Source organism: Sphingobacterium puteale, assembly GCF_050986225.1.
GTDB lineage: Bacteria > Bacteroidota > Bacteroidia > Sphingobacteriales > Sphingobacteriaceae > Sphingobacterium > Sphingobacterium puteale.
The window spans coordinates 2,595,210-2,652,880 of the sequence record NZ_CP158959.1; the positions used below are offsets into that span (position 1 = coordinate 2,595,210).

The 57,671-nt window shown below is 42.0% G+C and carries 45 protein-coding genes, 1 tRNA gene and 1 riboswitch (2 of these 47 cut by a window edge); of the genes, 25 read left to right on the forward strand and 21 right to left on the reverse strand.

Annotated features, from left to right (window positions below):
* On the reverse strand, positions 1–471 hold the beginning of the coding sequence (locus ABTV71_RS10830; protein WP_433903185.1) for a glutamine synthetase III. The gene continues 1,719 nt to the left of window position 1, outside the view; the window shows 471 of its 2,190 coding nt (coding positions 1–471); its start codon is at positions 469–471; its stop codon lies beyond the left edge, outside the window.
* Positions 472–642: 171 nt separating this feature from the next.
* The gene (locus ABTV71_RS10835) at positions 643–3,471 is read right to left on the reverse strand and encodes a prolyl oligopeptidase family serine peptidase (RefSeq protein ID WP_433903186.1); all 2,829 of its coding nucleotides are present in this window, start codon (positions 3,469–3,471) and stop codon (positions 643–645) included.
* Between the two features lie 93 nt (positions 3,472–3,564).
* Here ABTV71_RS10835 and ABTV71_RS10840 point away from each other — a divergent pair, with 93 nt between their 5' ends.
* Entirely contained in the window at positions 3,565–4,299 is a 735-nt protein-coding gene (locus ABTV71_RS10840) for an SIMPL domain-containing protein (protein WP_108632063.1), read from the forward strand.
* Positions 4,300–4,413: 114 nt separating this feature from the next.
* Positions 4,414–4,493: transfer RNA gene (locus tag ABTV71_RS10845), tRNA-Leu, on the forward strand.
* Between the two features lie 303 nt (positions 4,494–4,796).
* Here the strand turns inward: ABTV71_RS10845 and ABTV71_RS10850 are convergent.
* Positions 4,797–5,120: a hypothetical protein gene (locus ABTV71_RS10850; protein WP_433903187.1), complete on the reverse strand. Its 324-nt coding sequence runs from the start codon at positions 5,118–5,120 to the stop codon at positions 4,797–4,799.
* Positions 5,121–5,446: 326 nt separating this feature from the next.
* Between ABTV71_RS10850 and ABTV71_RS10855 the strand changes: the two genes are divergently transcribed.
* The 6 genes from ABTV71_RS10855 (at position 5,447) to ABTV71_RS10880 (ending at position 13,373) form a co-directional block, all read left to right on the forward strand.
* A complete protein-coding gene (locus ABTV71_RS10855; protein ID WP_433903188.1) occupies positions 5,447–6,760 on the forward strand; it encodes a PDZ domain-containing protein in 1,314 nt (437 codons plus the stop codon).
* 457 nt (positions 6,761–7,217) lie between these two features.
* Positions 7,218–8,609: an RtcB family protein gene (locus tag ABTV71_RS10860; RefSeq protein WP_433903189.1), complete on the forward strand. Its 1,392-nt coding sequence runs from the start codon at positions 7,218–7,220 to the stop codon at positions 8,607–8,609.
* Between the two features lie 6 nt (positions 8,610–8,615).
* Complete coding sequence (prfH, locus tag ABTV71_RS10865; RefSeq protein ID WP_433903190.1) at positions 8,616–9,236, forward strand: peptide chain release factor H; 621 nt, start codon at positions 8,616–8,618, stop codon at positions 9,234–9,236.
* A gap of 418 nt (positions 9,237–9,654) precedes the next feature.
* The gene (prpB, locus tag ABTV71_RS10870) at positions 9,655–10,533 is read left to right on the forward strand and encodes a methylisocitrate lyase (RefSeq protein ID WP_433903191.1); all 879 of its coding nucleotides are present in this window, start codon (positions 9,655–9,657) and stop codon (positions 10,531–10,533) included.
* A 78-nt stretch (positions 10,534–10,611) separates the two neighbouring features.
* Positions 10,612–11,766 carry a bifunctional 2-methylcitrate synthase/citrate synthase gene (gene prpC / locus ABTV71_RS10875; RefSeq protein WP_121122129.1) on the forward strand — a complete coding sequence of 385 codons (1,155 nt, stop codon included), beginning with the start codon at positions 10,612–10,614 and terminating at the stop codon, positions 11,764–11,766.
* A gap of 155 nt (positions 11,767–11,921) precedes the next feature.
* Positions 11,922–13,373: a bifunctional 2-methylcitrate dehydratase/aconitate hydratase gene (locus ABTV71_RS10880; RefSeq protein ID WP_433903192.1), complete on the forward strand. Its 1,452-nt coding sequence runs from the start codon at positions 11,922–11,924 to the stop codon at positions 13,371–13,373.
* A 132-nt stretch (positions 13,374–13,505) separates the two neighbouring features.
* Here ABTV71_RS10880 and ABTV71_RS10885 read toward each other — a convergent pair whose 3' ends face one another.
* Complete coding sequence (locus ABTV71_RS10885; RefSeq protein WP_433903193.1) at positions 13,506–15,626, reverse strand: 3-hydroxyacyl-CoA dehydrogenase NAD-binding domain-containing protein; 2,121 nt, start codon at positions 15,624–15,626, stop codon at positions 13,506–13,508.
* Between the two features lie 38 nt (positions 15,627–15,664).
* On the reverse strand, positions 15,665–16,837 hold the full coding sequence (locus tag ABTV71_RS10890) for an acyl-CoA dehydrogenase family protein (RefSeq protein WP_433903194.1): 1,173 nt from the start codon (positions 16,835–16,837) through the stop codon (positions 15,665–15,667).
* A gap of 345 nt (positions 16,838–17,182) precedes the next feature.
* Here ABTV71_RS10890 and ABTV71_RS10895 point away from each other — a divergent pair, with 345 nt between their 5' ends.
* Positions 17,183–18,361 (forward strand): thiolase family protein, encoded by a 1,179-nt coding sequence (locus ABTV71_RS10895; RefSeq protein ID WP_121121862.1) that lies wholly within the window; start codon positions 17,183–17,185, stop codon positions 18,359–18,361.
* Between the two features lie 99 nt (positions 18,362–18,460).
* Here the strand turns inward: ABTV71_RS10895 and ABTV71_RS10900 are convergent, their stop codons facing one another.
* On the reverse strand, positions 18,461–18,679 hold the full coding sequence (locus ABTV71_RS10900; protein WP_046672939.1) for a hypothetical protein: 219 nt from the start codon (positions 18,677–18,679) through the stop codon (positions 18,461–18,463).
* A gap of 315 nt (positions 18,680–18,994) precedes the next feature.
* On the opposite strand from ABTV71_RS10900, the gene ABTV71_RS10905 reads away from it, so the two are divergent.
* The 3 genes from ABTV71_RS10905 to ABTV71_RS10915 all read left to right on the forward strand — a co-directional run bounded on the left by ABTV71_RS10905 (position 18,995) and on the right by ABTV71_RS10915 (position 22,887).
* Positions 18,995–19,729: a histidine kinase gene (locus tag ABTV71_RS10905; protein ID WP_433903195.1), complete on the forward strand. Its 735-nt coding sequence runs from the start codon at positions 18,995–18,997 to the stop codon at positions 19,727–19,729.
* On the forward strand, positions 19,719–20,444 hold the full coding sequence (locus ABTV71_RS10910) for a LytR/AlgR family response regulator transcription factor (protein WP_433903196.1): 726 nt from the start codon (positions 19,719–19,721) through the stop codon (positions 20,442–20,444). Before ABTV71_RS10905 ends, ABTV71_RS10910 begins: the two co-directional genes overlap by 11 nt.
* Positions 20,445–20,616: 172 nt before the next feature.
* Positions 20,617–22,887, forward strand: a complete 2,271-nt coding sequence (locus ABTV71_RS10915) for a cation:proton antiporter (RefSeq protein WP_433903197.1) — start codon at positions 20,617–20,619, stop codon at positions 22,885–22,887.
* 67 nt (positions 22,888–22,954) lie between these two features.
* Here ABTV71_RS10915 and ABTV71_RS10920 read toward each other — a convergent pair whose 3' ends face one another.
* Both ABTV71_RS10920 and ABTV71_RS10925 read right to left on the reverse strand, forming a co-directional pair.
* Positions 22,955–24,085 (reverse strand): DEAD/DEAH box helicase, encoded by a 1,131-nt coding sequence (locus ABTV71_RS10920; RefSeq protein WP_121121868.1) that lies wholly within the window; start codon positions 24,083–24,085, stop codon positions 22,955–22,957.
* A 194-nt stretch (positions 24,086–24,279) separates the two neighbouring features.
* Positions 24,280–24,471: a cold-shock protein gene (locus ABTV71_RS10925; protein WP_077434921.1), complete on the reverse strand. Its 192-nt coding sequence runs from the start codon at positions 24,469–24,471 to the stop codon at positions 24,280–24,282.
* Between the two features lie 384 nt (positions 24,472–24,855).
* Between ABTV71_RS10925 and ABTV71_RS10930 the strand changes: the two genes are divergently transcribed.
* Complete coding sequence (locus tag ABTV71_RS10930; protein WP_121121869.1) at positions 24,856–26,139, forward strand: Gfo/Idh/MocA family protein; 1,284 nt, start codon at positions 24,856–24,858, stop codon at positions 26,137–26,139.
* A gap of 178 nt (positions 26,140–26,317) precedes the next feature.
* On the opposite strand, the gene ABTV71_RS10935 is transcribed toward ABTV71_RS10930, so the two are convergent.
* From ABTV71_RS10935 to ABTV71_RS10945, 3 genes are read right to left on the reverse strand one after another with little or no spacing between them, the layout of a single operon-like run.
* On the reverse strand, positions 26,318–26,938 hold the full coding sequence (locus ABTV71_RS10935; RefSeq protein WP_121121871.1) for an alpha/beta hydrolase: 621 nt from the start codon (positions 26,936–26,938) through the stop codon (positions 26,318–26,320).
* An 11-nt stretch (positions 26,939–26,949) separates the two neighbouring features.
* Positions 26,950–27,249, reverse strand: a complete 300-nt coding sequence (locus ABTV71_RS10940) for a GNAT family N-acetyltransferase (RefSeq protein ID WP_121121873.1) — start codon at positions 27,247–27,249, stop codon at positions 26,950–26,952.
* 35 nt (positions 27,250–27,284) lie between these two features.
* Complete coding sequence (locus ABTV71_RS10945; protein WP_121121875.1) at positions 27,285–28,217, reverse strand: ring-cleaving dioxygenase; 933 nt, start codon at positions 28,215–28,217, stop codon at positions 27,285–27,287.
* A gap of 398 nt (positions 28,218–28,615) precedes the next feature.
* Between ABTV71_RS10945 and ABTV71_RS10950 the strand changes: the two genes are divergently transcribed.
* The 9 genes from ABTV71_RS10950 to ABTV71_RS10990 all read left to right on the forward strand — a co-directional run bounded on the left by ABTV71_RS10950 (position 28,616) and on the right by ABTV71_RS10990 (position 42,538).
* Positions 28,616–29,098, forward strand: coding sequence for a nuclear transport factor 2 family protein (locus ABTV71_RS10950; protein WP_121121877.1), 483 nt, complete (start codon positions 28,616–28,618; stop codon positions 29,096–29,098).
* Between the two features lie 114 nt (positions 29,099–29,212).
* Entirely contained in the window at positions 29,213–30,037 is an 825-nt protein-coding gene (locus ABTV71_RS10955) for a glycoside hydrolase family 16 protein (protein WP_121121879.1), read from the forward strand.
* Positions 30,038–30,158: 121 nt separating this feature from the next.
* A complete protein-coding gene (locus ABTV71_RS10960) occupies positions 30,159–30,737 on the forward strand; it encodes a helix-turn-helix domain-containing protein (protein ID WP_108632044.1) in 579 nt (192 codons plus the stop codon).
* A gap of 193 nt (positions 30,738–30,930) precedes the next feature.
* Positions 30,931–32,271, forward strand: coding sequence for a DUF5690 family protein (locus ABTV71_RS10965; protein ID WP_433903198.1), 1,341 nt, complete (start codon positions 30,931–30,933; stop codon positions 32,269–32,271).
* 18 nt (positions 32,272–32,289) lie between these two features.
* Positions 32,290–33,444, forward strand: a complete 1,155-nt coding sequence (locus tag ABTV71_RS10970) for a TIGR03364 family FAD-dependent oxidoreductase (RefSeq protein ID WP_433903199.1) — start codon at positions 32,290–32,292, stop codon at positions 33,442–33,444.
* Between the two features lie 325 nt (positions 33,445–33,769).
* On the forward strand, positions 33,770–37,684 hold the full coding sequence (locus ABTV71_RS10975) for a response regulator (protein ID WP_433903200.1): 3,915 nt from the start codon (positions 33,770–33,772) through the stop codon (positions 37,682–37,684).
* Positions 37,685–37,688: 4 nt separating this feature from the next.
* Positions 37,689–38,045: a response regulator transcription factor gene (locus ABTV71_RS10980; protein WP_121121887.1), complete on the forward strand. Its 357-nt coding sequence runs from the start codon at positions 37,689–37,691 to the stop codon at positions 38,043–38,045.
* 6 nt (positions 38,046–38,051) lie between these two features.
* Positions 38,052–39,122, forward strand: a complete 1,071-nt coding sequence (locus ABTV71_RS10985) for a HEAT repeat domain-containing protein (protein ID WP_433903201.1) — start codon at positions 38,052–38,054, stop codon at positions 39,120–39,122.
* Complete coding sequence (locus ABTV71_RS10990) at positions 39,116–42,538, forward strand: sulfatase-like hydrolase/transferase (RefSeq protein ID WP_433903202.1); 3,423 nt, start codon at positions 39,116–39,118, stop codon at positions 42,536–42,538. Before ABTV71_RS10985 ends, ABTV71_RS10990 begins: the two co-directional genes overlap by 7 nt.
* Here the strand turns inward: ABTV71_RS10990 and ABTV71_RS10995 are convergent.
* The 8 genes from ABTV71_RS10995 to thiS all read right to left on the reverse strand — a co-directional run bounded on the left by ABTV71_RS10995 (position 42,535) and on the right by thiS (position 49,794).
* On the reverse strand, positions 42,535–43,776 hold the full coding sequence (locus ABTV71_RS10995; RefSeq protein ID WP_433903203.1) for a YaiO family outer membrane beta-barrel protein: 1,242 nt from the start codon (positions 43,774–43,776) through the stop codon (positions 42,535–42,537). The two genes, ABTV71_RS10990 and ABTV71_RS10995, sit on opposite strands and share 4 nt — an antisense overlap.
* A gap of 143 nt (positions 43,777–43,919) precedes the next feature.
* Positions 43,920–44,630: a HesA/MoeB/ThiF family protein gene (locus ABTV71_RS11000; RefSeq protein ID WP_433903204.1), complete on the reverse strand. Its 711-nt coding sequence runs from the start codon at positions 44,628–44,630 to the stop codon at positions 43,920–43,922.
* A 4-nt stretch (positions 44,631–44,634) separates the two neighbouring features.
* Positions 44,635–45,759: a 2-iminoacetate synthase ThiH gene (gene thiH, locus ABTV71_RS11005; RefSeq protein WP_433903205.1), complete on the reverse strand. Its 1,125-nt coding sequence runs from the start codon at positions 45,757–45,759 to the stop codon at positions 44,635–44,637.
* Between the two features lie 9 nt (positions 45,760–45,768).
* Complete coding sequence (locus tag ABTV71_RS11010) at positions 45,769–46,539, reverse strand: thiazole synthase (RefSeq protein ID WP_433903206.1); 771 nt, start codon at positions 46,537–46,539, stop codon at positions 45,769–45,771.
* Entirely contained in the window at positions 46,536–47,156 is a 621-nt protein-coding gene (gene thiE / locus ABTV71_RS11015) for a thiamine phosphate synthase (protein ID WP_433903207.1), read from the reverse strand. The genes ABTV71_RS11010 and thiE overlap by 4 nt, the downstream gene beginning before the upstream one ends.
* Complete coding sequence (locus ABTV71_RS11020) at positions 47,120–47,731, reverse strand: thiamine phosphate synthase (RefSeq protein ID WP_433903208.1); 612 nt, start codon at positions 47,729–47,731, stop codon at positions 47,120–47,122. Before ABTV71_RS11020 ends, thiE begins: the two co-directional genes overlap by 37 nt.
* Positions 47,728–49,542, reverse strand: coding sequence for a phosphomethylpyrimidine synthase ThiC (gene thiC, locus ABTV71_RS11025; RefSeq protein ID WP_433903209.1), 1,815 nt, complete (start codon positions 49,540–49,542; stop codon positions 47,728–47,730). The genes ABTV71_RS11020 and thiC overlap by 4 nt, the downstream gene beginning before the upstream one ends.
* 45 nt (positions 49,543–49,587) lie before the next feature.
* The gene (gene thiS / locus ABTV71_RS11030) at positions 49,588–49,794 is read right to left on the reverse strand and encodes a sulfur carrier protein ThiS (RefSeq protein ID WP_433903210.1); all 207 of its coding nucleotides are present in this window, start codon (positions 49,792–49,794) and stop codon (positions 49,588–49,590) included.
* Positions 49,795–49,855: 61 nt separating this feature from the next.
* Positions 49,856–49,951, reverse strand: a riboswitch (TPP riboswitch).
* A gap of 231 nt (positions 49,952–50,182) precedes the next feature.
* Here thiS and ABTV71_RS11035 point away from each other — a divergent pair.
* The gene (locus ABTV71_RS11035; protein WP_433903211.1) at positions 50,183–52,822 is read left to right on the forward strand and encodes a family 78 glycoside hydrolase catalytic domain; all 2,640 of its coding nucleotides are present in this window, start codon (positions 50,183–50,185) and stop codon (positions 52,820–52,822) included.
* A 457-nt stretch (positions 52,823–53,279) separates the two neighbouring features.
* Here ABTV71_RS11035 and ABTV71_RS11040 read toward each other — a convergent pair whose 3' ends face one another.
* Positions 53,280–55,598: a hypothetical protein gene (locus ABTV71_RS11040; RefSeq protein WP_433903212.1), complete on the reverse strand. Its 2,319-nt coding sequence runs from the start codon at positions 55,596–55,598 to the stop codon at positions 53,280–53,282.
* Positions 55,599–55,702: 104 nt separating this feature from the next.
* On the reverse strand, positions 55,703–56,371 hold the full coding sequence (locus ABTV71_RS11045; protein ID WP_433903213.1) for a hypothetical protein: 669 nt from the start codon (positions 56,369–56,371) through the stop codon (positions 55,703–55,705).
* A gap of 285 nt (positions 56,372–56,656) precedes the next feature.
* Here ABTV71_RS11045 and ABTV71_RS11050 point away from each other — a divergent pair, with 285 nt between their 5' ends.
* Both ABTV71_RS11050 and ABTV71_RS11055 read left to right on the forward strand, forming a co-directional pair.
* Positions 56,657–56,854, forward strand: coding sequence for a hypothetical protein (locus ABTV71_RS11050; protein WP_433903214.1), 198 nt, complete (start codon positions 56,657–56,659; stop codon positions 56,852–56,854).
* A protein-coding gene (locus ABTV71_RS11055) for an AAA family ATPase (protein WP_433903215.1) crosses the window boundary here: on the forward strand, positions 56,829–57,671 show its 5' portion. Its footprint extends 1,500 nt past the window's final position; the window shows 843 of its 2,343 coding nt (coding positions 1–843); it begins with the start codon at positions 56,829–56,831; its stop codon lies beyond the right edge, outside the window. Before ABTV71_RS11050 ends, ABTV71_RS11055 begins: the two co-directional genes overlap by 26 nt.

Below are 57,671 nucleotides of genomic sequence, written 5' to 3' on the forward strand. Positions count from 1 at the left end.
TGCTGGTGAAGAAGGATCCCACGCTGTATATCCTCTTGCTTCGAATGTGTTACGGATACCGCCATTAGGGAAGGATGAAGCGTCTGGCTCTTGTTGAACTAAAGCATCTGCAGTGAATTTTTCGATTGCTTCGCCATTTTCGTCAGGTTCGAAAAATGCATCATGTTTTTCAGCTGTCGAACCAGTCAAAGGTTGAAACCAGTGCGTGTAGTGGGAAACGCCATGATTAAGGGCCCAAGTTTTCATCGCTTGCGAAATGTGCTCAGCTAGATCTCTAGAAATAATCTGTCCCTCTTCAATGGATGCAACTAACTCCTTATATGAGTTTTTAGGAAGGTAGTCTTTCATTTTGTTCACGGAAAAAACGTTCTTTCCGTAGATGTCAGTTGCTTTTTTAGTTTCAACTTTTTCAAATTGTGCAATCTGGCGTGAGCCCGCTGCCTCTACTGCTTTGAATCTTAGGTTCGACATTTGTATTTTATAATTAAATTACAGTTTTGTTGATTTTGTTTTTCAAAAATATTGTGTTTTTACGGAAAACTGAAATTTTTTTTGATTTTTTTTACAAAATATGTATTTGTGGTTGGCTTTTGGTCAAAAAAAATAGGTCGATTTAAATAAATCGACCTATTTTACATGTTTTTAGTTGTAATCCAGTCCCCAGTCTATTCCTTTTAAGGTGGCAGGTACTCCTTTCTTTAGCCAATTTGGCGCTGGAGCACCTTTTAAGTAATGATCAAAGAACTGCTGCTCGCGGATCTGTATGTCTTTTCTGTTTTGTCGTTGCATTAAATTATGCTCATCGCCATTATAGTTCAACATCCAGACCGGTTTGTTTAGTCTACGCAATGCGGTAAACATTTCGATGCCTTGGTACCAGGGCACGGCACCGTCGTTGTCGTTGGCCATAATTACAACAGGTGTGTTTACCTTGTTTAAATGGAACAGCGGCGAATTCTCCAGGTACAGTTCAGGCGCTTCCCATAGGGTTTTTCCGATACGGCTCTGTGTATGCTCATATTGGAATTGACGTGACATACCCGACTGCCAGCGTATTCCGCCGTAGGCGGAAGTCATATTGACAACCGGAGCTCCGGTCCATGCTGCAGCATACATATTGGTGCGCGTAATCAGATGTGCGACCTGATAACCGCCCCAGCTTTGTCCCTGAATGCCCATTTTAGTGCTATCTACCCAAGAGTTCTGCGCTAAATAACGCATGCCCGAATTGATATATTCCTCAGCTGATTTTCCCGGATGTCCGGTTTCGTAGCTGATATTCGGCGCAAATACCAAATATTCGTTGCTCACAAAGTAAGGGATATTTAGCCGCGAAGGAGTAGGGGCCGGTGGTTGGTAGGTATAGAGACCGTCTGAAAGCTTTTCATAAAAATAAGCAATGATCGGATATTTCTTTGCTGGATTAAAATTCTCTGGTTTATAAAGAATACCTTCAGCCTGATGACCTGCCGGCGTGGTCCAATGCACGAGTTCGGCAGTACCCCAATTGTAGTTTGCCTGCTGTCTGTTAATATCCGACAGCTTCAATTCGTCTTTGAACTTAATACTATTGATATAGATATTCGGTGAACTGACATAATCTTCTTTTGTGTAAAGAACGGTTTGTTGATCAGCTGAGGCATTTATATTTTTAAATGACTTTGGTTCAACAAAAAGGGGTTTTGGATCGTTGTGCTGACCTTTAAACTGATAAAAACCAGATTCCTTTGTTTTGTTGTCGAATGATGTCAGGAATCCACCTTTTTTATAATCCAATGTCAATGGCTGATCGCGGTCTTCTTCACGTCGCAGCGGCAGATAACGTAATGTTGTTCGGGAAGCTGCACCATAACCGTTGGTGAGTATGGATTTATTGGCTCCATCCAGTGTAAAATACCAGATGTCATAGCGTGAGTTAACATAGATACCTTTATAATCAGGGCTCCAGGCAGCCATGCCATAGCCTTGTGCCGGTGTAGGCATATCGTTCTCTTCATCTGCAAAAGATGCTGGAATGCCTTCATTTAATACGGTCTTTTTCTTTGAATTGATCTGGTACGAATTCCAGGTCCCTTTTTCTTCGTCAAAATAAACGACATATTTTGCATCTGGACTTAAGGTTACATTTCCGGAAAAGTTAGAAAGAATAAGTTCACGTTGGCCATTTCGTGTTGAAACAAGGTAGATATCTTCTTTTGTACCGCCTTTCCACTGACTTTCGATCCGCTTGCCGAAATCTGTACGTGCTAAAACATATTCTGCATTTCCATCCGGCGTAAGTGTTGTGGAGTTGAACGTTTCATCCGTTAATGGAATAACAGTACGATTGTTTTTGGGGTAGGTGACCGCTAAAAAATTTTTGGAAAGGTCTTTTTTTAAGTTAACCAGTTGCATGGGTTGTAAATAGTCATCCTGCCAGCCCCATACGTCGACTTTAGCATGTTCAAAATCGACTAATGTTGTATCTTTGACACGCGGCACCGGGGCGATGCCGAAGAAAAGTTTTTCGCCATTTTTGCTGAAGCGGATATTCCCATCGCCACTGACAGCCCAATTTTTGGGAATGCCGGTGCTATTTTTCGTTGCCAGGTACTGTGCTGTATCTATACCATTGGTATAATAATACAGATTATAATTTTTGAGCAGCGCCTTTTCCTTGGAGAGATCTCCCAAATAAGCCAATTGATTACCCGATTCATCAAAACTGAAACTTTTGTATTCACCTTTGCCCGTTGATATTTTCTTCAGATTTTTAGTAGCTATATCATACAGGTAAACACCAGACTCTTTAGATAAGCTGTCTTTCGCATCCGTTTTTTTTGAAAAGACGAGTTTTGTTCCGTTTTTGTTCCATTCATATTGATCTACCAAAGAGAATTGGACTGAATCGCCGGAATTGAGGTCATATAACGCTAGTGTCGCTACTGTTTTCTTCTTTTTATCGGTGGTATTTTTTTTATTTTGAGTAGAATCTGCCGGATTTTTGGAAGAATCTGGTTTTTCGTTCGCCTGTTTGTCAAAAAGGAAGGAAACAAAATTGTTGTTTTGTTCTGCAATCTTAAAGGACTTGACTGATCCAAATTTGACAAGGGAGGAACTGGTTAAATTATAGATTGCCAGGGAATCTTTGGGAAAATCCTCGGGTTTTTTCTTTTTGATTTTAGCCTCGCGTGTTGCAGTAAAAGGCGCTTTGATGAGACTGATCAAATGATTTTCTGTATCGGTCAGTTTCCCATTGTAGCCTCGCGGAATCTGGACCAAGGCTTTGTTTTCTTTCGTTTTCAAATAGAGATGGCTATCGCCTTCTTGCGGAGCAACCTGAAAGAGGACAAATTTGCCGGATTTACTGATATAGGGAGATGATACGCTTTGCCAGCTATCATATACCGTATGATCCAACGGTTTCTTTTGTGCATGGACAGCTAAAGTAGCAAGAAAACAGAATGGTATACAGATATTTTTCTTATTCATGTTTAAATTCTTTTGTCGCAATTTATCTATAAAAAATAAAAAATCGACGATTTTTTGGTATATTCATTGTTACGTAAACATAAAAAACTGGTTATGAAATCATCATCTATTATTGTTTCTGTCATTGTGGGCGTCGTTGTGTTGCTGACCGCATGGATATTGGGCAATGCTTATCGATATAAATTTAAATCAACACAGACGATTACGGTAAATGGCAATGCGAAGAAGGACTTTGAATCGGATTTGGTAAAATGGAACGCCACATTTAGCAGGAAGAATTTCGAATTAAGTGCTGCTTCGGCCCAATTGGCAACCGACCGTGACCTGGTACGCGATTTTTTAGTGCAGCAGGGGATCAAGGTAGGTGAGATTCGTTTTGAAGCCGTAAATATTGCCAAAGACTTTGAATACCATACCGATGGGAAGGGCAATGGGTATAATACCTTTTCTGGTTATACATTGTCACAAACCGTGAGTGTGGAATCCAAAGACCTGAATAAGGTGGACAATGCTTCCAGAGAAATATCGACATTGATTTCGAAAGGAATAGAGCTGAGCTCAAGCACTCCGAACTATTATTACTCAAAGCTGGAAGATCTAAAGCTGGAACTTATTTCCCAAGCTTCAAAAAACGCCCATCAGCGTGCGGATAATATTGCCAAAGAATCGAATGCGGGATTAGGTAGTCTGGTAAAGGCTGATCTTGGAATTTTCCAGATAACGGGTCAAAATGATAACGAAGAATACTCTTCTGGAGGTGCTTTTAATACAACTTCGCGGAAGAAAACAGCGAATATAACGGTTAAGGCGAGCTTTTTGAGTAATTAACGAAAAATTATTTGACTGTATTTCAGTAGACTATTGATTTCGGCGGGAAATTTGCTTAAAAAGTTTTCTCTTTTTCAATAAAAAAACTACTTTTGCATCATCCCAAACGGATATGCCCGGATGGCGGAATTGGTAGACGCGCTGGTCTCAAACACCAGTGGGAAACCGTGCCGGTTCGACTCCGGCTCCGGGTACTGAAAGGGTCTTAACATTACACATGGTAAGGCCCTTTTTAAGTAAAATGCCCCTTCGGGAACATAGAACCACGCCTTGACACGGATGATTTAGTTAACAAGCTGAAAAATTTGTAGACCTGAAAGCTTTTAACCACGCAACAAGGTTAGGCTTCATTGTTTCATCACCAGACACTTAGCTTCATCCGTTAATTTATTTGAAACCTTCGTATGCTCGCGTCGATCTTTTTGAGATGAATATCAACCGATATATGCTTATTATTTGTTTAAATGAGATCAGCAGTGGCTTATCCTTAAGGACGTTTAGTTAAATGCTGAGGAGAGATGACCAAATGTTGAGGACGTTTGACCAAATGCTGAGGAGAGATGACCAAATGTTGAGGACGATTGATCCAATGCTGAGGAGAGATGACCAAATGTTGAGGATGATTGATCCAATGCCAAGGAGGTTTGGCCAAATGCTAGGGAAGATTGGACCAATGCTGAGGACGTTTGGTCAAATGTCAAGGAGGTTTGGCCAAATGCTGAGGAGAGATGAACAAATGCTAAGGACGATTGATCAAATGTCAAGGAGGTTTGACCAATTGCTAGGGAGAGATGAACAAATGCTAAGGACGTTTTGTTCATCTATCCTTAGCAACGGTAAGTGTTTGCTTACCGTTAAAATGCCCCTTTAATGGCATTTAGACCTTGATTTTCGTCTGATTTTGGCCATAAGGTGTCAAAATCGGCAATAAAAAGTTATGTCTTGCCGAAAAGTTGGCCGATTTTACCCCCTAAGTTTGTAGCCGACTCTTTCGTAATGGTTTCATTGGATAAAGATGCCAAATGGGCAACATACGAGTCATATTTTTTTCATCTTCGGTGCTGTAGAATTTGACACAGTTTTTTTGTATAAGCCTTTTTATTATGGGAATTCTTGTTTAAATTGGAAATACCAAATTTAAACTTAGATGAAAGCAGCATTTTTATCTTTAGCATTACTCTGTTCTGTTTTTGCATGGGGACAGGACCGTTTTGTTCTGAAAGAAAAAAAGAAGGCTAAAATTCCGTTTTTATTTGTTCATAACCTCATTATTATTCCCGTACAGGTTAACGGCTATGCCATGAACTTTTTATTGGATACAGGAGTCAAAGAGACGATGATCTTTGGGGAAACACTTAAATCTATAGATAGCGCTGTTTTTGTCAATAAATTTCAGGGACTGGGGAGGGACGAGGGGTTGGATGGCTATCTGTCCGTAAATAATAATGTGAATATCGCCGGTGTGTATGAAGATACGGATCAACCCATCTATATTCTTAAAAATGCACATATCGATATTTCTACCCGGATAGGCGTTGAAATAAATGGTATTATGGGGAGCCGTTTTTTTAGCGATCACGTTGTTGAAATGGATTTTTTGAAACATCGGGTTACCATTTACCAGAAGGAAGAGTATCCCAAGGGGCTGGCCAAAATGCAGCGCATCCCGCTAGATATTTTAAACAGCAGACCCTATATTTCGATCGCTTTTAATCAGGATTCCGCAGACATCGAAGGTCGCGTATTGATTGATATGGGCAATAGCGATGCATTGATGCTTATCCCTTCCAAATTAAATAATTTTTCGATTAAACCTCCTTTTATTGACGATTATATCGGGCAAGGATTTAATGGTGAAATTTATGGGAAAAGAAATCGGATCAAATCGTTGGAGCTGGGGCCTTTTACGATGCATTATCCGCTGGTGGCTTATCCGGAATTGAGTTCAACGCAGCATGCGACTTTTGTCAATGAACGAATCGGCTCTGTTGGAAACGAACTTCTGCGCCGATTTAAAGTGATTTTTGACTACCCCAATAATGTAGTGTATCTGGTTAAAAATAGAAATTTTGATAAATTCTATTATTTAAACATGAGCGGTCTGGAAATCATCCATGACGGCATTAAATATGAGAAGGAGGAGGTACCTGTCTATTTAAAAAAAGATGGTGGAACTGAGATTCGCATGGACAATCGGGTACAATACCGATTTGTGCTGAAAAACATGTATAAAATCGCTACAGTTCGAACAGATTCCCCAGCGGCAATTGTCGGTTTAAAGCCAGATGATAAAGTATTGAAAATCAATGGTCGTTCGGCGTCTTCTTATACCTTGGAAGCGATCCATACACTTTTCAAATCAGAGGAAGGCAAAGAGATCCGCTTTAAGATAGAAAGAGCTGGACAGGAACTCGATTATACCTTCTTTCTAAAAGATCCGCTGCCTTTTAATTCAAAATAAAGTTTCTTCAAAATTTGGAAAATTGAATTTAACTTACTTACCTTTGCTGCTGATATTAATTTTAAACAATTTAAAAGACGAAGAACTATGTTGGTCGCTAAGATAAAATCAAAAGACGCTTTTACGGCAAATGGATTTGCTGGAAGCATTCTTCGTGCTTTTCTTCACTTATAACGTATCCTTTACGATTTGAAAAAAGCCCGAAGATCATTCGGGTTTTTTATTTCCTTCAATTTTCTATTTAGCCGGGCTATGCGGGGTCTGTTTTTTATCGGTCGATTTCTGTGTCGGCCCATATAGGTTAACCGGCCTGTTTTTGTATGTCATTTTGGTCATGCTATAAAATGCGATGATCCCGCTGTCGGTAGACTGTTTATTCAAGAAAAGAAAACCCGGATATTTTAAATTGCTTATCCCTGAGCGGGATAAGTTAGCATATTAAATTATTTTAAAAAATATGGGAAGTAAATTATCGGGGAAAGACCTTATTAAAATCGGTTTTCCACAGCATAATATAATACAAGTAGCCTTAGGGCTAATAACACGCTACCGAAAAGGAGAAAAGAAGGAAAATATCCTTTTGGAAGTAAAAACTGTGTTGGAGGCACCTGAAAAATTTAGGGCACATCCAATCTGGGCGAAGCTCGCTGAAGGTTTGATTCAGCCGGTTGAAGCCCGTATGCGGCAACTAAATAAGCAGATGGCTCCCTTTACCATTTTTGGTGAAAATGAAATTGATGAGCAAGCCAAAAAGCAATTGTATGAAGCATTGAAGTTACCCATAGCATATCGGGGAGCATTGATGCCAGACGCACATATGGGCTATGGCCTGCCGATCGGCGGGGTGCTGGCAACAGATAATGCCGTGATACCTTACGGGGTCGGCGTGGATATCGGCTGTCGGATGAGCTTGTCTATCTTTGATCTACCGGCAAGTTATTTTAGAGGAAGAGAATTCCAGTTGCGAAATATGCTGAAAGAAAACACCAAATTCGGTATGTATGATACGCATCGCGATAAACAGGATCATGCGATTTTTAGCCGATCCGAATTTAACGATATCCCTCTGCTGAAATCATTGTTGGATAAAGCGTACAAGCAACTCGGGACCTCAGGTGGTGGTAATCACTTTGTCGAATTTGGCGTGGTTGAGCTGCATGCTGTCCGCCCGGGCTGGGGGCTGGCCCCCGGTGCTTATCTGGCGATATTGTCGCATAGTGGATCGCGGGGATTGGGCGCAAATATTGCGAAACAGTATACCGACCTAGCCGCAAAGCAGTGTCCTTTACCGCGTCATGTGCAACATCTGGCGTGGCTGGACCTGGACAGCCAAGAAGGTCAGGAGTACTGGTTAGCGATGAATTTAGCGGGTGATTATGCGCGGGCCTGTCATGAGGATATCCACAGGCGTTTGGCTAAGGCTTTGGGGGAACGTCCCGTTTTAACCATCGACAACCACCATAACTTTGCCTGGAAGGAAATGATGGATGGAAAAGAATGTATTGTTCACCGCAAAGGGGCGACACCTGCCGGACAGGGGGTGCTGGGGATTATCCCAGGGTCCATGACCGCACCCGGATTTATCGTTGAGGGGCGGGGCAATCCGTTGAGCCTGCAATCGGCATCGCATGGAGCCGGACGCATGATGTCGCGGGCAGCCTGCAAAAGTAGCTTCACCAAAAGTGCCATGCTCAAGGAACTGGAGAAACATGATGTGGAACTCATCGGAGGCGCATTGGATGAAGCTCCACATGCTTATAAGGATATTCATCGGGTGATGAGCCTGCAGCAGGAGTTGGTTAATGTACTTGGAACATTTCGTCCCAAGATTGTTCGCATGGATAAATAGGAGCGCATGGAAAAGTATATTTTATTGACTTCGGGGCGAGGGCCCAGGGAATGTAATCTTGCTGTAAAGCTGGTGTTGGAAAGGATGCGGTCAGAAGCAAAGCAATATGGCTTAAAGATGGAGACGGTGGAAGCCGAGGAGATCGATGGGCTTCCCTGTTCATTGGTGTTAAAGCTGGCAGGTGAGGCAATTTCGGTATTTATTGATCGCTGGATAGGAACAATTTGTTGGATCTGTCCAAGTCCCTTTCGACCTAACCACAGACGTAAGAATTGGTTTTTGGAGGTCAAGAACTGGTATCCGGTACAGCCTGTTGCGAAAATGAACTTGAAGGATGTGCAATTTCAGGCGATGCGCAGCAGTGGCGCAGGTGGACAGCATGTAAACAAGGTGAGTTCAGCAGTTCGCGCGACTCACCTCCCGACAGGAATGATGGTACAGGTGATGGATACCCGTTCCCAATTGCAAAATAAAGAAATTGCCGTTTTGCGTTTGGAAGAACGGTTGCTGGAGCTGGAACGGTTGCAGAAAAATGCAGGGAAAAATCAGTCCTGGAAAAATCAGATTGATGTCCGTCGAGGGGATTCGAAACGTATTTTCTCCGGTCCGAAATTTAAAGAGTTATGACCGGATTAGGATGCCGTTGGGCGTTGAATATGACTTTTTTGTCGCCTATAAGCTGTCGATACCATATCCTGTGCTTATTAATGAGGTAAACAGTATCGTTTAAACAACGACGCTGATCTTATGAGTCCGGCCAAACACCGGGCTCATGTTATTTATGGCGGTAGCTACCGACTTGTTTTTAAGGGGAGAGCTGCGCGCACGGTTGTGAATGCTTCCGGATGAAACCGTATTTTCTTCGGCTAAAGACTTGAAATGTAGAAAATAATTTGTTGAAATGCCGTGATAATTAGTATCTTTAGGATGAACGATCGAATTATTTGTTGTTCAAACTAAATAAACTTAAATACTGCTCATCATGCCCCTAACAGGGTTTTATCCTGTCGGACTAATGAGTTGTGGAATTTCAAATTTCAATGATATGATAGATTCTCCAGGCTTCCTTTTTAGAGAAGCAATCAAGCATGAAAACCCCTTACAAGTCGTCGGAACCATCAATGCGAATCACGCACTTTTGGCTGAGCAAGCAGGCTTTAAAGCTATCTACCTCTCTGGAGGCGGTGTCGCTGCGGGTTCGCTGGGTGTGCCAGATTTGGGTATTACAACACTTCAGGATGTATTAATTGACGTGGACCGCATTACTAATGTATGCAAGCTTCCTTTGATGGTGGATATCGACACGGGCTTTGGTCCTTCAGCTTTTAATGTCGCAAGGACGATAAAGAGCCTGATTAAAGCCGGGGCTGCAGCGGTCCATATGGAAGATCAAGTGGGGGCCAAACGCTGTGGCCACCGCCCGGGAAAGGAGCTGGTGTCAAAAGATGAAATGGTAGACCGGTTAAAAGCTGCTGTCGATGCGCGTACTGATCTACATTTTGTCATTGGTGCGCGTACCGATGCTTTGGCTTCTGAGGGTTTGGAAATGGCCTTGGAAAGAGCCCTGGCCTACAAAGAAGCCGGGGCGGATTTTATCTTCGCGGAAGCCGTGCATAACTTGGATCAATATATGCAGTTCAGTCGCGCAACCGGATTACCTATACTCGCTAACATTACCGAATTCGGACAGACACCATTGTTTAACCTTGACGAGCTTCGTCATGCGGATGTGTCCATCGTGCTTTACCCTTTATCTGCATTCCGTGCAGCAAACAAAGCGGCTACTGATGTGTACAGCCATATTCGGAAAGACGGTGGTCAGGCAGCAGTTGTAGACCGTATGCAGACTCGCGATGAATTGTATCGCAGTATCGACTACTATGCTTACGAGAACCGCCTGGATCAATTGTTCAACGCGAAGTAATTACCATCTCTAATCGGATGCATGAGTATATTTTGTTATTTAAATACACGCTAACTTATACATAAATAATTTATGGCGATGAAAGAGACACCAAATGATACGGGTTTTAAACCCAAAAAAAGCGTCGCACTTTCGGGTGTTCCGGCTGGAAATACAGCGCTGAGCACCGTGGGGAAAAGTGGTAATGACCTCCATTATCGGGGATATGATATCCTGGATTTAGCCCATCAGGCCAGCTTTGAAGAAGTTGCTTACCTGCTGATTTACGGAAATCTTCCTACACAGGCGCAGTTAACGACTTATCAAGGCCAGTTACTTAGTCAGCGCGGTCTGCCGATTACAGTACAACAGGTATTGAAACAGTTGCCTTCTACAGCACATGCCATGGACGTGCTGCGCACCTATGTTTCTTTTTTTGGAAGTGTAAATCCGGAAAAGGAAAATCACGCTTTGGCAGGAGCCAGGGACATTGCCAATCGTTTGATGGCATCCATGGCTTCGGCTTTACTTTATTGGTACCACTTTAGTCAAAATGGACGTGAAATTCGGGTGGAAACCGATGACCCAACCCTTGGAGGGCACTTTTTGCATCTGCTACATGGGAAGGCACCATCCGATTCCTGGGTGCGGGCCATGCAAATCTCGCTTAACTTATATGCTGAACATGAATTTAATGCCTCTACCTTTGCTGCACGGGTAATTGCGGGGACGGGATCCGATATGTACTCCTGTATTGCCGGTGCAATCGGGGCTCTACGGGGACCAAAACATGGCGGTGCAAATGAAGTTGCTTTTGAGATCCAGAGCCGTTATGCGAATGCTGATGAAGCCGAAGCCGATATCCGGAAAAGACTGGAAAATAAAGAAGTTATAATTGGTTTTGGACATCCTGTCTATACCATTTCAGATCCAAGAAATCAGGTTATCAAGCAGGTCGCCAAGGAATTATCCGAGGAGGCCGGTGATATGACATTGTACCTGATTGCCGAACGGCTGGAGAAAGTGATGTGGGAAGAAAAACGGATGTTCCCTAATTTGGACTGGTACTCGGCCGTTTCCTATCACCTGATGGGAATACCTACTGAGATGTTTACCCCTTTGTTTGTGCTTTCACGTATCACAGGCTGGTCCGCACATGTTTTTGAACAACGGCAAGATGGCAAAATCATCCGGCCGAGCGCAAATTATATCGGTCCCGATGATCGGCCGTTTGTGCCAATTTCAGAACGATAAACCGGTATGGTATGTATAATAGCGTGAACGAAATTGGAAGAAACGGCTTGGAGCCCTGATTAAAGGATATTTTGGTGTTTTTTCGTTTGATGGGTACGGGCAGTTTCTGAAATAAATAAATTGAAAATAAAGATAGCTTTTATAAGAAAAAAATAATGAGTTCAACAATATTAAATGAGCGACCACAGCCCGATCAGGTCCTGGTGGCGATAGTGGATTATGTACTAAATTACAAGATAGAAAGTAAAACGGCATGGAATACAGCTTTTTATTGTTTCCTGGATACCATAGGTTGTGGGTTAGAAGCGCTGACCTATCCCGCTTGCACCAAATTACTTGGTCCGGTTGTCCCGGGGACGATTGTTCCTAACGGTGCGAAAGTACCCGGAACGAATTATCAGTTGGATCCCATACAGGCTGCATTCAATATCGGCACCTTAGTTCGCTGGCTGGATTTTAACGATACTTGGCTAGCGGCAGAATGGGGGCATCCATCGGATAATCTTGGCGGTATTCTGGCGACTGCAGACTGGTTGAGCCGAACGCAGATCGCCAAAGGAGGGAAATCCCTAAAGACGAAACAGGTGCTCGAAGCCATGATTATGGCGCATGAAATTCAGGGGGGCCTGGCGCTTGAGAACTCATTCAATAAAGTGGGATTGGATCACGTTATTTTAGTGAAAGTCGCTTCTACAGCTGTTGTCGGTAAGCTCTTGGGGCTCAGTAGGGAAGAGTTGCTCAATGCCATATCACTTGCCTTTGTCGACGGGCAAGCCCTGCGTACTTATCGTCATGCGCCCAATACAGGGAGCCGTAAATCATGGGCTGCCGGCGACGCGACTTCGCGTGCCGTACGCCTTGCTTTAATCGCCAAAACGGGTGAAATGGGATACCCCTCTGTGTTAACAGCACCTATATGGGGCTTCTATGATGTTTCATTTAAAGGGAATCCATTTAAATTCCAGCGCGATTATGGATCTTACGTAATGGAAAATATTCTGTTCAAAATCTCTTTCCCTGCTGAATTTCATGCGCAGACTGCTGCCGAAGCGGCGATGCAGCTTCACCAACAGTTAAAAGAATTTGGAAAAAATAGCGATGATATCGAGCGTGTCACCATTCGCACGCATGAAGCCGCAATTCGGATCATAGACAAGAAAGGGCCTTTACATAATCCGGCCGATCGCGACCACTGTATTCAGTACATGGTTGCGGTACCTCTAATTTTTGGACGATTGACGGCGGAGGATTATGAAAATCATATTGCGCAGGATCCACGTATTGACAGCCTGCGGGATAAGATTTTCTGTGTAGAAGATCCTCAGTTTACAGTAGATTACCATGATCCACAAAAAAGGGCGATCTCCAATGCACTGACGGTGGTCTTGAAAGATGGGACAGTATTGCCGGAGCTGGTTGTGGAATATCCTATTGGACATCCACGACGTCGGGAGGAAGGAATACCGAAGCTGATTGAAAAGTATAAGACGAATCTTGCTCGTGTATTTGCCGAAAAACAACAAAAACAATTGCTCGAAGTGACCTTGGATTACGATACATTCATTGATCTGGATGTATCTGATCTGATGGATCTTCTGGCCCGATAAGAACTAGAAACCATTGACTGGTGTAATTGAGTTATTACTGGTCAATGGTTTTTTAGCTTGTTATTTATAGAAGAGCTTAAGCCTTAGATAGACATTTGCTTGATTCCACGTTCTTTAATAAATGCTGATCGTTTAATTCAAAGACTGTTTTCCTGTCCAATTTGAATCTAAACCCGTATAAAAGGTAAAATTTCTATCGGCAAGTTTTCTTAACGATTGTGGGATTTCCCATTGTTCACCAAATGGTAGAAACGATTGGCACTCCTCCATAAAAATTGGGAGCGTTGTTAGGTCGATATGGCCAAACACTCCCCCGGTATGTGCGGCATATCCCACGCCGAGGATTGAACCTATATCGCCATCTATGGTTTCTTCCAATATACCTTCTTCCAGACAGCGGTAGCTATCCAAAGCCATGACATGGAGCAGTCTCTTACGTATTATATCGGCTGACCAAGACCCTTCGGAGGTCGGTAGAGCAGGATTCCGCCAGATTGTTTTTGTTCCAAAAGCAGGGTCGTAGTCATAGAATCCATGGCCTGATTTTCTGCCTTTTCTGCCATTCTCAATCATTTTGTTCAGGTGGGCATAAGCACGTCGTTGACTGTTATGGAGTGTTGGGAATTGATCGTACACGTGCACCATCAGTTCCAGTGAAATTTCATCCAGCACGGCCAATGGGCCAACAGCAAATCCTGCCTGAATGGCTTCTTCTTCGATCTGAATCGCAGGAACACCTTCCAGCAACATCGTGATTGCCTCCAGTAAATAATGGAAGAAAATGCGTGAGGTAAAAAATCCGGGTCCATCATGCACGACAATGGGGATTTTGCCCAGGCGCAACGTTACTGCAATTGCCTTTTGCAATGTAATATGATCGGTTTGTGTGCCACATATAATTTCAACCAAGGACATACGGTCTACAGGAGAGAAAAAATGCATGCCAATGAAGCGCTCCGGCCGATCCGTTACATCGGCCAATGCCGTAATGGGCAGCGAAGTAGTATTGGAAGCGAAAAAGCCATTTTCGGCGAGATAAGGCAGACTTTGTCGGGTAACCTCAGCTTTTAGCTCCAGATCTTCAAATACCGCTTCAATAATTAAATCAGCACCGACAAGATCGGCAACTTGCGCACTGGGTTGAATATTGGATAAAAGTTCCTGTTGTTGAATGCCGCTCATCTGCCCTTGGGCAAGCCGTTTGTCGCAAAGTTTGGTCGAATAGGCTTTTCCCTGCTCGGCCTGTGCGATAGTCACATCTTTTAAAACCACTGCAATGCCTGCTTTGGCGGCTTCATAGGCAATACCAGATCCCATCATACCTGCCCCCAGAACTCCTATTTTTTTGACCTTATAATCTCCAAGTGATTTTATCCGGCCGGGATGCTGTGCCTTTCGAATTCCTTCATGCAGCGTCCTGATCATATGGAGGGGTTCCGGTGCCCTTAATACCTGAGAATAGCGTGATGTTTCAGCCGTTACCGAACCAGTTAATGATAAAGACGGGGCTGTTTTCAGCAGTTCCACGACAGCATTGCTACCGGGTAATAATCCTCTTGTTTTCTTTAAAATAGCGGAGCAGGCCGCTTCAAATTCCGCAGATGGCATGGTTGAATAGGCAGCAGAAACAGATTGCTTTGAATTTGTAAGGATCCAGTTTTTAGCTTGCAATAGGCACAGATCAAAATCGGCTGCTACTTCATTCAATAAACCCGATTCAAGCGCCGTTTGACCCGGTATAAGGCCGGGTTGGGTCAACAGGTTCAGTGCTTGGACGGAACCTACAAGCTGTGGTAGACAGATCGTCGCTCCAAAACCGGTAAAAAGCCCAAATTTACTTTCGGGAAAACCCATTTTAATTCCCGGACCTGCGATACGGTAGTCTGACCACAACATCGTTGCTAAACCAATACCTGTGCATTCATCATCAAAAATAGACACAATTGGTTTGTTTTGGCTTTTCCATTGTAGTGCCTGTAGGGTGGTTTTTAATAGGGTCTCAGGATCGAATCGACCACTGGACACTTGATCGAATAGGGAAAGATAATCGGTCTGTTTGTTATTTAACGGACAGGTATAGATCAGTCCCCGAACCTCTTTTTCATGAAGAATGGCCGTTACTAGGGCAACGAACTGCTGCAAACGATCGAGTATGCCTTGTTCGTCGGCTATGGCATCGGCGAATGGTTTTATGGTGACAATATGTTGATTGTCATGCTGTATGTCAAAATAGGGCTGAGTATTATAATTCATTATATTGAATTTATTTTTTTGTATTGAAAATGGTTATGTTAGCTAGTTTTGTTCCGCTGATAGTTTACCTTATCAATCGTCATCTTAGCAATGATTTCCAACATAATCTCAGATGTTCCACCGATGATTGTGCCCACTCTTACATCCCGATACAGACGTGCGATTTTGTAATCTTCGGTAAATCCGTAGCCTCCAAACAACTGCAGACAATTGCTGACCACCTGAACGGCGAGTTCACTTGCCTGGAGTTTGGCTATGGAACAGTCCTGGACGGTATATTCCCCTTGGTTATGAAGATCACAACATTGATAAACAAATGCTTTTGTGGTTGCGATATCGGCAGCCATTTGCGCAATGCGGTGTCGGATGGCCTGAAAATCATGGAGCTTTTTACCGAATGCCTCCCGTTGACCGATATATTCCAGGGTATATTGTAATGCCGAATCCGCTGTTGCAAGACTATGGATGGCGGCGGTTAAACGTTCTAATTGTAAACCCGCCATTAAGTAGCTGAAGCCTTCATTTTCAACGCCAATCAAGTTGGAAACCGGAACCTGGACCTGATCGAAACTCAATTCAGCTGTGTCGGAGGCATGCCAGCCTAATTTATGGATCTTATTGGCCGAAACACCCGTAGCATTTCTTTCGATCAGCAGCAGACTGATCCCTTTTGTTCCTTTTTCCGGAGCCGTTTTTACTGCAGTAATAAAAAAATCTCCATAATAACCGTTGGTGATAAAGGTCTTGGAACCATTTACAATATAATGGCCGCCCGATCGAACGGCTGTCGTCTTGATCTGTTTGACGTCAGACCCAGCTCCCGGCTCGGTGATGGCAACGGCGCTGACCATATCACCGGCAATAACTGGCTTGAGATAACGTTCTTTGAGTTCTTCAGATGCATATTTTAATAAATAGGGAGCTGACATATACTGGATAACTAAGGCGGATATTGTAAACCCTCCTGAAAAACAATAGGATAGTTCTTCACATAGGATCAGCGAATAATAAAAATCTAAGTCCAGACCACCGTACTCTTCAGGGTAATTGAGTCCCATGAAACCCATGTCACCCATTTTCTTCCAGATGCTCCGATCTATTTCACCTTGTTGTTCCCATTGATCTATATGTGGGATAATTTCCTTGTGAATAAATGCCCGAATGGTCTCGCGAAAAATCTGATGTTCAGCTGTGAGCTTGCTTGCCTGCATAATTGTTTATTTTACTTTTGGTTAATGGTTTCAGTTACTCGATAGAAGACTGAAAACAATTCATTCTTTGCTTTATCTTGGCATTATAATACCTTTCCCAAAGCATGGGATGTCTAGTCGAATTTAACGAAAAGCAGTGGCTTTTCTGCAAATATTTATTGTTTATTTTTTGTAAAATAGATTAGGTAGGGAACTTTTTGCCTGATTTTTTTTCTATTTATTCTGTTTATGCTGGAAAAATATAGAAATAGGATTCGCTTGTTTACTTTATATTTTTTATCTTTAGGAAAGGGATGATGCCCTTGTCCATCATGTTCAAAAGAAAACAATTATAAACAGAATAACATGTCAAAGAGTGTATTTATCGTTGCTGCTAAGCGTACGCCAATCGGAAGTTTCGGCGGTGGTTTGTCATCTATTTCCGCGACAGCTCTGGGGGCTCATGCTGTCCGGGCGGTCTTGGATGAGGTCGGTCTTGCGGGAGATCAGGTCGATGAGATTCTGATCGGCAATGTGCTACAGGCCGATTTGGGACAGGCTCCCGCTCGTCAAGTTGCCCGTCTTGCAGGTTTACCTGACCAGGTGCCGGCAACGACAGTCAATAAAGTATGTGCGAGTGGTATGAAAGCTATTGCTTTTGCTGCGCAGGCAATACTATTGGGTGATGCAGATGTGGTGGTTGCAGGTGGTATGGAAAGCATGAGCAGGGTACCTTATTATGCGAGTGCCATGCGCTGGGGGGCGAAATTCGGAAGCCAAAGTTTTGTCGACGGTTTACAGCGGGATGGTTTAAGTGACGCTTATTCGAATGAAGCAATGGGAATTTTTGCTGAACTATGCGCCGAGAAATATGCGATCGGGAGAGCGGAGCAGGATCAGTATGCCATTAGTTCTTACAAACGGAGTCTGGAAGCCTGGCAGAAAAATAAATTTGTCAACGAAGTAAGCCCGATTTCCATTCAAGGACGTAAAGGCGAACAGACAATCTCTAGAGATGAAGAATTTTCTCAGGTCAATTTCGATAAGATTCCCGAATTAAAGCCTGCATTTAAGAAAGATGGTACTGTGACGGCAGCGAATGCATCAACTTTGAGTGACGGTGCCGCTGCAGTGTTATTAATGAGTGCGGCAAAAGTAAAGGAATTGGGCCTACAACCTCTGGCTGAAATTGTCGCCTATGCCGATGCCGAACAGGCACCGGAATGGTTTACGACCAGTCCGAGCCTCGTAACGGATAAGGTGCTGAAGAAAGCGGGATTGACAAAGGAAGATATCGATTACTTTGAATTTAATGAAGCTTTTTCTGTGGTTGCACTTGCGAACGCAAAAATATTGGATATTCCCTTAAATAAGGTGAATATCTATGGTGGAGCAGTTTCGCTCGGTCACCCATTGGGTTGCTCCGGAGCAAGAATAGTCGTGACATTAACCCGTATATTACAGCAAGAAGGGGGAGCAATTGGACTCGCCGCCATTTGCAACGGTGGTGGAGGGGCTTCTGGAATGATTATTAAAAGATTGTAGTTTCTCGTCCAGATCAGGAATTATTTTATATCAGTAATTACTGATCTGGACGAAGCCTATGGTTTGGTTGATGACAAAGCGCCAGAAGATCAACAAGGGTTATTCTTCATATAGACGACTTGCCTCAACACCATGAAGCGCAAGTTCGGACTCTATTTCCGTTGGGTTGAGCCGGATGCCCTCAATGGTGAGCAGATTATAAATGGAATCCAGATCGATCTTCCATTCATGGATACCATTCAATTTTTCTACAGCTTGTTTGATCTTGTCTACAAGACTGGGGTGTTGTGCATTAGTTTCGAAAATGAGCTTTTCCATCGTGTTTCATATTAGGCCCGATTAGAATAAATCAGGCAGGTTTAACCAAAATAGCGTAGACAATCATTTGATCGGCTAATTACAATACTCTCAATATAAGAAGAATAATCTGAAATTAATAGTTTAAAGTGACTAAATTGTAATGAAACTGTTAATTTTTGTAATCAATACCTGCAAATTTTACACTCAGATAAGTATTCTTTTCGGTATTAAATTTTGCGATTCATTGCATCCCGATAAAATGAATCTGACCTGTAGCTGTCTAAAGGAATCGTTTCGTTGCTAGTGAAATTTTCGTTAAGTTTGAAAGTAATCATGACGACTGAACTTTCCAATATAATGATCGTATTGCTTCTCGTGGCTGTCATTGTCCTGTTAATTTTTTATATATTATTGATACGGAAATACAACAGGCTGCGGGGGGAGGAGCTGCGACATAGAGAACTTTTCAAACGCATGAATAATGAGCAGATGGATCATGTTTACCGCAATCGTTTAAATCCGCATTTACTGAAAAACTCACTCAATGGTATTCTTTCCCACGCCTATCAAACCTATTATACCATGGATAAATTGGCGATGGTACTGGATTATGTCTTGTATGAAAGTGAGACTGAACTTGTCTCTCCAAAAGCAGAGATTGAGTTTGCACGGAATTTAATTGAGGTCAATAAGGTCAAGTTAAGCCCCTTGTTCGATATGCGTGTTAAATTTGATATTGATGAATTGAACGAGTCCCTACTGGAGCGCCCTGCACTGGTTCCGCTAATGACCGTAGATCTGATTGAGAATGCGTTTAAACATGCTGATTTTCACCATCCTGACTCCTTTATTTCGATCGTATTTACTTTTCGCAATGGTTTGTTGGAATTGACAGTCAGCAATAAAATATCGAAACGGTCCCCTCTGTATAAAAGCAAAGGTGGCATAGGCAGCAAAACACTGGAAGAACGCTTGATGCTTTACTATCCGGATAGGCACGAGTTAAAACGTTTTGTAGAAAATGATGTCTATAACGCTTACCTTCAGATCAGGTTGTATGAGAATTGAAAAAGTACTGAAATGCATTTTGCTGGATGATGAACTGCCGAGCTTACGATTTTTGAAAATGCTCTGTGAACAAATTCCCGGGCTGGAGGTTGTCAGGGCCTTTAATGATCCTTGTGTGTTACTCAACGAATACAAAAGTTTAGATTTTGATTTTTGCATCCTGGACATTGAGATGCCACAGTTAAACGGCTTTGATATTGCTAAGGAACTGGAAAACTATCCCATTGTTTTTTCGACAGCCTATAAACAGTATGCCAGCGATGCTTTTGATATCGATGCCGTAGATTATATGCGCAAACCAATATCTTTATCGCGCCTTCAGCAGGCGATTCTAAAAGTAGAACAGGTAATAAATAATCGGCAAACAGACATTTCTCCTTTCGCGCAATTTAATACCAATAAGGGCAAAGCAATACTTTATTTCAATCAGATAGACTATATTCAAATTGCGGAGGTGGACAGCCGCGATAAGACCGTATTCCTCTCAGGCGGATCCTCCATATTATTAAAAAATATCAGCTTCGACAAGTTGCTGTCCATCTTACCGGAGCAGGATTTTATCCGTATCAGCAAGAAGGAGATTATAGCTCTTAAAATTGTGAAATTCTTTTCGGCGGATATCATCACCAGTAACTTATTGGATGAGCAAGAATCGGCTATTCTTTTTAGCTTGGGCGAATCCTATAAAAAATCATTCCTCGAGAAATTTGTTTGATTACAAAATTCCCGGAGTTCATTACAAATTTTTGGCTTCCTAACCCACAGTAAGATTTAAAACAGGTATAGAATTTTATTTTTGTTGTGGTTGTCTGTTCGAATTGATGAATAGTTGATTTTGTGCGGACATTTATCTGCTATTAACACCCGATTTATTTAAAGCGAAAAAGATGAAGAAATACAGGAATACGATTTTTTATGTGACCCTTATAGGCACATTGCTTGTGGTGATGTACTGGGTTATCCATTTGGGGACACAGCTGCAGAGTCAGGGACTGCCTGCCGGAGAAAAAACAAGCCAGGGGGCCTGGATGGATTTCAAAACGACCTTTCTGCACAGCCTTGGGCATCCATTAGCGATACTGCTGGCACAGATTGTGACGATTATTATCGCCGCCCGTGTGATGGGATGGATATGTATCAAGATCAAACAACCGGTCGTCATCGGTGAAATGCTGGCTGGTATTATTTTAGGCCCTTCCTTATTGGGGCTTTATTTTCCTGAATTCGCGCATACCTTATTTCCGGTTGAATCTCTTAGCAATCTACAGTTTTTGAGCCAGATCGGATTGATCTTATTTATGTTCATTATCGGTATGGAACTGGATTTGAATGTCCTCCGCAATAAAGCGCACGATGCGGTGGTAATCTCCCATGCCAGTATTGTTATCCCCTTTACGCTGGGAATTTCCCTGGCTTATTTTTTATACCTATACCAGCCACCTGCGAATGTGGAGTTTTTGTCCTATAGCCTGTTTATCGGTATATCGATGAGCATCACGGCCTTTCCTGTCCTGGCTAGGATCGTACAGGAACGGGGACTTCAAAAAAGTAAACTGGGTGCGATGGTCATTACCTGTGCCGCCGCGGATGATATTACAGCCTGGTGCATTTTGGCGGTGGTCATTGCGATTGTGAAGGCTGGGGATTTTGCCAGTGCCTTATACACGATCGCCCTTGCGGTGGCTTATGTCTTATTGATGATAAAAATTGTGCGCCCTTTCCTTATGCGGGTGGGAGAGGTGAAGGGTACGCGTGAAGCTTTGAGTAAACCTGTTGTCGCCATTTTTTTTATTGTGCTATTATTTTCGGCCTACGCAACTGAAGTCATAGGTATACATGCTTTATTCGGTGCTTTTATGGCAGGTGCAATCATGCCCGAAAGCAGCCGTTTTCGAACAGCCTTTATTGAAAAAATCGAGGATGTGTCGACGCTATTGTTACTGCCGCTATTTTTCGTATACACGGGTCTCCGTACACAAATCGGTTTATTGAACGATCCGCAGCTATGGGTCATCACCATCGTTATTATTTTGGTGGCGGTAATTGGAAAATTCGCCGGAAGTGCGTTGGCTGCCCGCTTTGTGGGACAAAGCTGGAAAGATAGCTTAAGTATCGGTGCGTTAATGAATACCCGGGGTCTAATGGAACTGATCGTATTGAATATCGGTTATGACCTTGGTGTGTTAAGTGCCGAATTATTCTCCATGATGGTCGTCATGGCGCTGCTCACCACTTTTATGACCGGTCCTTCACTGGACCTGATCAATTACCTGTATCGGCCTGGAAAGCGTTCATTACAACAAGAAATCCAGAATAAGTCAAAATTTAAGATCCTTCTGTCATTTGCCAAGAGCAATACCGGAATTTCACTGCTTCGTCTGGCAGATGCACTTACTTTAAAGTCAAAAAATACGGCTGAAATTACTGCATTGCATATCGAACCGTCCAATGAGCTCCATCATTACGAGGTAGAAACACAGGAGCAGGATAGCTTCCGGGAAATAAAGGAGGCTGCAGCAAATTTAGAACAACCTATTCAGACGGTTTTCAAAATTTCGAGTGACATTGACAGTGAAATTGTGGAGACATCTAATGAACAACATCAGGATCTGCTGTTGCTGGGGGTGAGCGAATCCATATACGAAGGTAGTCTGTTGGGACGATTTCTGGATTTTACATCACGTATTATCAATCCGGAGAAATTATTTCATACCGTGACAAATGCGGAATCTCCCTTTGCGACATTTGACCGAAATCAGCAGATCAATGCAAAAGTCAATGCGATGGTTGGCATTTTGATTGACAAAAACTTTGTCCGGCCCCGTCGTGTTATTGTTCCTATCCTGTTGAAAAATGATGAATTCCTAACGGCGATCATCCAACGCTTAATTCATCATTCGGATGCGCAGGTAATGGTGTGGGATTTTGACCAGATCTTGCGGAAGCAGGAGAGTTTTCGGGAAAAGCTAAGACAGCTGGAGCAGCTTGTTCCCAATCATTTGACGATATTGGAAGAAAAGGAGCTTGACGCCGAGCTGTGGACACAACAGGATCTGATGCTTATCAGCCTACCGTGTTGGCATAAAATTGTTAACAAGAAGATGGACTGGCTACAGCATACACCATCCACCTTACTGCTGGCTGACCGAAAAAAATAGGGACTTACACAAAGCGTGCCGAAACAGGATCGTTCCGGCACGCTTTGTAAAAGAATGAAGCGGAAAGTTATTTTCCTGCCTTATTCACTTTGATCTTTAAGCCGATCAATTTTTCAATATCGCTTAAATAAGGTCTTTCTTCCACATCGCAGAAAGAAATGGCATTTCCTTCCAGGCCCGCTCTACCGGTCCGCCCAATGCGGTGCACATAGGTTTCAGGTACATTGGGTAGGTCATAATTGATGACCATAGGCAATTGTTCAATATCTATTCCGCGTGCAGCAATATCAGTAGCGATCAGAATTTTCAGCCGGTCTTCTTTAAATTCCCCCAATGCCTTTTGTCTGGCATTTTGTGATTTATTGCCGTGAATTGCAGCAGCACGCAGTCCATTTTTAGCCAACAGTTTGACAATCTTATCAGCTCCATGTTTTGTACGTGAAAATACAATCGTACGTTCTTGCTTAAATTGTTTAAGCAAACTCGTCAACAATTTTATTTTCTCCTTTTTCTCAATAAAGTATACGGACTGATTTACCTTTTCAGCAGTAGAACTTACCGGAGTTACGTCCACTTCGACAGGCTTGTGCAAGATGCCATGTGCAAATTTGCGAATATTGGGCGGCATTGTTGCGGAGAAAAACAGTGTCTGTCTTTTCTCGGGAACCTTCGCCAGGATTTTTTTAATGTCATGGATAAATCCCATGTCGAGCATATTGTCAGCCTCATCGAGGATCAATACTTCTATTTTATCGAGGAAAACCAGTTTCTGATTCATCAGGTCTAAAAGACGGCCCGGTGTGGCTACTAAAACATCCACTCCTTTTTTTATTTCTTTAACCTGTCTGTCCTGATTGACTCCGCCGAAAATGGTGCAGTAATTTAATTTTAGATGTTTGCGATATAAATTGATATTCTCACCGATCTGTATGGCTAATTCACGGGTTGGTGTGAGGATCAGGGCACGGATCGGCATTACTTTACCTTGCACGTGTGCATTTTTCTCGGATAGACGCTGCAACAAGGGCAGGGCAAATGCCGCTGTCTTACCAGTGCCTGTTTGTGCACATCCAATAAGGTCCTGGCCGCTTAATATAACGGGGATCGCTTTTTGTTGTATTGCAGTGGGGGTTGTATATCCTGTTTCCGCGATTGCCTTGAGGAGAGGAGGTATTAAATTGAGTTGTTTGAATTCCATTAAATATGATTCAGAAAAATAAGCGTAAATGAAGACCCTTTAGCTATTTCTATAGTATCAAATAATTGATTAGAGGTATCTTAATTATACCCGAAATGAATAAGTACATTGAAAATAACAAGGGAAGAATACGAAAAAGAAATGGGATAAATCATTAAGAATTACCCCATTAACAAGAAAGTGTATTTTTTGGATTACGCCAATTTTACATTTGTAGCGTTGATTCCTTTTGGAGTTCTTTCTACATCATAAGTTACAACGTCGCCTTCAGATACTTGGTTCTTAAGAGCAGAAACGTGTACGAAAACATCTGCACTACCATCCTCTGGTGTAATAAAACCAAAACCTTTAGTTTCATTGAAAAATTTAATTTTACCTGTATTCATTATTTTTAATTAAGTCCTGCAAGGTAGGGATAATAAATGATTAATCTTTTATTTTTCGTTAAAATAACAAAGTTTTTTTTCTTTCTTCCTGTTTATTTAGCTCTAATCAATCTTCAAATGGGTTAGGGCCTGTTTTTATATGGTATTGAAAGTCAGTATGCCTAGGGTATTTGGCTTTTTCTGTAACAGCCGTATTCCTGAAAATAGTAGAGTAAAGCTTTTAGATACCATAATTTTGTCCGATTTTTCGCTGTCTCGAATAGACTTTAATGTGTAGAGGTTTGAATGTCGATATATATTTTACAATGATTAGGGTAAGGCTTAAATTGAATTTTGTAATTTCATCGGAAACTTAAACCTTCGTGTATAATAAACCAACATGTGATGAATAGAAAAGACTTTATCCGAACTTCCAGTATTTTAGCCGCCTCTACATTCATGCTCAAAAGCCAGGCATCCAGCTTATTTGATCAGCCGATCCGGGTGGGCGTGATCGGGGTAAATGGTATGGGCTGGTCTGACCTTAATGCTTTGTTAAAGCAGGATGGTGTGATATGCACAGCGCTTTGTGATGTAGATGAAAATATCTTAGGCAAAAGGGCGAAAGAGCTACAGGATAGAAATATGAAGGTTGCAACCTATGTTGATTATAAAAAAATGCTACTTAGTCCGGATGTGGATGCGGTGATTATAGGTACGCCTGACCATTGGCATTGCCTACAGATGATCGATGCGGTGAATGCCGGGAAGCATACCTACGTCGAAAAACCCATTGGGAATTCTATTCGGGAATGTCAGCTCATGCTGCAAGCCGCAACAAAAAATAATGCAATTGTTCAGGTAGGTCAGTGGCAACGGAGTCAGCAGCATTTTAAGGATGCCATTGATTTTGTACATTCGGGTAAGCTGGGTAAAATACGTTTGGTCAAAGCTTGGTCTTATCTAGGCTGGAAAAATAGTATTCCGATTCAGCCGGACGAGGCAATACCCGCAGGTGTACATTATATGGATTGGTTGGGTCCCGCCGCGAAAAGACCTTTTAATATCAATCGTTTTCATTTTAACTTCCGGTGGTTTTGGGATTACGCTGGCGGTCTGATGACGGACTGGGGGGTACACATGCTGGACTATGCCCTGCTCGGAATGAAAGTTTCTGACCCGAAATCCGTCATGGCTTCCGGTGGAAAATTTGCTTTTCCAGATGATGCCGGAGAAACACCGGATACCATGACCGCGGTATATGAATTTGACAACTTTAATATTCAGTGGGAGCATGCAAAAGGAATTGATTTAGGGCCTTATAACCGCAACCATGGTGTGGCTTTTATTGGCAATAACGGAACTTTGGTACTCAATCGCGGGGGCTGGGAAGTCATTCCCGAAAAGGGAAGGATGGAGGCGGTCGCCCTGCAGCCTTCCGTAGACAACGGTTTGGAAAAACATATGGCCAACTTCGTGGACGCCATTCGTAAGAAAAATCCGGCCTTGTTAAATGCCCCGCTTGAAGCCGGCGCCCATATTGCTATTTTTTCGCAATTGGGAAATATTGCCTATAGAACAGGGCAAAAGCTCTATTGGAATAACGAAAAGCAACGTTTTAATGACGAAAAAGCAAACAAATACCTTGCTGCAGTCTATCATAACGGCTATAAATACCCTAAAGTCTAAGGATATAGAAAGAGAGAATTGCGGAGCAAAGGGATCAATCGTTAAGTGACAGGGAGTACCAAAGTATATCCTGGGTTTAAGCTTTGAAAATTATTTCGGCTTAAACCCAGGATATGTCGCGTATATTGAGCGGCCTGCTGATTTCTGTTTCGATAAGGATACTTAAGCCAGGATGCATTTAGTGAAAGACAAACTTGTTGGCGATGGTAATCTCTTCCTGATTAATGGAATGACCAAAATTGGGATATACGGCAAGTTTGACGTCCGCATGCTGGCCTTCAAGGATGTTTACGCTGGCGTTGACACGTTCCAGGGGCACATGAAAATCTGGATCACTGGTGCCAATAAATATCGGTGTTTGCTCAAAGTTTCCCATATACTTACCCGGATCAATTTGCTCACCGATCAATCCGCCGATAATTGCGACTGCGCCACCATATCGTCTGGCATTCCGCGCTAGGAATTCAAGCGTCAGACAAGCTCCCTGGGAGAAACCAAAGAAATAGATGTTTTCTGCTTGTAAGCCTTTGTCCAAAGCAAGCTGCAGGGTATTTTCAATGACTTCAAGAGCGGAACTCAACCAGGGCTCATTACTTTGTTCGGGGGCCATAAATGAATTTGGATACCAGGTGTAATTGTCAGCTTGCGGTGCGAGTAAGGCATAATCCCCTACATTGAGATAAGCCGACATACTCAAGATATCTGTTGCGTTTCCGCCACGGCCATGGATCATGATCAATGCTTTTTTCGCATTTTCCAGGCTATGCCCCGCTGTTTTGATATTGTTAGAATGACTCATTATATCCCTTCCTATACTGTTTTCTTAAACCATACATCATCATAGGTGTCAGGGTGACGGTGAAATTGTGCATTTACATAAGGACATAAAGGCACAATTTTCATCGCGTTTTCCCGTGCATAGGACACTAATTTTTCCAATAGTATTTTTGCAAATCCTCGACCTTCAAAGGCTTCATTGACTTCGGTATGGTAGACGACCAATCGTCCGTCAATAATGGCGATGCTCATTAAGCCAGCTTTTTTCTCGTCTGAGAATAATTGAAGTTCACCACGCTGATTTTTATCCAGTACAATTTCTGTTCTTTCCATTGTTTTGCAGTATATTAATAGTGTTTATGTTGATCTTAATCTATTTTTGGTAAAGAGGCTTCGATCTGCGACCGATGACTTTCGTATTGTTTTGGCAATTTAAGTGCTGTACCAAGACTTTCCAATGGCTCATCAACGGTAAATCCCGGGTTGTCTGTTGCGATTTCAAACAAAACACCTCCCGGTTCACGGAAATAAAGCGAGAAAAAGTAGTCCCGATTGATTTTAGGTGTAATATCCAGACCTGCGGCAAGCACTTTTTCGCGATATTCCATTAAGATGTTATCATCTTTTACCCGAAATGCGACATGGTGATTCGTACCGGCAGCATTACGACCAAAAGGTAAATTCCGGTCCGCAACAATATCTACGATGTTCGCAGTTGATATGCTGTCGGTGGTCAAGCGGTAGCGTTCATTCTCCTGCCCCTGCACGGAATATCCTAATATATCCGTCAGAACCTTGAGTGTTGGATCAGCCTCTCTTAAAGACAGGGTAATATTGTGAAATCCCTTCAATGCATTTTCATGATTGATATCCGCTGTCGTCCATACGCTTCTATTATCTTTAGCTAATGGTTCAATAAACTGTAGTTGTAAACCATCCGGATCGGTAAATGAGATCAATTTTTCACCAAAAATTTCATCTTCCAAAAAAGGCACATTGTGTTCTTTTAGTCTGTTTTTCCAGAAAATAAGGCTACCCTCCGGGACGGCATAGCCAATATGGGTAGCCATTCCCGCGCCCTGTTTACCTTTACCGATACCTTCCCAAGGGAAAAATGTAAGAATAGTACCCGGGTTGCCCTGCTCATTGCCAAAATAAAAATGATAGGTGCCAGGATCGTCAAAATTGACAGTCTTTTTTACAAGCCGAAGTCCTAGGACTTTTGTGTAAAAATCAAGATTTCGTTTTGCATTATCAGCTATCGCGGTAATATGATGCAGTCCTAATATTTTATTATCCATAATTGTTTTTTTTTATTTTCTTAACTGTTGTAAAATTACGGCAGCTGAAAAACAAAATCATTGAACTAGATTAATAAAAACAAGAATTGACTTTTTGTTTTAATTTGTTGGTAAATTTTAATAGGACCGGGCCCGTAAACAAAAAAACACCTGAAGTGGGTGACCTCAGGTGTTTTTAACCTAACCAATTATTAACCTAAATTTATGAAATGTATATTTTTGAAACTATACTGTAAAGTAATTTTCAATTATCATGCCATAATTTTTCGAGGCATATTGGGGTGAAGGATGGTTGCTTTGAAAACAAAATTATGGGCCAAATGTTGTTTATTGGATACAATAAATAGGGGGCAGTGAATATAATAGGTTCTTTTATATATTATAATTAGGTTCAGATAATGAAAACAAGCAGAAATTTTATGTTGTCAATAGCGATTGTAGCGCTATTATTTACGGGATGTCAGCAGAGCCAACAGGCTAAGGAGGAGAAAGGACAGACGCAGTTGGATATCAACAAGGAGAATAAACGAATCGTATTGGACTTTTATCAGCAAATGTTCGGAGATAAAGATCTTTCTGCCGTTGACCGTTTTATTGCCCCGGAATATATCCAGCACAATCCGGCAGTAGCGGATGGTGCCGCTGCATTTAAGGCAGCTGCTTCAAAATGGTTTGAAGGGCAGCCAAAAACCAAGATTGATGTACAGCATATTGCCTCCGATGGGGATCTGGTTTTTATCCACCTTAAAAATAAAAATGCTGATGGCAGTCTGAAATCAACGATAGATATCTTTCGTTTAGAAAACGGAAAGATTGTTGAACACTGGGATACACAGCAGGATGTACCCAAAGAGTCTGCCAATAGTCACCCCATGTTTTAGTATATCGGTTGTTTTTTGTTCAATCATGCTATTCCTTTATAAAAAGGCCTTATATTTATTATGTTATTGACAGATCGATGGCATTGTAATTAAAGCAGAAAATAATTAATCTAAATGAAGCGAATTTTAGGTGCAGGCCTTTTTTATATCCTTATCTCCGCTTGTAGCGTTCATCACAATCCAAAAGAAAATCCGCAGGTGTATTTACAAAATCCCGGGCGGGAGACAAAAAAATGGAAGCTTGTGTGGGAGGAGAATTTTAACTCATCAAATTTGGATACAAGCAAATGGAGCCGGATTCCGGCAGGGGGAGCAGACTGGAACCGGCATATGACTCAAGATGATGCCTGTTTTGGATGGGAAAAGGGAGAATTGATTCTAAAAGGGATCAAGAATACCGACCAGCAGAAAGATGCACGACCGTTTCTCACTGGCGGGATATGGAGTAAAGGAAAATTTGCTTTTCAATATGGACGCATTGAAATAAGAGCCAAACTTGGCAGTTCCCAAGGCGCCTGGCCGGCAATGTGGATGCTGGCTGAGTTGGACAAATACGGGCAGTATCCGCGAAACGGTGAAATTGATATTATGGAGCACCTTAATTTTGATAATATTATCTATCAAACGACTCATTCGCATTACACCTTGAATTTAGGACAGAAGGATAATCCCAAACATTCCGGAACGGCAAAAGTCAATGCGGGGGACTACAATGTTTATGGTATCAGCTGGTATCCGGATCGGATTGTGTTTCAGCTGAATGGCGTGGATACATTTACCTATCCACGGATAACTGGTGTCGATGCGTCCCAATGGCCCTATGATCAACCTTTTTACCTGTTAATTGACCAGCAGCTTGGCGGAACTTGGGTAGGGGAAGTGGATTTGAAACAGCTACCGGTCGAAATGCGCATAGATTGGGTCAAGGTTTACCAATAATAAACAGGAAGCAAGATCTATAAGAGGTACCATCTACCGTTAAGGTGGTTTTTAGTCGAAATTAAGTGACAAAAACTTAACATGCCAAGCAGAAAAATAATGTTTATTTTTGATCCCAATTATGGAAGATAATACAATATTTAAGATTAGTCATAAAATAAAAGAAATCCGCAAAGAAAAGGGGATTACCATACAGGAAGTTGCTGATAAAGCCGGAGTAAGCAAAGGATTGATTTCGCAGATTGAAAATAACCGGACCATACCTTCCCTGTTGGTGTTAATTAATATTATTAATGCATTGGATGTTGACCTGAATGAATTCTTTAAAGATTTCAACTCCGAATTGGATGCAGGGCCGGTCGTTGTTCGAAAAAAAGATAGCTATACATCCTTTGAAAAAGAGCATGCCCTTGGATTTCATTACAAACGCATCTTCACCTCCGCAATAGAGAGTTCCACCATGGATATTGTGCTTTTGGAACTGCAACCTGATGCACAGCGCCCAATGGTGGAGACGGAAGCCTACGAATATAAATATATCATCAGCGGGCAAGTTGAATATATCTTTCAGGATCAAAGCATTCGGTTGGAGGAGGGGGATTCCATATTCTTTAATGGACGGCTTTCACATACTCCGCGCAATGTCGGGAAGGAAAAAGCAGTCATGCTCATTGTGTATTTCTTTGAAAATAAACGGTAGTTCTGTCGGGGTAGTCCATCAATAAAAAAGCATCAATGAAAATTTTCATTGATGCTTTTTTATTGATGGCTGTACAATGTCAATTCGGTTACTTGTATTTGTTTATAAATACTTAACAAAAGTTTAGTGTTGTGTTAATTTCCAGAATTTACTTTTGATTGCGGACAATGAGGTCCGTCAACAATTCTAAATCATGGATTTGAACCAGCGAATAAAAGAGCGGATTGCGGGGTTAGACGAACGGTCGGTAGCCATTTTACTGGCTATTACGGCATTTTTATGTTACACAAGTATGTATTCATTCCGGAAATCATTTACAGCTTCGGCTTTTGCCAATGAATCTATTTTGGGTATAGATTACAAAGTGTGTATGGTTATTGTTCAAATGTTGGGCTATCTGTTTTCGAAATTCTATGGGATTAAATTTATTTCTGAGAGCAAGCAGCGGAATAGAGGACGCTACTTACTTGCTTTAATTTGTATTTCGTGGACTGGCTTATTGGCTTTTGCGCTTTTCCCTAAACCATGGAATGTACTCTTTCTTTTTATCAATGGTTTCCCGTTGGGGATGGTCTGGGGTTTGGTATTCAGCTACCTGGAAGGTCGTCGACATACGGAAATTATGGGTGCGGTAATGTCTGTCAGTTTGATTTTTGCTTCCGGTTTTATTAAAACAGTAGGACGCTGGCTTATGTCCACTTTCCACGTCAATGAATTCTGGATGCCTTTTTTCACCGGGATGCTCTTTTTTATGCCTTTTGTCCTTTGTATCTGGATTCTTGAAAATGCCCCGGGGCCAACAGCACAAGATAAGCAGCTGCGGACCGAACGTGTCGCTATGGATGCCGGTATGCGTAAACATTTCTTCAAGGTATTTATGCCGGGCATTATGTTAACCATTATTATTTATACAATGTTGACGATTTTACGTGACGTTCGTGATAATTTTGAGATAGAAATCTGGCAAATGCTGCATCTGAAAGGAGCAGGGATATTCGCTAAAGTCGATGGAACCATTGCGCTTATTGTCTTGATTTTAGGCGGCTGTTTAATTATGGTAAAAGACAATCTGAAAGCATTTAAGCTGATTCATTACATGATTATTTTGGGCTTTTTGACCGCCGGGATTTCGACCTATTTATTCTCGATGCATTGGATCAGCGGTCTCAGTTGGATGTTATTGGTTGGATTGGGACTTTATATGGCTTATATACCCTATAATGCCATATTTTTTGAACGTATGATTGCGACCTATCGCATGAAAAGTAATATTGGTTTTGTCATGTATATGGCTGATTCGGTTGGTTATTTAGGGAGTTTTTTGATTTTAATGAATAAAGAATTTTTACCAAATTCAGTCACTTGGGGCGCTTATTTCATCCAGTTGGTTTATCTAGCTTCCATTATAGGTGCTATCCTGGCGATCTTTTCGTTAGCTTACTTTGTTCGGAAGAAGGAACAGATGAAAACGAAGAAAGGCGAAGAATTGCTGCGGCCCTGGCAAGCGAACAGTGGTGAAGTGCAAATAAGTTAATGCAAATTATTTTAAAGAATGAAAACAAATACATACGATTTAATTATTGTTGGAGGTGGTATTCTGGGGACTTTTCACGCCTATCATGCATTGAAAAAAGGGTTAAGTGTGCTCCAGCTGGAAAAGGATAATTTTCCTGTCGGGTCTACCGTGCGCAACTTCGGTCAGGTGGTGCCATCTGGGATGGCAGGTGAATGGTTTGATTATGGTGTACGGGGGCTGGAAATATACCAATCCATCCAACAGGAAATGGATATCTCCATTCGGAATAATGGCAGTATTTATATTGCGTCTGATACTGATGAAATACAGGTCATTCACGAGTTGTCTGCACATTATCAAACGAAAGGATACGATCATGCGCTTTGGTCCAAAGCGCAAATCTTGGCAAAGTATCCCGCCATGCATGCCGATTACGTTCAAGAAGCTATTGTTTTTGATCAGGAACTGAGCGTCGAACCTGAAACAATGATTCGCCAGTTGCATATTTTTATGCAGGCAAAATTTGAAAAATATACATTAAAATATGACACAACTGTTATTGCCTGTGAAGATGGTAATGAGCAGGCAAGCTTAACAACAAGTAACCTCGAAGTTTTTGAGGGAGCGAAAATCATTATCTGCAACGGGTACGAATTTAAGATCTTGTACCGTTCATTGTTTGATGACAGTGGTCTCGAGATTAGTAAACTGCAAATGATGCGTACCAAACCGTTACCTCAGATCCAGCTGCCCGGAAATATCCTGACCGGTTTAACGATTCGTCGTTATGAAAGCTTTGAAGAATATTGTCCATCATTTGGGACTATCCCCGTACCTGAGCATTATCATGAACTGCGGAAATATGGAATACATATTTTATTTAAACAGGCCACCGATGGTAGTATTATCGTTGGAGATTCACATGAATATGCGGCGGGGAATCGATTGGACGACTTAGGCTTTGCGGTTGACACTTACATCAATGACCTCATGATTGCCGAGGCAAATCGTATTATTCCGATGCGGAACGATTGGATTACTTCTTCTTGGTCAGGATTCTATGCACAGCATAAAGATCATATGCTCGAAGTTGATGTCAGTCCGCGCATCCATGTACGTACAGGTATCGGCGGCAAAGGGATGACGGCGAGTGCCGGATACGCCGAAAAAAGTATTGAAAAGCTTTTTTAGAATATTTCTTTTATAAAAAACGCCTTCCCTTTTTTCGGGAGGGCGTTTTTTTATAGGCTTTATCCTGCAATCTGCAGTTGTTGTATGAGAAAAAAAGAGGCGCGGTTCGGTGATGTGGGTTTAAATAAAATTAATTATTAGGAATTTGAAAAGCAGATGGACATTTATTTTTGGCCAATCTTCTATGTCCGATAGCAACAATTTAGCGTTATCGTTGTTTATCAAATAAGTATGATTCAATGATATTTCCTTATTGGTTATGTGTTCAATAATGTTTTTATTAACTTCACAGGCATAATAAACCAAAAGTAACGGACAGCAGCTTATGACAAATCAGAATTTCCCTGAAAATGAATGGCGAAGGATAGAGAAATTAAAGTCCTATGAGTTAATGGGGCTAGGGAAAGACCCAGAATTGGATGTGTTTGCACAGGCTGCCTGCTTGATTACGGATTCCCCTGCTGCACTAATTGCCATGATGGAAGAGCAAACACAACGTATACAGAGTTGTGTCGGCATGGAACTGGATACTGTCGAAAGAAAGAATACCGTCTGTCAGTATACGATCATGAGCACAGAGCTACTTGTCATAGAGGATACCTTTGAAGATCCGCGCTCATCCTCCAATCCGCTGATACGGGAAGGCAATATTCGTTTTTATGCCGGGGTGCCGCTAATGGATGAGGACGGGGATGTATTGGGAACTATTTGTGTGATAGATTTTCAGCCCAAGTCGCTTTCTGACAGGCAGAAACATTTATTGGAAGAGCTGGGAGTAGGTGTGACCAAAATTCTTCTTGGAAAGAAAAGAAAGCGACAGGCCGGATATTTCTCCGAAATCTTTCAGCTGACAAATAACGTCATTTGTGTGTTAGACCAAGACTGTCAAATTAAAGATGTTAATCCCGCTTTTACCAACGTATTGGGGATTTCAAGATCAGAAAGTATCGGACAGTCCTTACTGACGTTATTGCAAGATGATACGAAAACGCTGGCTTCCGATTTGAAGCGGATAGTGACGGCAGATTATGGGATTCAATCCACCTCATTAACACCTCTGGGGGATGGCTCTGAGGTCATTATCGAATGGCATTTTAAGTATGATGCGATCAATCATGAAATTTTAGCCTTTGGGCGTAATGTGACACAAGAGCTTCAGGAAAAAATGAAGCTGGAAAATTCGGAACGTCGCTTCCGAAGTTTTTTTGAAAATGCCATTGGTTTGATGAGCATGCATGATATGGAGGGTAATATTCTGGCGGTCAATGAAAAAGGTAGGGCGGTGTTGAAATATGAACAGCATGAGGTTAAATCGCTCAACCTGAAAAAATTGGTTCCGCCACACCATGTGGGACTGGTTGAAGAATACCTGAAGCGAATCGCGCAGAATAAAGAAGATTCCGCGATGATGGTTCTACAGACAAAGGACGGTGAAAGTATTTCCTGGCTTTATCATAATATAGTCGAAGTGGATGAAGAGGGTAAACCCTATGTGGTCAGTACGGCATTGAATATGACCGATCGTCTGCGCCTTGAAAATGATCTGCGGCATACCAAACAGATCCTGGAACAGACCAATGCTGTCGCTCAAGTCGGTGGATGGGAAGTAAACCTTGCAGAAAATAAAGTCTACTGGTCAGACTCAACGAAATTAATTCACGGTGTTGATCCGCATTTTACACCTGATTTTGAACACGCTATTGGCTTTTATGAGCCGGATAGCCAAGTAGCACTGAGGCATATATTCGAAGAATCGGTCCGTAATAGAAAACCCTATGATACGGAACTTCGCCTGTTAAAACAGAATGGAGAAACAATCTGGGTCAGGGTAAAAGGAATCCCTGAATTTGAGAATGATGTCTGTAAGCGTGTATTTGGTATCATTCAGGATATTGATAAGAGTAAATCGCTGTATCTTGAATTGGAACGTAAAGAATCCATGTTGCGTGCGTTTGTAAATTACGTACCTGCGTCCGTTGCCATGTTCGACCGCGATTTTAATTATGTTTCGCTGAGCAATCAATGGATTGAAGATTTTCATAAGGATGAAAATCAATTGCTCACTAAAAATCTGTTTGAACTTTTTCCGGATATTCCGGCCCAGCGGAAGAAAATCTATCAAGATGCACTGCAGGGCATCTCCTATAAGAATATAGACGAAGTTATTCAGGTCGGCGGAATCGCCGAACCACAACACTTTAACTGGGAAGTACGGCCTTGGCATCTGACAGATGGCAGCATTGGGGGAATTATTATTTTCACGCAAAATATCACGGAATCTGTCCAAATAAATGAGGAGTTAAAACTTGCAAAAAAAATGGCAGATCTGGCGAGTAAAGCCAAGTCTGAATTTTTGGCCAATATGAGTCACGAAATCCGAACGCCATTAAATGGTGTGATCGGATTCTCGGATTTGTTATTGAAAACTCCGCTGAATGATACGCAAATGCAGTACTTGGGCTATATTAATGAATCTGGCAATAGCTTATTGAATATTATCAACGATATTCTGGACTTTTCGAAGATCGAGTCCGGAAAACTGGAACTGTTTGTTGATAAGCATAATGTATACGATATCGCAAACCAAGTGATCAATGTCGTATTATACCAGGCTCAAAGAAAAGAAGTCGAATTGCTTTTGAATATTGAGCAAGGATTGCCGGCTTTTGTATGGGTTGATGAGGCGCGCATTAAACAAGTCCTTATTAATTTATTGGGCAACGCGGTTAAGTTTACGGAGCAGGGAGAAATCGAGTTTAAAATAAGCAGACTCCATCATGACAGCGACAAGCTAAGCCTGCGTTTTGAAGTACGTGATACGGGGATTGGAATTCCTGAAGAGAAACAGCAGCGTATTTTTGACGCTTTCACGCAGGAGGACAGTTCCGTCAGCAAACGATATGGTGGAACTGGGCTTGGATTGACTATCTCCAATAATTTATTAAAGTATATGGGGAGTAAGCTGAACTTGACCAGCCAATTGGGCAAAGGATCAACGTTCTACTTTGACATTGAAGTTCCCTGTGAAGAAATGGAAAATCAAGATGCCGATTTACCATTAAATAGGGCGCTCGTGGTGGACGATAATGCCAACAATCGTATTATTCTGCAACACATGCTGACATACAAACAGGTTGAATCTGTTCTGGCCGAAAATGGTATGGAAGCATTGCAGTTGCTAATGAAAGGGGAACGCTTTGATGTGATTTTAATGGACTATCATATGCCGATTTTATCGGGGCTTGAAACCATTGAAAAGATTAAGGAGCTCTTTCGAAAACAGGGAGAGGCGATCCCGTTGATTGTATTGCATACATCTTCTGAAGAACATGAGGTAATTTCGGCATTTAGACAGGAGGAACGTTCGTTTTGCCTGCTGAAACCCATTAAATCGGATGAGTTGTATCAAACCTTGCGTAGGGCGATCCAACAGAATAAAGAAGAGCTGGGACAGGCGAAAGCAAATCTATCCCTGCCTACGGAATCCTATGGTAGGGGAATTCGGGTGCTACTGGCTGATGACAATGCGGTAAACATGGCTTTGAATGTAAGAATGATGGCCAGTATTATGCCCGATGCTAATTTAACAGAAGTGTCAAATGGCGCGGACGCAATTCAGGCATGTGAGGAAGTACATTTCGATCTTATCCTGCTGGACGTGCAGATGCCGGAAGTTGACGGTATCGAAGCAACAAAACAGATCCGTCAGATGAAACAATATCAAGATACGCCTATTATCGGTATCACTGCTGGTAATGTTTCGGGGGAAAAGGAACGCTGTTTAGAAGCTGGCATGTCTGACTTTTTAGCTAAACCTATCCGGCAGAAAGATTTGTTTAATGCCTTGCAGCAGGCGATGTTATCTGTGGAAGTTTCTGAAACGCCGGAAATTGAAGCAGTTGATCTGGCCGCACATTTGGATGTGCGACGTCTGCATGAGCAGGCAGGCGATGATCCTGCATTTTTATCCTTTTTCCTCGACTTGGTGATCAAGGAAATTACATCCTCGAGAATACAGATCACCGAAGCAAAAAGGGAAAATGATTGGAAGCGTATCAAGGAGCTTTTACACAAATTAAAGGGAACTTCTTCAACTGCCGGACTCATTAAGCTGGCCCAGTTAACAAACGAACTGGAAGCCAATATTTCATTTGACACTGATCTGTCAAAAGCTTTTGCCCTTATCGAAAAAGAAATGGAGGTCGGTTTGGGTTTGATTGCAAAAATTTTAAATAAATAGGAGTATGTTGATTTTAATTGCCGAAGACGACGAGCTAATTTTGCGCACCGTAGAACACAAGCTAGTAAAGGAAGGACACGAGGTTGTTTTGACCAGAAATGGGCAGGAAGCTATTGAAAAGATTGAGGAATTGGATTTTGATCTGGTTGTAACGGATATCATGATGCCATTTGCATCGGGCATTGAAATTCTTTCGGCGATCAAACGCCATGGAAAAAAAGTCCCTGTCATTGTGTTATCCAGCATGGGACAGGAAGAAGTGGTTGTTGATGCCTTTGACCTAGGTGCATCGGATTTTATGGTTAAACCATTTAGTCCAAACGAACTGATTCTGAGAATAAAACGCTTAACAAATAAATAGACTGCGATGAGTTTCTCTTCTATTGTCCTGCACGAGCTTATCCTGGCGATTATCGGCGTCTTGATTCTGGTTCTGCTGCTGATTATTACGGTGTTGGGCTATAGCTTTTATAGTTATAGAATCTTACACAATCGACACACCTGGAGACAGATCATTGAGTATAAGATTATGGAGACGATCGTGGGAAGCGATGGGAATGACGAACAAAACCGGGAGTTCAGCAGATATTTAAAGGAGTCTTCATTTCGTGTACTTTTTTTGGAGATATTGGTGGATTCTGGCCGAAAATTTTCAGGGGCAGCCAAAAAAGCCATCGATGGGTTGTTTTTTGATTTTAAATTGGAAGACGAAGCCTGGCGAAGACTACGACAACGGAAAGCCTATCTCGTGGCTGGCGGTATACAGGAACTGGCTGAGATGAATATTGAAGCAGCAATTCCGGAGATAAAAGCTAAACTAAAGGATGATCGTGCCCTAGTTTATCAAGAAGCACAATATGCCATGGTGACTTTCTTGGGTTATGAAGGCCTGGAATTTCTGACTCATTTTGATAAACCGCTATCAGACTGGCAGCAACTACGCCTACTGTCCTCAATTCATCATATACCTGAACTTTCAGATGTTCAGGTTTACACCTGGCTAAAGAGCACAAATGATTCGGTCGTTATATTTACCTTACGTCTTATCCGTAAGTTTAGACTGATGGCATTTTATCCGGCGATCTATGCGTTACTTGATCATGTTGCCACGTCTGTTCGTGTACAGGCAATACGGACAATGCAAGCCATTGAAAACAGCGCGACGATCGGACAGTTTATAACATGCTTCGATCAACAGCCCATTGAAGTCAAGCTTGAAATTTTGAAATCCATGAAGGTGGCCAGAAGCAAGGAAAGTGAGGACTTTTTGAAGAAACAATTGCTGGATCATCCCGAGACCTCGATTAAAATTTCGGCGGCTGAGGTGCTCGTGGTTTTAGGCGAAGAGCAATATCTACGCGAAATTTCGCAAAGGACAGATACTTACGACGAACTTATACAGATTATTAAACACGCTTTGCAAGAGAAAAAATGTTAGAATTCTCCCATATCGTCTATGAAATTGTAGTTTGGCTATTTTTGCTTTATTCTGCAGCTCTATTTATTATCTATACATGGATAGGTCTATATGCCTATGGAGGAGTATTTCGTTATAAACATAAAAATGCATTTACCGATTATGGTATTATCGCCACCAATCCCAATGCACCTACCTTCAGTCTGATTGCACCAGCCTACAACGAGGGCATGACCATCATCGAGAATGTACGCTCTTTACTGTCCCTATATTACCATAATTTGGAAATTATCATTGTGAATGACGGGAGCAAGGATGATTCCATGCAGAAATTGATTGCGGCCTATGAGCTCGAACCTACTTCATTTTTCGTGCAGGGGAATATTGAAACCAAGGCAATCCGAGGAATCTATAAAAGTAAAAATCCAGCCTTTAAAAAACTTATCGTTGTCGATAAAGAGAATGGTGGTAAAGCGGATGCACTCAATGTTGGTGTTAATATTTCTGCTGGTGATTATATCGTCTGTATTGACGTGGATTGTATTCTGGAACAGGATGCGATCTTGAAATTGGCTAAGCCATTTTTGGAACAAACAGACAAACGCGTTATCGCCTGTGGTGGCGTAATACGTTTGGCCAATAATTGCAATGTGGTGAATGGCTCTGTGAGGGATGTGAATCTTCCGAAGTCCTGGTTGGGACGAACACAAGCTTTGGAATATATCCGTGCCTTTATTTTGGGTCGGATGGCTTGGTCCAGGGCTTCCGGATTGATATTGATTTCTGGGGCATTTGGGGCTTTTGATCGTCAGATCGTTTTGGCTTGCGGTGGTTATGACAGAAATACGGTGGGTGAGGATATGGAACTTGTTGTTCGTATGCGACGCTATATGGAAGAACAGAAACAGGCTTATGAAGTCGTTAATATTCCGGATCCCTTGTGCTGGACAGAAGTGCCGGAGTCAAAAGAGGTCTTGCGTAAACAGCGTAATCGTTGGATGAGAGGTACCATGGAGACGTTGTGGAAGCACCGCAAGCTGATGTTTAACCCACGATATGGCCGTTTTGGTATGATCAGTATGCCTTATTGGTTTTTCTTTGAGTTTTTGGGCCCTATTGTCGAGTTTACGGGTTACATCGTTTTCGTGATCTTTTTTATTTTAGGAATTATTAACTGGCCCTTCTTCCTCGCCTTGTTTGCGTTGGTCATTGCTTCTGGAATTTTATATTCGATCTATGCCATCTTGATTGATCTTGTTAGTCATCAGGTTTATACAAGGAAACGAGAGCTCTCCACCTTAATTGCAACCGCTGTTCTTGAACCGCTATATTTTCACCCCATTGTCGTTAAAGCCGGTGTCCAGGGCGTGGTTGATTACTTTCGCAAGCAACATGGCTGGGGTGAAATGACAAGACAAGGCTTTCAGCAAAAAGAGGTGAATGAGTCGGTGTGGACATACATAGGAAAGCGGTTAATTTCGGCATTGCGGGGAATAGGCCCTGTCATGCTGGTTTTCTTTGTGCTGTATATGTTGTCCATTGGAGTAGAATGGTGGTGGTATGGCCGACGTTTTGCCCAGCTTGCCGAAGCGGGGGCAGGGAAATACCTTCTTGTAGATAACCTGCTTTTTGCTTTCCAGGTATTGGGCTGTGTGGGTATCGGGTATTTATTGCTTCAGTTTTTAAGCAGCTTCTGGGCAAGGATCCTGTCGGTGCTGTCGCTTTCAGCTATTGTTGTCATCCAATTTATCCTGTTTTTGTATTTCGGAGAATCGAGAAATTTGCTCGGAGCAGATATGTTTTATTACAGTTCTGAAGAGATGAAGCAGATTTTGGAAGCCAGCGGCATGTTGAATTTTACAAATATCGCTTTGCTTTTACTATTGATTGTGATTGCCTGGGTTCCCCTTTGGATGGCCAATAAACAGACTTTTAAAAAGGTTTATGTGGGCATTGCATGCCTGTCTTTGGGCTTTGTATCCTGTTTTATTTCTTCGGCTTCGATTTTGGGAAATGCTTCGGCAAAAGACGAATTTGTGGCCAATGCAAGCCGTAGCAAATGGCGGTATTTTTTTGAATCCAATTTATCAGATTATGTAGAGGAACATCCCGGAATGTTTGCTGCCCTGTATCAAGATGATGTGGATCCAAAGGTGTTGGATAGTAAATTTCCTTTTTTGAAAGCTGAAGATACCAAAGATTTTCTGGGAGCTTATTTAAAGAAGACGGCAAAGGCGCCGAATTTGGTTATCCTTGTTATTGAAGGTTTAGGACATGCCTATAGTTCAGAAAATGGCTATATTGGTAACTTTACGCCATTTATAGGCACATTAAAAAAACAATCTTTGTATTGGGATAATAATATAAGTTCCTCCGGACGGACATTTTCCGTATTGCCTACCCTAACCGGTTCATTGCCTTTCGCCGTGCATGGTTTCCTCGAACAGGATACACTGCCGGATCACTTTAACCTGTTCAATATTCTGAAGCACAATGGTTTCAATACGGGGTTTTTCTATGGTGGTCATTCTAATTTCGATTTCATGAAAAAATTCATGGACTATAATCAAATCGATAAGCTCATTGACCAGGATGCTTTTGGTCCACCGTATAAAAAGTTACCGGAAAAGGGGGGGGAAAGTTGGGGATATGAAGATCAGGCCGTGTTTAGTAAATTGCTAGAAGTACAAAAAGTGCAGGAGAATCCCTATTTCCACGTCCTGCTGACACTGTCTACACACAATCCATTTTTGATTAATAACACAGCCCATTATGAGCAGCTATTTGAACAGCGAATTGCATCCGCGGAGCTGTCGCCGACACAAAAAAAGTGGGCTCTGGAAAACCGGACGCAACTTGTTTCGGTCTTAAATTTGGATGATGCAATGGAACAGTTTTTTAAGGAATATAAAAAAAGGCCGGATTTTGCAAATACCATTTTTGTTATTACAGGAGACCACGCCATGCCGGAGATTCCTTTGCAAAGCAAAATCGACCGTTATCATGTGCCATTATTGATTTATTCGCCGCTTTTAAAAGAACCCAAGACCTTTCACAATTTTGTGAGCCATTTTGATGTGGCCCCTTCGTTGCTGGCCTATTACCGTGAAAATTTTGCCATAAAAACTCCCCGTCAAGTGACATGGATCGGTCATGGTCTTGATAAAGGTGCGTTGGCAAAAGGAGAAGGGATTGCGATGATGCAGAGCAAAAATCAGTTGAACGATTTTGTGCGCGGTAATTATCACCTATCTGAGGGACAATTGTATAGATTGGACGGAAGGCTCGATGAGGATATTGCCTCGGATGATGCAAAAGAAGAATTGTCAAAGCACTTTGAATTGTTCAAGCGCAAGAACAAATTATTTTATACTCAAAAACGGTTGTTACCAGACAGTGTTTATGCCAATTATTTTGGGTCTTTGAAAAAAGACTAAAATTTGCGGATATAACCCAGAATGATATCCAGTTGGTTTCCTTTTTCTTTTGGTCGGAATTCTTGGTTATAATAGGTGCCCGAAATCGAGAATAGGTTACTTTGTTTGACCGAGAAATTGTACTCAGCACCTACTTTGAATGTCTTTAATTTGTATGGAGCGTTGTCCAATAGATTATTCCGGTTTTCCTCGGGACTCAAACCTGTCCCGGCACTAAATCCGAAGTAATCGTTTGCACCTTTTGTATAGTAGCGCACTGTGCCGGTATAAGATTGGGAAATATTCTTCTCGCCGGGAGTGAGGTATGTTCTCAGATTGAACCAGAAATTTTGGTAGTATTTTCCGACAGAAGCTGTATACATCCAGATATTGTCGCTGAAATAGAGTTGCCGGTACCCAATTTCTCCTTCAAAACTATGCGGTAAGTTGGCGTATAAGGAGACACCTGTACGGTATTTGGCAAATATGCCCACATTATTGGAGTAAGCTGCTCCAACATAGAGATAAAACAACTCGGACAGTCGTGGGTAAGCTTCCATTTCAAACTGTACACCGTTCTCCGCAAATTTATTCGCATAATTTGTTCTAAAGATCACAGATCCGATGGGAGTAGCACGTTTATAGCTCAGGCCAACGATGTGCCAGTTATTGTCAAACTGCTTGTCAAAATAGACGAAATTATAGGTTAGGCCAATGGCGTTTTTAGCGGTATATTCCTCAATGTTTTTGGCCAAAGATCTCGCTTCCGCATTCTTTGGATCGATTTTGAGGAGTTGATGGACAGCATTTTCGGCGACTTCGTAGTGACTGGCGCTATAGTTGATCTTCGCTTTTAACAAAAGCAGATCCTGTGATTGTGGATGAAAACCCAGCCCTTTTTCGGTCAGCTGGCTGGCTTTCTCAGCCCGGTCGTTCCAGTACTCCAGTGCGGCATAGGCTAAAAAGAAGTCTTCATCTTTCGTGTCTTTTAAATCCAGCTCATTAAAGAGTGTCCGGGCGGAGTCAATCTTGTCCGACCAAGTGTAAAGGCGTCCGAGGAAAATGCTGATGTCTGTATAATCTGGTGCCTGTAGCAAGGCCTGTTTCGATAATCGAATGGCCTGCGGATAATCTTTTGAATCAAAGGCTACTTTGCGCGCTTTGGCAAAGAGATCATCAGCAGTGATTTTTGTCTCTTGGGCAGTTGAAAATAAAGGTAATAAAGCGAGGGATAGTAACGGATAGATTACTTTTTTCATTCCAGATTGTATAGTTGACATTTTAGCTTGCTAATATATAAACTAAAAATAGGAAATATTGTTTGCTAATGCTTGTTTTAAAAATGAATTTTCATGATAAATGAGGAGCTCCCCGCAGGCAGGCGAGCTCGTTAAGTCATATTTTAAAAAGAAAGCTTCGAAAAACGCCAATGCAGCGTATCGACAAGGGTCAGTTGATTAGCGTCTACAGGCAGCCCTGCGGCCATTTTGAGTACCTGCATGGCCATCATACTCCCTATTATTCCCGGTAAGGGACCCAGCACACCATTTTTATCACAGTTGGGCACCTGTTCGGGGGGAGGAACTGAGGGAAACAGGTCGAGGAGATGTTTGCTGCCCTGATAATTAAATACTGCCAACTGTCCCTCAAATCCGTGTATACTTCCATAGACTAAAGGCTTGTTAAGCTTTAGACAGGTCTCATTGAGCAGGTAACGCGTCTTAAAGTTGTCGCAGCAATCCACAATGATATCATAAGGTCGAAGAATTTCTGCTGCATTGTCAACATCAATTTTAACTTGCAAGGGCCGGAAATCAATCGTACTGTTGTGCCGTTGCATAAAGTCAACGGCGCTGCTGGTTTTGGTTTTATGGAGCTGCTTTTCGCCATGGATCACCTGCCTATTGAGGTTATGTAGTTCTACCCGGTCAAAATCGGCCAAAGCAAGCACACCAATGCCAGCAGCTGCCAGATATTGCAATACCGGACTCCCCAGCCCGCCAGCTCCAACGATCAGTACTTTGGCATTCATGATTTTTCGTTGTCCCGAAACACCAATTTCCTCGATAAAGATTTGTCGGCTATAGCGTTCGAAAATTAAATCCTCTTTCATCCATTTAGCGAATTAGTCCTGAATAAGTACTTTCCCAATCCTTCATCACAGGTGCGTATCCCATTTTTCGGATTTGATTTTTTATGGTTTCCATATCCCGCTCGTCGCTGACCTCAAATTGCTCCAGCGCTTGTGGGTCAACAACATACCCGCCAGGGTTTGTTTTGGAAGCCGCACTCATTGTTGTTACTCCGATAGGGATGATATGATCCCTAAAGCTTTCATTTTCCCGGGTAGAAATGGAAATCTCCAAATTTTCATTCCATAACCGGTAAGCACAGATTAATTGCAGCAGATGTTTGTCCGAAAGATGAAAATTGGGAGCGACGGAACCTGCTGCCGGCCGCAGTCGCGGAAAGGAAATGGAGTACCGGGTCTGCCAGTAGTTTTTTTGTAAATAGGCAATGTGAGCCGCGGTAAAGAAGCTGTCCACACGCCAATCTTCCAGTCCGAGTAACACCCCTAATCCGATTTTATGGATCCCCGCCTGCCCGATGCGGTCCGGAGTGTCCAAACGGTAATCAAAATTCGATTTCTTGCCTTTGGGATGGTATTTCTTATATACTTCCCGATGATAGGTTTCCTGGTACACTAGGACTGCATATACACCCGCAGCCTGTAACAATTGGTATTCCGTTAATTCAAGAGGTTGTACCTCGATGGATATTTGGGAAAAATGAGGTTTAAGCAGCTCAATCGCCTGCAGGAAATAATTAATTTCCACGGTCTTGTTTGCTTCACCGCTGACTAATAGGACATGGTTGACCCCCATGGATTTGAGTGCCATCGCTTCCAGTAATAATTCAGTGTTGCTCAACGTTTTTCGGCGAATCTTGTTGTCCATGCTAAACCCGCAGTAAGTGCAGATATTCTGACATTCATTGCTGAGGTAGAGAGGAGCGTAGAGTTGTATCGTCTTGCCAAAGCGCAGTTGTGTGATCTGCTGTGCCTTGACAGCCATTTGCTCCAGATAAGGTGTTGCGGCCGGTGAAATAAGGGCGATGAAATCATTGAGTGTCAAATTATCCCGGTTTAATGCATGGCGGACATCCTGATCCGAGGTGCCATAAATCTTTGCCTGGACTTCTTCCCAGCGATATTGCGCGAGTAGCTTTTTAAAATCAGTCATGGTTTTGGATCAATCGAATAAAAATGAAGTGAGCGGACTTGAACTGACTGCCCGCGAAGTAATGGGCCCTAATCCTGCTTCATAAGCCTCGCGCCCGGCACCGACTGCTTGCTTAAATGCCGCGGCCATCTGTACCGGATTATTGGAAATGGCAATTGCCGTATTGACCAGTACGGCATCCGCACCGATTTCCATCGCTTTAGCAGCATCAGAGGGAGCCCCAATTCCGGCATCAACGATTACCGGGACATTGCTTTCCTCGATAATAATTTCCAGAAAGTCTTGGGTACGAAGCCCTTTGTTGCTACCGATCGGTGCACCTAGGGGCATGACAACGGCAGTACCTGCGTTTTCCAGACGTTTACAAAGTACAGGGTCTGCATGAATATAAGGCATGACGACAAAGCCCAGTTTTGCCAGCTCCTCTGTCGCACGTAAAGTTTCAATCGGGTCAGGTAGCAGATAGCGGGGATCGGGATGAATTTCCAGTTTTACCCAGTTTGTTTCCAGCGCTTCTCTGGCCAGCTGGGCCGCTAAAACCGCTTCCGCCGCTGTTCTGGCACCCGATGTATTGGGGAGTAAGTCTATTTTTGTTAGGTCGAGTGCAGCCGTCAATTCGTCTTGCACGGCGAGCGGATCGATTCGTTTTAATGCAACGGTAACGAGTTGTGATCCGGAAGCCCTAACGGCCGCGCTCATCTCATCTAGATTGCCGAATTTGCCCGTTCCCATAAATAATCTGGATTCAAAGCTGCGATTGGCTATGTGTAATATGCTCATTTTAAAAGATTTTTAATGGATGAAATAATATTTGGTGTCTGGGTGATCAGTCCTGATACCGCTACACCATAAACCCCTGTTTCTGTTAAACGTTGGATATCTTCGAGGCTGCTGATCCCACCGATGGCGAAGATCGGAAGAGGAGTAAGCCCCTGCCGACGGATTTCCCGGATGATATGTTCATATCCGGCAATGCCCAATAGCGGACTGAGCTTTTGTTTTGTATAAGTATGTTTATAGGGGCCGAGTCCGATGTAATCACATTTTTCAGCTATCCGCTGTTGCACATCTTCCAGACTATTTGCTGTCCCGCCAATAATCTTTGCTGCTCCCAACAACTGGCGAGCTTCAGCTATACCGCAGTCAGTTAAGCCCAGGTGTACACCATCGACATCCAGCTCCTTTGCTAGCTGCACATGATCGTTGATGATACATTTGGCTCCAAAGTGCTGGCAAACCTGTAGCATTTGCTGCGCGAGCAGCGAGAATGCAGATTCATCTGCTTGTTTCCATCGGATCTGAATCCATGTGGCACCTGCATCCAAAGCTTTTAAGATGTTATTCTTTTGGTCTGCCAAAGTCAGTCCCTGGGAGATATATTGTAGTTTTTCGAGCATAGCTGTTTGCATGTGATAAAATGTTGAATAGGGTCGGGATCTTGCCATAGAGCACCCAATAAGGCGATTCCATTTGCTCCTGCCCGGAAGGGAAGCAGGCAGTTGGCGGCTGTTATCCCTCCCAGACCAATTAAGCGAACATCAAAATTGGACCGTAGTGGTAGCTGATTCAATAGTGCATTTTTCCGGCCATAGCCTATTTTTGAGATGCTTGGAAATAAGGGACTTAAGAAGGCATAATTCCAGCGTGTGTCCAAGGCATTGAACTGACTGATATGATGGACCGAAGTCGAATAGATGTTCCCGAAATGATGCCGGTCGAACAGGCCGCTTTGCCGATGATGTTCGTTGAAGTGAATTCTGCCGATTTGAAGTGCATCTGACAGCTGCGGATGAGAGTGGAGAACCAGTCGATCGCGGTATGTGGCATCTATAGATTCCACATACCGGTACATCTGCTCATCTGTGAAATGATATTTTCGCAGATGCAGTAGATCGAGCCCCTGTTCAAAGAGATGATGTATGATGTCCATTTCCGGGGCAACTTCCTCCGCTGCTGTCAATGCAATGATCATAAGTAGATTTCCTTTCCTTGGGCGATGAATTCCTGCGATTTTTCCAACATGCCCTGTGCGGCGGTATCCCGGATTTCCTGTGTAATTTTCATCGAACAGAATTTCGGCCCGCACATGGAGCAGAAATGGGCTACTTTGGCAGCATCCGCGGGCAGTGTTTCGTCGTGATATTCGCGGGCGGTATCCGGATCAAGGGATAGGTTAAACTGATCCTCCCATCGAAATTCAAATCTGGCCTTACTCAGGGCATTGTCGCGGTACTGCGCCCCGGGATGTCCTTTGGCCAGATCTGCCGCATGGGCGGCCAGTTTGTAGGTGATGACACCATCTTTCACATCTTTTTTATTTGGGAGTCCAAGGTGCTCTTTTGGTGTTACATAGCAGAGCATGGCACAGCCATACCAGCCGATCATTGCCGCGCCAATAGCCGAAGTGATGTGGTCATATCCCGGTGCAATATCAGTGGTCAGCGGGCCTAAGGTGTAAAACGGCGCCTCGTCACAACATTCCAGCTGCTTTTCCATGTTCTCTTTGATCAGCTGCATAGGAACGTGGCCAGGCCCCTCGATCATCACCTGTACATCATGTTTCCAAGCGATCTTTGTCAACTCACCCAGGGTTTCGAGTTCGGCAAATTGGGCAGCGTCATTGGCATCTGCAATAGCGCCCGGACGCAAGCCATCACCGAGCGAAAAAGCAACATCATACTGCTTCATGATCTGGCAGATCTCTTCAAAATGCGTATAAAGAAAGTTTTCCTGATGATGAAAAAGACACCATTTGGCCATAATGGATCCACCTCTTGATACGATACCGGTCACGCGCTTTGCTGTTAAATGAATGTAGCGCAGTAGGACACCGGCATGGATGGTGAAATAAGAGACACCCTGTTCAGCCTGTTCAATCAGCGTATCCCGGAATATTTCCCAAGTGAGATCTTCGGCAACCCCTTTCACTTTTTCGAGCGCCTGATAGATCGGGACAGTGCCTATCGGTACAGGTGAATTGCGGATAATCCATTCACGGGTTTCGTGGATATTTTTTCCTGTAGACAGATCCATGATGGTATCGGCACCCCAACGGCAGGCCCATACTGCTTTTTCAACCTCTTCTTCGATGCTGGAGCTGACCGCACTATTGCCGATGTTGGCATTGATTTTTACCAGAAAATTACGGCCGATAATCATTGGCTCGCTTTCTGGATGATTGATATTGTTCGGAATAATTGCTCTGCCGGCAGCGATTTCATCCCGGACAAACTCCGGTGTAATGTATTTTTCGGCAGTCCGGGCGCCAAAGTTCTCACCCGGATGCTGGTGATCCATACCAGGGGTACTTTCAGCCAGCTGTGCTATCCGTTGGTTTTCGCGAATGGCAACATATTCCATCTCCGGCGTAATGATACCTTTTCTGGCATAATGCAATTGCGTTACATTTTTTCCCTGCGCCGCAACCTTGGGTTTATGGCTGTAGGCAAAACGAAGTTCGTCTAATGTTTTATCCGCCAGACGCTCTTGACCATATGTCGAGCTGATACCTTCCAGCTGCTGTACATCCTTGCGGTCCAGGATCCATTGTTCGCGAAGACGCGGAAGTCCCTTACGAATGTCAATATTCTGTGTCCCGTCTGTGTAGGGACCTGAGGTGTCGTATATGGTAATGGGCGGATTTACTTCGATCTGACCATTGCTCAATTTGGTAGGACTCAACGAAATTTGACGCATGGCCACTTGGATAGGATAGAGCGTTCCGGGGACAAAAACCTTGGTGGAATTTGGAAAAGCGGTCTGTGTGATTTTTTCTGATGTCATGTGCATGGGGAATTAGGTATATTGAATTGAGTATGTTCCATGGGGTTAACCACCTTGTGTAGCAGTAATAAGCAGGATCTGGTCGCTGGATCGCAGATGGGTTTTGGACCAGTCGTCTTTGGGAATAACCCGGTTGTTGAGCGCTACAGCGACACCTTGTGTTTTATCAGAAAGCTCAATCTGTAAAAGATCAGCTAAAGAGTTGGGCGCGGGGTCGAAAAATCGGATTTGATGATTGATTGTAAGTTCCATTCCTTTTTATTTTTTTGGTAAAACTTTAGGAATGGCCACAACAAGATACAAAAATGTATCAGGAAGACAGCTTACTTTTCCCTACGCCAGTATGATCTGGATCAGGTTATAAGGGTAAAATCTCAGCCTGCAAATGCAGACACCCCTAAAGTCGGAACTAATATAGGACTATTTTGATGAAAAATCCAAAACATCGTCATTAATTTTAAATACTTCCCCGCAGGACAGTACAGTTTACTATGTTGAAAATAATTAATATATTCGTTTTTGGATCAACTAAAACAATTTAACAACTCTTGTTGTTCCGCTGAATTCATTCATGATCGTTCAGGATTTAAATTCAATTCTATTGTGGGAAAAGCAAGAAACCAACATGTATAAACCAACTATGCGGAAGAGTTTACTGATAATGACGCTGAGCATGAGCTCAGTCCTTTATGCACAGCAGCGAAAAGAATGTGTACCCATTGGGCTCAGCTGTGAACATCTCCAAAATCCATTGGGTGTAGATAGGCCCAGTCCTCGTTTGAGCTGGCAGTTGGCTGATAAACGGCAGGGAGCAAAACAATCGGCTTATCAAATTATGGTAGATACAGATTCAATGGCATTGGTGAAAAATAAACCCGGTATATGGAATAGTGGCAAGCAGTTAAATTCTGACATGTTGATCCATTACAAGGGGAGGGCATTGAAACCGCAGACAAAGTATTTTTGGAAAGTCCTGGTCTGGGATAAAAATGGACGGCCAGGCACGTCTTCCATTGCTTCATTCGAAACCGGTATGATGGGGGTGGAGCACTGGAAAGGAAAATGGATCAGCGATAACCACAGTATCCATGAACAGCCTGCACCTTATTTCAGAAGAGCATTTAAAGCTGCCAAACCGATCAAATCGGCTCGTGCTTACATTGCTGTGGCGGGACTTTATGAGCTTTCCGTAAATGGCGAGAAAATCGGCGATCACAGGCTGGATCCGATGTATACCCGATTTGATAAACGTACTTTATACGTGGTGGAAGACGTCACCCGGCAACTTCAGCAGGGAGACAATGTCCTCGCCGTCGTCTTGGGAAATGGTTGGTATAATCATCAGCCTCTGGCGGTATGGGATTTTGACAAAGCCCCTTGGCGCGACCGCCCGACATTTTGTTTGGACCTGCGTATTGTCTATCAGGACGGCAGTGAGGAAACAATAAGCTCGGATCAAAGCTGGAAAACTGCTGCAGGACCTATCCGCTACAATAATATTTATACGGGCGAGCATTATGATGCGCGTCTGGAGATGCCGGGATGGGATATGCCGACCTTTGACGACAGCCAGTGGCATACTGTTCGGTATCGGAAGCCGCCTTCCACAAACATTACCTCACAACAGACGGTACCCATACGCCTCGTTAGATCGTATGAACCGAAATCAATGAAAAAGATCAATGACAGTACCTATGTCTTTGATATGGGGCAGAATATGGCTGGTCTGACAAAGATCAAGATGCGAGGGAAGGCCGGAACTGTGGTCAAGATCAAACATGGCGAACGATTGCATGCAAATGGACGCCTGGACCAGTCCAATATTGATGTTTATTATCATGGAAATAAAGAATTGGAACCCTTTCAAACCGATATTCTGACGCTAAGCGGTAAGAAGGAAGATGAATTTATGGCGAAATTTGGCTATAAAGGTTTCCGCTATGTCGAAGTGAGCTGCAGTGAACCGGTAGTGTTGGAGAAGTCGGCTGTTATGGCTTATTTTATGCATAGCGACGTGCGTCCAATTGGCCAGCTGAAAACCTCCTCTGCCCTGATCAATGGATTATGGGAAGCAACCAATAACGCCTACTTATCCAATTTGATGGGCTATCCCACGGACTGTCCGCAGCGGGAGAAAAATGGCTGGACAGGGGATGGTCACCTCGCCATTGAAACAGCTTATTATAATTTTGATGGCATCACGGTTTACGAGAAATGGATGGCAGATCATCGGGACGAGCAACAGGAAAATGGTGTGTTGCCGGATATCATTCCCACGGGGGGCTGGGGGTACGGTACGGCAAATGGCTTGGACTGGACAAGCACCATTGCTATTATTCCATGGCAGACCTATCTGTTTTACGGCGATGCAAGCCTATTGGCAGAATGTTATGACAATATAAAACGTTATGTGGATTACGTGGACGGAATCAGTCCAAGTGGACTGACCACCTTTGGTCGGGGGGATTGGGTACCGGTCAAATCGCAGTCCAATCTTGAACTTACCTCATCAGTGTACTTTTACGTGGATGCAAGGATACTGGCTTCCGCTGCAAAGATGTTTGGAAAAACAGCCGACCAGCAGAAATATGAACAATTAAGCCAAAAGATCAAAGATGCCATCAACGCCAAATTTTTGGATACTGAAAAGGGGATTTACAGCACGGGAACTCAGACCGAGCTAAGTGTACCTTTATATTGGGGGGTGGTGCCAGAAGCGATGAAAGCCAAAGTCGCCGCCAATCTAAATAGCAAGGTGGAAGAGACCAATTTTCATCTGGATGTAGGGGTGCTGGGGGCGAAAGCACTCCTGAATGCACTGAAGGAAAATGGTTATGACGAAACGGCCTATAAAGTCGCGGTACAGGATACCTATCCCTCCTGGGGATGGTGGATTGTCAATGGGGCGACTACCTTGCTCGAAAACTGGGATCTGAATGCCACGCGGGATATCTCTGACAATCACATGATGTTTGGTGAAATCGGAGGCTGGTTTTTCAAGTCCATCGGCGGCATTCTGCCGGATCCGGCGCAGGCTGGTTTTAAACATGTGCTATTAAAACCCATTTTTCCGAAGGAACTTAAGGAGTCTTCCATTACTTATAACTCGCCCTACGGAAAGATTGTGTCCAGCTGGAAATCGAACGGAAATAAGGTCGAATATCGGGTGGAGATACCGGCAAATGCCAGGGCAACCTTTTATCCGCCAGCAAATATCCGCAATGGTAAAGTAATCGAATTGGAGGCAGGGAGACATGACTTAAATTTGGAATTGAAATAGTGGTCTGGTAAACAGATTTTTGAATAATTTAAGAAATCAATAAATTATCGTTGTTGGTATATCGTTCCTTCGTCTTATTTTCGGATCTTATTCGGACAGTCTGCGTTATTGACCAAGGTTGAGGTATTGACCAGATGTGGACCAGTGATTTCCTGACCAACATCTAGCCAGAATCTGACTATACTCCGAATTTGGTGCGAAGAAAAGTGTGACTTAAATATGGAATAGCATATAAAACAATAAAGCCCATCAGATGATGGGCTTTATTGTACAAGCAAGGGGCGAAATGTCGAACTTTTTTCACGACTTGAAATCAATAAAAAAAATTTAAAAAAAAACATAATCACCTCATTTCTTAAGAAGAGGAATAAAAACATTGTGTTATTTAAACAAATTCAATTGCAGTTTATCGTCCATTTTGAAATTTTATAAAAAATGAATATCAAAACTTTATCCATTATTCTTTGTTAGCCGTAATTAGGTCGTCAAATTGACTAAACATTTCTCCTAAATCGGACCGCTTTTTGTAATTTGCTAACGTGTTTTCAAATATGGATATTATAAGATTTTCATTTTTCGGCATTTCAAAGATGTCAATAACATCATTAAATGCGAATTTAGCTTCATATGAGTTATAATAGTTCTTCAGATTTACAAGAATATTAGTAAATGCTTCATTCTCCCTCTCCTTGATGTCATCGTCAATCGGGATTACATCTAGTTCTCGACTATTATCTTTAAGCCGGGCAAGTTTATGAATAATCGATAATTCATCAACATTTTGCGTATTGAAAAAGCTTGAGATTACATCTAAAAAAGATGAAGTACGTGTTGAATAGTTGAAATTCGTTTCTGTTAAAGCAACAATATTTAAACTGATTGATTGAGGGTTAAGTTGAAAATTCATAACGGATAATCGATCAACTAATTTAAGGGGTGAGTAGATGTACCAATATCCTAATTCTTTATGCTCTCTCACCAACTCTTTCCTAAAAGTGTAAAATGCGCTATCCCATGTTATCAAAAAGGGTTCGTTAATATGGCCACTTTCAGGATTTAAATGATTCTCTTTTGATGATAAGTAGAGAATAGTTCTTAGATCATTTTCAGTCGCCTTGTATGATCTACTTTTTGATTGATATGCCAATGATATCTCATACTCTTTTTTTATCGATAAATAATTCGGATAATTCGGATGGTAGATAAGCTCAATATTTAATTGTTCCAAAATGTCTGAAATTTTATCTTCAGCCAATTTTAAGAAATCTCGCTCATTTAAAGAATAAAGATCAGCATCCAATAATTCCTCAATAAAATCAATGAATTCCATCCCTTCAGGCAATATTTCCGAATTATATAATTCAGAAAAAGTGTTATAAAATACATTTTTTGAGTTACCCAATTTGGTAATAAAGGGCAAGTTTAAAAACCTCTGCAGCTTGTATGCCTCGTACAAATGCCCAGCAACTTCTCCAACGTAATCATAAGAAGATATTAATTTGACCTTGTCTTTAAACTTACGGATCGTAGAGTACAATATTTTGACAGATTGCATTGCAATGTCAGTGAAATTTATTTTGCTATCGTAAAGAACGCAAATTAAGCGAATGAGTATTTGGGTATCAAGAAACACCAGTTGATTTTTATCATTAACATATTTTTCCAATTTATCTGAACTATACAGGTCATTGAATAAATAAGTTGACGAAAGTTTATTTAGAAATTCGTTGTCTTTACATATCTGAACTAATTCCTTCGTGATAATTTCGGACCTATCTTTAGGAACTCCTAACCTTGTAAAATATGATATTAAATCATTATATGTCTTCTTTATCGAAGCACTAAAAGAGTTGTTATTACTCTTTACTTCGTCTATATCAATTGTGTAATTCTCTTTGTATAGTTTATACAATAAATCAACAACTTCATTAGAATCGCATTCGATTTTATATTTTTGGAAAAAATCAATTAGAGTAAATTTAAATTCAGACTCTTGATTTTCCACTTTTTCAAATATAGTCTCGATTTCGGCTGATTTTTCGTCACTTAAACTGAATTTTTTTTTATCTGTTGGTGTTACTAAAAAACCTTTTCCTTTCAAATTATTAACCTCTTTTTCTAAAAACTCCTTAGATAAGGTGTTTTTTAAATGAGTATTGGTATAGGTAAAAATCTGGTCTAAAGTACTATTGGGGTTTGTGAATAAATAGGAGAAAACATAAGAGTTAATAAAATTCTTTTTTATTTCAATACTGTTATGGTCAAGTGTCAAAACATCAAATAGAATTTTCGTTTGTTTATCTGCAATATTAAATCTTTCGGGACCTTTATAGTTATGACTTTTATAAACAAGGTCAGCTATAATTGGATAATTTACAGATTCTTCCGATAAGATACGAGCATCTATAATATTTAAATTAACCTGATACTCAATTTCTGCCCTCAATATAAGTTGTAATCGTTTTTCCTTCGACAGATTTTGTGATAAATAGAAGTCAAGGTTTGACAAATAACCATATTCAATTGCATTCTTTTGGGCTTTTACTAGATCCTCTTCCAACTTTGCATCGATTCCTGTTTTCTGAACCGTTATTTGAATGTTTCGTTTAATTTCTTTATCGCCAATAAATATTTCAAGATCAAGGCCTCCATCATATGGTCCATCAATAATCCTAATATGCTGAGTGCCGTATTTTGCCTTTAAAAATCCTTTCACAAGTTCTCGGAAATTATCTACGGACAGGCTGTTAATTAAATTAGTAAGTTCTTGGTTCATACGTGTTTTTTTATTTATGGTTTCCTATAAGTAAACCTCAAGAGGCATTGAATTGGTGAAAATTTTAACATCAAATGTAAATATCTTAAATTTTATCCTGAATTTTACTTACTAACTTGTCCAGAAATCATATTCAGACCTTCTGTTGCCAAGAGGCTATGTTTATTAATGAGGTACTTTTCGATTTCACAGGCATTTTTTTTAGTCCGCCCAGCGGCACATACAACATGGTAAGAACCCGTTAAAATATTATCATTCCCGTTGGAGCCGTTTAACAATTCTTGTATTCTTGCCTCAATGCTTTCACCAAGCAATTTTGGAAATTTCCGTTGCGAATTACCTCTTACAGCTAACCGGGTATGTTCATTGAAACGTCTCATCCACCCCCTCTTGGTAATTCCATAATAGACAAATGTTTTATCAAAATTGATTTGCAGCGCATGAAGATAGACCATATAAGTGCCTTGTAACGGCGCGGCGCCTTTCACTACATATCTTAAAGGAATTTCAATTCTTTGTGGAATGTTCAACGTTGGGGAATGCAAATTAATATGCAATGTAGGTGGAAGATTGTCGTTGCCTTTGGACTTCATAACAGCAGCAGTTGTTAAGGGTTTGCCAGAAACATAATATTTATCAAAGCTAACAATGATTTGATTTCCAGATGTTATCAATGTGGATTCCAAGCCTTCATGATGGTTCTGGGTTACGATAGAATTGATTAGTCCATTTTGGTCATTTAACTTTATCAACAGCTGGTCAATGACCTCCATATCATTGTTATTCAGTGTTAGTCCTTTGCATAGATATCGGAAGTTTGACTCGCTTAAAAATTGGAAGTTCTTTTCGTTATTCATTATCTGTAAATCGTAATCACACTTTTTACTCATTAAATGCAATAAATTTTTTTCTTTAAATGAGCGTAATTCAAATTTATTTTTGAATTTAGTGATTTTTGTCCAATTCTTTTCTGCCTCTTATTATTAATTCTAGTTAAGTTATTCTTAATTCAAATCAAGTTAATAATGTGTATCTTGGTAGTACTTATTATTATAGCCATGGCAGATCCGAATAGCATTCTTGCAAAGAAAATATATGATAAGCTTTCCGAAGAAGGTTTATTATCTTCTGATATAGAAGAGGCAGGTTTCACCACTTTACTTAAAACTGGTAAAATACAGTTAAAAGACTGGGATAATTTTTTGGTAGCATCAGATAAACAGAACTCCAATGAAACTGCAGACGCTACAGATTAATGCTTTTCGGGGTGCAACAAAACCCCTGACTATTGAGTTCGATAGTCAGAAGCCTATTACAATGGTTTTTGGAGAAAATGGAAATGGTAAAAGCAGTATTTCTGACGCATTGATATGCCTTTGTACTGATTCCATAGGTTCATTAGCAGATAAATCTTCTGTAGATAAGAAATTTTTACGAGCATTGAATAGTGCAACGGAAGATGTTTCAATTTCCTTACAAACGACTTCCGGCATCTTTACAGCACAGCTTAATCCAAACGGAACAACATTTACAAAAACTCCGCCTGACGGATTGCCCCAAGTAAGACAACTGAGACGCAAGCAGGTAACTAAACTGCTGGATGCTGAACCAAGTGAAAGATATACAGAGTTGCAAGAGTATATTGATGTTGGCGAAATTCTAAAATGTGAAACGACACTCCGAGCACTAGAAAAAGAATTGAAGTTCGCTCTTAAAAGCCAGGGTGCTGTAGCAATGGAATCTGAAAAAGTGCTTTCTACAGTTTGGGAGAAAGAAGATAAACCTGGTTTAGGTTGGGAGCAATGGTCTGAGCAAGAAACGTCAAGGGATATTAATGAACTAAATCTGAAGCTTACAGATCTTAACGGATTTCTTGAAAATTGGAGGGCTGCTTATAGCGGAATAGAGATGTATAGGGCTGCCATATCAAGAGAGCGAGCCGCATCTAAATCACTCATCACGGCGCAGGAAGACTTGGAAAAATTTGTGAACGATAACCCTGACAGTAATATTTCCCTGATGCAGCTACTTACTGAAGCACAGAGGTATATTAAGCCTGTCCTGGATCTTAGG

Coding starts and splice junctions, on each gene's coding strand:
- ABTV71_RS10835 (WP_433903186.1), bottom strand. CDS start 3,471: ATGAATAAGAAAAATATCTGTATACCATTCTGTTTTCTTGCTACTTTA.
- ABTV71_RS10840 (WP_108632063.1), top strand. CDS start 3,565: ATGAAATCATCATCTATTATTGTTTCTGTCATTGTGGGCGTCGTTGTG.
- ABTV71_RS10850 (WP_433903187.1), bottom strand. CDS start 5,120: ATGAACAAAACGTCCTTAGCATTTGTTCATCTCTCCCTAGCAATTGGT.
- ABTV71_RS10855 (WP_433903188.1), top strand. CDS start 5,447: ATGAAAGCAGCATTTTTATCTTTAGCATTACTCTGTTCTGTTTTTGCA.
- ABTV71_RS10860 (WP_433903189.1), top strand. CDS start 7,218: ATGGGAAGTAAATTATCGGGGAAAGACCTTATTAAAATCGGTTTTCCA.
- prfH (WP_433903190.1), top strand. CDS start 8,616: ATGGAAAAGTATATTTTATTGACTTCGGGGCGAGGGCCCAGGGAATGT.
- prpB (WP_433903191.1), top strand. CDS start 9,655: ATGATAGATTCTCCAGGCTTCCTTTTTAGAGAAGCAATCAAGCATGAA.
- prpC (WP_121122129.1), top strand. CDS start 10,612: ATGAAAGAGACACCAAATGATACGGGTTTTAAACCCAAAAAAAGCGTC.
- ABTV71_RS10880 (WP_433903192.1), top strand. CDS start 11,922: ATGAGTTCAACAATATTAAATGAGCGACCACAGCCCGATCAGGTCCTG.
- ABTV71_RS10885 (WP_433903193.1), bottom strand. CDS start 15,626: ATGAATTATAATACTCAGCCCTATTTTGACATACAGCATGACAATCAA.
- ABTV71_RS10890 (WP_433903194.1), bottom strand. CDS start 16,837: ATGCAGGCAAGCAAGCTCACAGCTGAACATCAGATTTTTCGCGAGACC.
- ABTV71_RS10895 (WP_121121862.1), top strand. CDS start 17,183: ATGTCAAAGAGTGTATTTATCGTTGCTGCTAAGCGTACGCCAATCGGA.
- ABTV71_RS10900 (WP_046672939.1), bottom strand. CDS start 18,679: ATGGAAAAGCTCATTTTCGAAACTAATGCACAACACCCCAGTCTTGTA.
- ABTV71_RS10905 (WP_433903195.1), top strand. CDS start 18,995: ATGACGACTGAACTTTCCAATATAATGATCGTATTGCTTCTCGTGGCT.
- ABTV71_RS10910 (WP_433903196.1), top strand. CDS start 19,719: ATGAGAATTGAAAAAGTACTGAAATGCATTTTGCTGGATGATGAACTG.
- ABTV71_RS10915 (WP_433903197.1), top strand. CDS start 20,617: ATGAAGAAATACAGGAATACGATTTTTTATGTGACCCTTATAGGCACA.
- ABTV71_RS10920 (WP_121121868.1), bottom strand. CDS start 24,085: ATGGAATTCAAACAACTCAATTTAATACCTCCTCTCCTCAAGGCAATC.
- ABTV71_RS10925 (WP_077434921.1), bottom strand. CDS start 24,471: ATGAATACAGGTAAAATTAAATTTTTCAATGAAACTAAAGGTTTTGGT.
- ABTV71_RS10930 (WP_121121869.1), top strand. CDS start 24,856: ATGAATAGAAAAGACTTTATCCGAACTTCCAGTATTTTAGCCGCCTCT.
- ABTV71_RS10935 (WP_121121871.1), bottom strand. CDS start 26,938: ATGAGTCATTCTAACAATATCAAAACAGCGGGGCATAGCCTGGAAAAT.
- ABTV71_RS10940 (WP_121121873.1), bottom strand. CDS start 27,249: ATGGAAAGAACAGAAATTGTACTGGATAAAAATCAGCGTGGTGAACTT.
- ABTV71_RS10945 (WP_121121875.1), bottom strand. CDS start 28,217: ATGGATAATAAAATATTAGGACTGCATCATATTACCGCGATAGCTGAT.
- ABTV71_RS10950 (WP_121121877.1), top strand. CDS start 28,616: ATGAAAACAAGCAGAAATTTTATGTTGTCAATAGCGATTGTAGCGCTA.
- ABTV71_RS10955 (WP_121121879.1), top strand. CDS start 29,213: ATGAAGCGAATTTTAGGTGCAGGCCTTTTTTATATCCTTATCTCCGCT.
- ABTV71_RS10960 (WP_108632044.1), top strand. CDS start 30,159: ATGGAAGATAATACAATATTTAAGATTAGTCATAAAATAAAAGAAATC.
- ABTV71_RS10965 (WP_433903198.1), top strand. CDS start 30,931: ATGGATTTGAACCAGCGAATAAAAGAGCGGATTGCGGGGTTAGACGAA.
- ABTV71_RS10970 (WP_433903199.1), top strand. CDS start 32,290: ATGAAAACAAATACATACGATTTAATTATTGTTGGAGGTGGTATTCTG.
- ABTV71_RS10975 (WP_433903200.1), top strand. CDS start 33,770: ATGACAAATCAGAATTTCCCTGAAAATGAATGGCGAAGGATAGAGAAA.
- ABTV71_RS10980 (WP_121121887.1), top strand. CDS start 37,689: ATGTTGATTTTAATTGCCGAAGACGACGAGCTAATTTTGCGCACCGTA.
- ABTV71_RS10985 (WP_433903201.1), top strand. CDS start 38,052: ATGAGTTTCTCTTCTATTGTCCTGCACGAGCTTATCCTGGCGATTATC.
- ABTV71_RS10990 (WP_433903202.1), top strand. CDS start 39,116: ATGTTAGAATTCTCCCATATCGTCTATGAAATTGTAGTTTGGCTATTT.
- ABTV71_RS10995 (WP_433903203.1), bottom strand. CDS start 43,776: ATGAAAAAAGTAATCTATCCGTTACTATCCCTCGCTTTATTACCTTTA.
- ABTV71_RS11000 (WP_433903204.1), bottom strand. CDS start 44,630: ATGAAAGAGGATTTAATTTTCGAACGCTATAGCCGACAAATCTTTATC.
- thiH (WP_433903205.1), bottom strand. CDS start 45,759: ATGACTGATTTTAAAAAGCTACTCGCGCAATATCGCTGGGAAGAAGTC.
- ABTV71_RS11010 (WP_433903206.1), bottom strand. CDS start 46,539: ATGAGCATATTACACATAGCCAATCGCAGCTTTGAATCCAGATTATTT.
- thiE (WP_433903207.1), bottom strand. CDS start 47,156: ATGCTCGAAAAACTACAATATATCTCCCAGGGACTGACTTTGGCAGAC.
- ABTV71_RS11020 (WP_433903208.1), bottom strand. CDS start 47,731: ATGATCATTGCATTGACAGCAGCGGAGGAAGTTGCCCCGGAAATGGAC.
- thiC (WP_433903209.1), bottom strand. CDS start 49,542: ATGACATCAGAAAAAATCACACAGACCGCTTTTCCAAATTCCACCAAG.
- thiS (WP_433903210.1), bottom strand. CDS start 49,794: ATGGAACTTACAATCAATCATCAAATCCGATTTTTCGACCCCGCGCCC.
- ABTV71_RS11035 (WP_433903211.1), top strand. CDS start 50,183: ATGCGGAAGAGTTTACTGATAATGACGCTGAGCATGAGCTCAGTCCTT.
- ABTV71_RS11040 (WP_433903212.1), bottom strand. CDS start 55,598: ATGAACCAAGAACTTACTAATTTAATTAACAGCCTGTCCGTAGATAAT.
- ABTV71_RS11045 (WP_433903213.1), bottom strand. CDS start 56,371: ATGGAGGTCATTGACCAGCTGTTGATAAAGTTAAATGACCAAAATGGA.
- ABTV71_RS11050 (WP_433903214.1), top strand. CDS start 56,657: ATGGCAGATCCGAATAGCATTCTTGCAAAGAAAATATATGATAAGCTT.